This is a genomic window from Pseudomonas sp. SIMBA_041, assembly GCF_046535095.1.
Lineage (GTDB): Bacteria > Pseudomonadota > Gammaproteobacteria > Pseudomonadales > Pseudomonadaceae > Aquipseudomonas > Aquipseudomonas mucoides.
Window position 1 is genome coordinate 57,672 of record NZ_JAWRXJ010000013.1, and the last position, 56,210, is coordinate 113,881.

General features: G+C 60.4%; 54 protein-coding genes and 3 pseudogenes (1 of these 57 only partly in view). 23 read left to right on the forward strand and 34 right to left on the reverse strand.

The window, feature by feature from the left end:
• Nucleotides 1-1,825, forward strand: partial view of an autotransporter outer membrane beta-barrel domain-containing protein gene (locus tag SB725_RS26615; protein ID WP_410922832.1) — the 3' portion only. 353 nt of this gene lie to the left of the window's left edge; 1,825 of the gene's 2,178 nt are visible here — the last part of the coding sequence; its start codon lies beyond the left edge, outside the window; its stop codon occupies nt 1,823-1,825.
• Nucleotides 1,826-1,977: 152 nt separating this feature from the next.
• On the opposite strand, the gene SB725_RS26620 is transcribed toward SB725_RS26615, so the two are convergent.
• The 3 genes from SB725_RS26620 to SB725_RS26630 form a co-directional block, all read right to left on the reverse strand.
• Nucleotides 1,978-2,550: a DUF4174 domain-containing protein gene (locus SB725_RS26620; RefSeq protein ID WP_410922833.1), complete on the reverse strand. Its 573-nt coding sequence runs from the start codon at nt 2,548-2,550 to the stop codon at nt 1,978-1,980.
• 171 nt (nt 2,551-2,721) lie between these two features.
• Nucleotides 2,722-3,507, reverse strand: a complete 786-nt coding sequence (locus SB725_RS26625; protein ID WP_059182480.1) for a sulfite exporter TauE/SafE family protein — start codon at nt 3,505-3,507, stop codon at nt 2,722-2,724.
• A gap of 138 nt (nt 3,508-3,645) precedes the next feature.
• A complete protein-coding gene (locus tag SB725_RS26630) occupies nt 3,646-4,395 on the reverse strand; it encodes a hypothetical protein (protein WP_027925415.1) in 750 nt (249 codons plus the stop codon).
• Nucleotides 4,396-4,628: 233 nt separating this feature from the next.
• On the opposite strand from SB725_RS26630, the gene SB725_RS26635 reads away from it, so the two are divergent.
• Both SB725_RS26635 and SB725_RS26640 read left to right on the forward strand, forming a co-directional pair.
• Nucleotides 4,629-5,450, forward strand: coding sequence for an aldo/keto reductase (locus SB725_RS26635; RefSeq protein WP_027925416.1), 822 nt, complete (start codon nt 4,629-4,631; stop codon nt 5,448-5,450).
• 30 nt (nt 5,451-5,480) lie between these two features.
• Nucleotides 5,481-5,951, forward strand: coding sequence for a DUF1810 domain-containing protein (locus SB725_RS26640; protein ID WP_194941048.1), 471 nt, complete (start codon nt 5,481-5,483; stop codon nt 5,949-5,951).
• Here SB725_RS26640 and SB725_RS26645 read toward each other — a convergent pair.
• Nucleotides 5,916-8,276: a DNA polymerase II gene (locus SB725_RS26645; RefSeq protein ID WP_410922869.1), complete on the reverse strand. Its 2,361-nt coding sequence runs from the start codon at nt 8,274-8,276 to the stop codon at nt 5,916-5,918. The genes SB725_RS26640 and SB725_RS26645 overlap by 36 nt on opposite strands.
• Before the next feature lie 222 nt (nt 8,277-8,498).
• Between SB725_RS26645 and SB725_RS26650 the strand changes: the two genes are divergently transcribed.
• On the forward strand, nt 8,499-8,939 hold the full coding sequence (locus tag SB725_RS26650) for a CBS domain-containing protein (protein ID WP_007944798.1): 441 nt from the start codon (nt 8,499-8,501) through the stop codon (nt 8,937-8,939).
• A gap of 115 nt (nt 8,940-9,054) precedes the next feature.
• On the opposite strand, the gene SB725_RS26655 is transcribed toward SB725_RS26650, so the two are convergent.
• Nucleotides 9,055-9,678, reverse strand: coding sequence for a glutathione S-transferase N-terminal domain-containing protein (locus SB725_RS26655; RefSeq protein ID WP_059182478.1), 624 nt, complete (start codon nt 9,676-9,678; stop codon nt 9,055-9,057).
• Between the two features lie 261 nt (nt 9,679-9,939).
• Between SB725_RS26655 and SB725_RS26660 the strand changes: the two genes are divergently transcribed.
• Nucleotides 9,940-10,302, forward strand: coding sequence for a hypothetical protein (locus SB725_RS26660; protein WP_059182476.1), 363 nt, complete (start codon nt 9,940-9,942; stop codon nt 10,300-10,302).
• A gap of 80 nt (nt 10,303-10,382) precedes the next feature.
• Here SB725_RS26660 and SB725_RS26665 read toward each other — a convergent pair whose 3' ends face one another.
• Nucleotides 10,383-11,477, reverse strand: a complete 1,095-nt coding sequence (locus SB725_RS26665) for a DUF1615 domain-containing protein (RefSeq protein ID WP_027925421.1) — start codon at nt 11,475-11,477, stop codon at nt 10,383-10,385.
• 184 nt (nt 11,478-11,661) lie between these two features.
• Here SB725_RS26665 and SB725_RS26670 point away from each other — a divergent pair, with 184 nt between their 5' ends.
• Nucleotides 11,662-13,197 (forward strand): FAD-dependent oxidoreductase, encoded by a 1,536-nt coding sequence (locus SB725_RS26670; RefSeq protein WP_059182474.1) that lies wholly within the window; start codon nt 11,662-11,664, stop codon nt 13,195-13,197.
• A gap of 123 nt (nt 13,198-13,320) precedes the next feature.
• Here SB725_RS26670 and hemB read toward each other — a convergent pair whose 3' ends face one another.
• The 3 genes from hemB to SB725_RS26685 all read right to left on the reverse strand — a co-directional run bounded on the left by hemB (nt 13,321) and on the right by SB725_RS26685 (nt 16,094).
• Complete coding sequence (gene hemB, locus SB725_RS26675) at nt 13,321-14,295, reverse strand: porphobilinogen synthase (protein WP_027925423.1); 975 nt, start codon at nt 14,293-14,295, stop codon at nt 13,321-13,323.
• Between the two features lie 233 nt (nt 14,296-14,528).
• Nucleotides 14,529-15,371 (reverse strand): PhzF family phenazine biosynthesis protein, encoded by an 843-nt coding sequence (locus SB725_RS26680; protein WP_059182473.1) that lies wholly within the window; start codon nt 15,369-15,371, stop codon nt 14,529-14,531.
• 24 nt (nt 15,372-15,395) lie between these two features.
• Complete coding sequence (locus SB725_RS26685) at nt 15,396-16,094, reverse strand: glutathione S-transferase family protein (RefSeq protein WP_027925425.1); 699 nt, start codon at nt 16,092-16,094, stop codon at nt 15,396-15,398.
• A 373-nt stretch (nt 16,095-16,467) separates the two neighbouring features.
• On the opposite strand from SB725_RS26685, the gene SB725_RS26690 reads away from it, so the two are divergent.
• The gene (locus tag SB725_RS26690) at nt 16,468-17,139 is read left to right on the forward strand and encodes a histidine phosphatase family protein (protein WP_410922834.1); all 672 of its coding nucleotides are present in this window, start codon (nt 16,468-16,470) and stop codon (nt 17,137-17,139) included.
• A gap of 91 nt (nt 17,140-17,230) precedes the next feature.
• Nucleotides 17,231-18,286 (forward strand): permease, encoded by a 1,056-nt coding sequence (locus tag SB725_RS26695; RefSeq protein ID WP_027925428.1) that lies wholly within the window; start codon nt 17,231-17,233, stop codon nt 18,284-18,286.
• 125 nt (nt 18,287-18,411) lie between these two features.
• On the opposite strand, the gene mnmH is transcribed toward SB725_RS26695, so the two are convergent.
• The 5 genes from mnmH to SB725_RS26720 all read right to left on the reverse strand — a co-directional run bounded on the left by mnmH (nt 18,412) and on the right by SB725_RS26720 (nt 22,805).
• Entirely contained in the window at nt 18,412-19,515 is a 1,104-nt protein-coding gene (gene mnmH, locus SB725_RS26700; RefSeq protein ID WP_027925429.1) for a tRNA 2-selenouridine(34) synthase MnmH, read from the reverse strand.
• Nucleotides 19,515-20,549 (reverse strand): selenide, water dikinase SelD, encoded by a 1,035-nt coding sequence (selD, locus tag SB725_RS26705; protein WP_027925430.1) that lies wholly within the window; start codon nt 20,547-20,549, stop codon nt 19,515-19,517. The genes mnmH and selD overlap by 1 nt, the downstream gene beginning before the upstream one ends.
• A 210-nt stretch (nt 20,550-20,759) precedes the next feature.
• Entirely contained in the window at nt 20,760-21,716 is a 957-nt protein-coding gene (locus tag SB725_RS26710) for a zinc-binding alcohol dehydrogenase family protein (RefSeq protein WP_027925431.1), read from the reverse strand.
• A gap of 28 nt (nt 21,717-21,744) precedes the next feature.
• Nucleotides 21,745-21,918 (reverse strand): DUF1427 family protein, encoded by a 174-nt coding sequence (locus SB725_RS26715; RefSeq protein WP_410922836.1) that lies wholly within the window; start codon nt 21,916-21,918, stop codon nt 21,745-21,747.
• Between the two features lie 107 nt (nt 21,919-22,025).
• Entirely contained in the window at nt 22,026-22,805 is a 780-nt protein-coding gene (locus SB725_RS26720; RefSeq protein ID WP_194941051.1) for an AraC family transcriptional regulator, read from the reverse strand.
• A 146-nt stretch (nt 22,806-22,951) separates the two neighbouring features.
• Here SB725_RS26720 and SB725_RS26725 point away from each other — a divergent pair, with 146 nt between their 5' ends.
• Nucleotides 22,952-23,179: a DUF6555 family protein gene (locus SB725_RS26725; RefSeq protein ID WP_027925433.1), complete on the forward strand. Its 228-nt coding sequence runs from the start codon at nt 22,952-22,954 to the stop codon at nt 23,177-23,179.
• Nucleotides 23,180-23,350: 171 nt separating this feature from the next.
• Here SB725_RS26725 and SB725_RS26730 read toward each other — a convergent pair whose 3' ends face one another.
• The 3 genes from SB725_RS26730 to SB725_RS26740 form a co-directional block, all read right to left on the reverse strand.
• On the reverse strand, nt 23,351-23,518 hold the full coding sequence (locus SB725_RS26730) for a metallothionein (protein ID WP_081744005.1): 168 nt from the start codon (nt 23,516-23,518) through the stop codon (nt 23,351-23,353).
• A 72-nt stretch (nt 23,519-23,590) separates the two neighbouring features.
• Nucleotides 23,591-24,046: a DMT family transporter gene (locus tag SB725_RS26735; protein ID WP_194941052.1), complete on the reverse strand. Its 456-nt coding sequence runs from the start codon at nt 24,044-24,046 to the stop codon at nt 23,591-23,593.
• Complete coding sequence (locus SB725_RS26740; protein ID WP_027925436.1) at nt 24,046-24,531, reverse strand: DMT family transporter; 486 nt, start codon at nt 24,529-24,531, stop codon at nt 24,046-24,048. Before SB725_RS26740 ends, SB725_RS26735 begins: the two co-directional genes overlap by 1 nt.
• Nucleotides 24,532-24,643: 112 nt before the next feature.
• Here SB725_RS26740 and SB725_RS26745 point away from each other — a divergent pair, with 112 nt between their 5' ends.
• Nucleotides 24,644-25,579, forward strand: a complete 936-nt coding sequence (locus tag SB725_RS26745) for a LysR family transcriptional regulator (RefSeq protein WP_194941053.1) — start codon at nt 24,644-24,646, stop codon at nt 25,577-25,579.
• A gap of 24 nt (nt 25,580-25,603) precedes the next feature.
• Here the strand turns inward: SB725_RS26745 and SB725_RS26750 are convergent, their stop codons facing one another.
• From SB725_RS26750 to SB725_RS26760, 3 genes are all read right to left on the reverse strand, one after another.
• Nucleotides 25,604-25,963 (reverse strand): hypothetical protein, encoded by a 360-nt coding sequence (locus tag SB725_RS26750; RefSeq protein WP_228759015.1) that lies wholly within the window; start codon nt 25,961-25,963, stop codon nt 25,604-25,606.
• Nucleotides 25,964-26,057: 94 nt separating this feature from the next.
• A complete protein-coding gene (locus SB725_RS26755; RefSeq protein ID WP_027925439.1) occupies nt 26,058-26,753 on the reverse strand; it encodes a hypothetical protein in 696 nt (231 codons plus the stop codon).
• Nucleotides 26,753-27,259 carry a PAAR domain-containing protein gene (locus SB725_RS26760; protein ID WP_081744006.1) on the reverse strand — a complete coding sequence of 169 codons (507 nt, stop codon included), beginning with the start codon at nt 27,257-27,259 and terminating at the stop codon, nt 26,753-26,755. The genes SB725_RS26755 and SB725_RS26760 overlap by 1 nt, the downstream gene beginning before the upstream one ends.
• 391 nt (nt 27,260-27,650) lie before the next feature.
• On the opposite strand from SB725_RS26760, the gene SB725_RS26765 reads away from it, so the two are divergent.
• Both SB725_RS26765 and SB725_RS26770 read left to right on the forward strand, forming a co-directional pair.
• Nucleotides 27,651-27,935, forward strand: coding sequence for a DUF3077 domain-containing protein (locus SB725_RS26765; RefSeq protein ID WP_410922837.1), 285 nt, complete (start codon nt 27,651-27,653; stop codon nt 27,933-27,935).
• Nucleotides 27,932-28,201, forward strand: a complete 270-nt coding sequence (locus SB725_RS26770; RefSeq protein WP_123432459.1) for a short-chain dehydrogenase — start codon at nt 27,932-27,934, stop codon at nt 28,199-28,201. Before SB725_RS26765 ends, SB725_RS26770 begins: the two co-directional genes overlap by 4 nt.
• Nucleotides 28,202-28,308: 107 nt before the next feature.
• Here the strand turns inward: SB725_RS26770 and SB725_RS26775 are convergent, their stop codons facing one another.
• The 3 genes and pseudogenes from SB725_RS26775 to SB725_RS26785 all read right to left on the reverse strand — a co-directional run bounded on the left by SB725_RS26775 (nt 28,309) and on the right by SB725_RS26785 (nt 31,503).
• Nucleotides 28,309-29,130, reverse strand: coding sequence for a methyl-accepting chemotaxis protein (locus SB725_RS26775; RefSeq protein ID WP_371258961.1), 822 nt, complete (start codon nt 29,128-29,130; stop codon nt 28,309-28,311).
• A 36-nt stretch (nt 29,131-29,166) separates the two neighbouring features.
• Nucleotides 29,167-29,991: pseudogene (locus SB725_RS26780) on the reverse strand (cache domain-containing protein); the annotation flags it as partial.
• 195 nt (nt 29,992-30,186) lie between these two features.
• A complete protein-coding gene (locus SB725_RS26785; protein WP_172825985.1) occupies nt 30,187-31,503 on the reverse strand; it encodes a Na+/H+ antiporter family protein in 1,317 nt (438 codons plus the stop codon).
• A gap of 464 nt (nt 31,504-31,967) precedes the next feature.
• Here SB725_RS26785 and SB725_RS26790 point away from each other — a divergent pair.
• Both SB725_RS26790 and SB725_RS26795 read left to right on the forward strand, forming a co-directional pair.
• A pseudogene (locus tag SB725_RS26790) lies at nt 31,968-33,038 on the forward strand (HAMP domain-containing protein); the annotation flags it as partial.
• Between the two features lie 336 nt (nt 33,039-33,374).
• Nucleotides 33,375-33,896 (forward strand): annotated as a pseudogene (locus SB725_RS26795) (methyl-accepting chemotaxis protein); the annotation flags it as partial.
• Between the two features lie 126 nt (nt 33,897-34,022).
• On the opposite strand, the gene SB725_RS26800 reads toward SB725_RS26795, so the two are convergent.
• Genes SB725_RS26800 through SB725_RS26815 form a run of 4 tightly spaced genes read right to left on the reverse strand, consistent with a single transcriptional unit; the run spans nt 34,023 to nt 36,618 of the window.
• Nucleotides 34,023-35,336: a sensor histidine kinase gene (locus tag SB725_RS26800; protein WP_027925445.1), complete on the reverse strand. Its 1,314-nt coding sequence runs from the start codon at nt 35,334-35,336 to the stop codon at nt 34,023-34,025.
• Nucleotides 35,333-36,001, reverse strand: coding sequence for a response regulator transcription factor (locus tag SB725_RS26805; protein ID WP_027925446.1), 669 nt, complete (start codon nt 35,999-36,001; stop codon nt 35,333-35,335). The genes SB725_RS26800 and SB725_RS26805 overlap by 4 nt, the downstream gene beginning before the upstream one ends.
• A gap of 3 nt (nt 36,002-36,004) precedes the next feature.
• Entirely contained in the window at nt 36,005-36,310 is a 306-nt protein-coding gene (locus tag SB725_RS26810) for a PepSY domain-containing protein (RefSeq protein WP_027925447.1), read from the reverse strand.
• Nucleotides 36,310-36,618, reverse strand: a complete 309-nt coding sequence (locus SB725_RS26815; RefSeq protein ID WP_027925448.1) for a PepSY domain-containing protein — start codon at nt 36,616-36,618, stop codon at nt 36,310-36,312. The genes SB725_RS26810 and SB725_RS26815 overlap by 1 nt, the downstream gene beginning before the upstream one ends.
• Before the next feature lie 264 nt (nt 36,619-36,882).
• On the opposite strand from SB725_RS26815, the gene SB725_RS26820 reads away from it, so the two are divergent.
• From SB725_RS26820 to codA, 4 genes are all read left to right on the forward strand, one after another.
• Entirely contained in the window at nt 36,883-37,962 is a 1,080-nt protein-coding gene (locus tag SB725_RS26820) for a patatin-like phospholipase family protein (protein ID WP_027925449.1), read from the forward strand.
• A gap of 84 nt (nt 37,963-38,046) precedes the next feature.
• Nucleotides 38,047-38,403 carry a 6-carboxytetrahydropterin synthase QueD gene (gene queD, locus SB725_RS26825; protein WP_081744008.1) on the forward strand — a complete coding sequence of 119 codons (357 nt, stop codon included), beginning with the start codon at nt 38,047-38,049 and terminating at the stop codon, nt 38,401-38,403.
• 211 nt (nt 38,404-38,614) lie between these two features.
• Complete coding sequence (locus SB725_RS26830) at nt 38,615-39,439, forward strand: alpha/beta fold hydrolase (protein WP_027925451.1); 825 nt, start codon at nt 38,615-38,617, stop codon at nt 39,437-39,439.
• Nucleotides 39,440-39,540: 101 nt separating this feature from the next.
• Nucleotides 39,541-40,785: a cytosine deaminase gene (gene codA / locus SB725_RS26835; protein WP_410922838.1), complete on the forward strand. Its 1,245-nt coding sequence runs from the start codon at nt 39,541-39,543 to the stop codon at nt 40,783-40,785.
• A gap of 103 nt (nt 40,786-40,888) precedes the next feature.
• On the opposite strand, the gene SB725_RS26840 is transcribed toward codA, so the two are convergent.
• Entirely contained in the window at nt 40,889-41,881 is a 993-nt protein-coding gene (locus SB725_RS26840; protein WP_410922839.1) for a diaminopimelate epimerase, read from the reverse strand.
• A 165-nt stretch (nt 41,882-42,046) separates the two neighbouring features.
• Between SB725_RS26840 and SB725_RS26845 the strand changes: the two genes are divergently transcribed.
• Entirely contained in the window at nt 42,047-43,198 is a 1,152-nt protein-coding gene (locus SB725_RS26845) for an MFS transporter (RefSeq protein ID WP_027925454.1), read from the forward strand.
• Nucleotides 43,199-43,257: 59 nt separating this feature from the next.
• Here SB725_RS26845 and SB725_RS26850 read toward each other — a convergent pair whose 3' ends face one another.
• The 4 genes from SB725_RS26850 to SB725_RS26865 form a co-directional block, all read right to left on the reverse strand.
• Complete coding sequence (locus SB725_RS26850; protein WP_027925455.1) at nt 43,258-45,681, reverse strand: TonB-dependent siderophore receptor; 2,424 nt, start codon at nt 45,679-45,681, stop codon at nt 43,258-43,260.
• A gap of 97 nt (nt 45,682-45,778) precedes the next feature.
• On the reverse strand, nt 45,779-46,753 hold the full coding sequence (locus tag SB725_RS26855) for a FecR family protein (protein ID WP_410922841.1): 975 nt from the start codon (nt 46,751-46,753) through the stop codon (nt 45,779-45,781).
• A gap of 40 nt (nt 46,754-46,793) precedes the next feature.
• Complete coding sequence (locus tag SB725_RS26860; RefSeq protein WP_059182462.1) at nt 46,794-47,294, reverse strand: sigma-70 family RNA polymerase sigma factor; 501 nt, start codon at nt 47,292-47,294, stop codon at nt 46,794-46,796.
• Nucleotides 47,295-47,525: 231 nt separating this feature from the next.
• Entirely contained in the window at nt 47,526-47,888 is a 363-nt protein-coding gene (locus tag SB725_RS26865; protein WP_027925458.1) for a DUF6124 family protein, read from the reverse strand.
• Nucleotides 47,889-48,471: 583 nt separating this feature from the next.
• On the opposite strand from SB725_RS26865, the gene SB725_RS26870 reads away from it, so the two are divergent.
• From SB725_RS26870 to SB725_RS26885, 4 genes are all read left to right on the forward strand, one after another.
• Complete coding sequence (locus tag SB725_RS26870; protein ID WP_410922842.1) at nt 48,472-49,056, forward strand: hypothetical protein; 585 nt, start codon at nt 48,472-48,474, stop codon at nt 49,054-49,056.
• A gap of 200 nt (nt 49,057-49,256) precedes the next feature.
• Nucleotides 49,257-50,606, forward strand: a complete 1,350-nt coding sequence (locus SB725_RS26875) for a gluconate:H+ symporter (RefSeq protein WP_027925460.1) — start codon at nt 49,257-49,259, stop codon at nt 50,604-50,606.
• A 139-nt stretch (nt 50,607-50,745) separates the two neighbouring features.
• Entirely contained in the window at nt 50,746-52,071 is a 1,326-nt protein-coding gene (locus tag SB725_RS26880) for an OprD family porin (RefSeq protein ID WP_027925461.1), read from the forward strand.
• A gap of 272 nt (nt 52,072-52,343) precedes the next feature.
• Entirely contained in the window at nt 52,344-54,020 is a 1,677-nt protein-coding gene (locus tag SB725_RS26885; RefSeq protein WP_027925462.1) for an MFS transporter, read from the forward strand.
• A 43-nt stretch (nt 54,021-54,063) separates the two neighbouring features.
• Here the strand turns inward: SB725_RS26885 and SB725_RS26890 are convergent, their stop codons facing one another.
• Together SB725_RS26890 and SB725_RS26895 are read right to left on the reverse strand one after the other, a co-directional pair.
• The gene (locus SB725_RS26890; RefSeq protein WP_027925463.1) at nt 54,064-55,077 is read right to left on the reverse strand and encodes a GlxA family transcriptional regulator; all 1,014 of its coding nucleotides are present in this window, start codon (nt 55,075-55,077) and stop codon (nt 54,064-54,066) included.
• A 226-nt stretch (nt 55,078-55,303) separates the two neighbouring features.
• Entirely contained in the window at nt 55,304-56,077 is a 774-nt protein-coding gene (locus tag SB725_RS26895; protein ID WP_027925464.1) for a hypothetical protein, read from the reverse strand.
• Between the last annotated feature and the right edge of the window lie 133 nt (nt 56,078-56,210).

A 56,210-nucleotide genomic window follows, 5' to 3' on the forward strand; every position in this document is an offset into this window, starting at 1 on the left:
GAGCACCACCGTTACCGGCGGCAACCTGGAGGTTGCCCAGAACGCAGTGGTCAGCGACACGCTGCTCAACAGTGGAACTATGTACGTGTACATGGACGCAACGGCCAAGAACACTCGCGTGAACAACAGTCAGATGACTGTTTATCAAAACGGCTACGCCGACCAGACAACCATCTATGACGGAGGGCTCCTGTCCGTCAGCGACACGGCTTCGGCCATCGACACCACGGTGAATCGGGGTGGGCAGATGGAGAGCGTGTCGGGCACCCATGTGCACTTCACCACCGTCAATCAGGGTGGCTTGATGGTGCTCGGTGATCGGGCGGATGCCAGCGACACGACCATTAACGCTGGCGGCGTTTTGCAGCTCAAGGGCGATGCGATTCTTGGCGGTGCGAGTGCTATCAACGGTCAGGTGGCCTTCGCCGACCCTGCGGTCAACGGCTTCCACATCCTGATGGTCAAAGGTCCGCTGACGGGTAACGGCACGTTCCTAATGAACACCGACCTGGCCTCGGCGAAGGGTGACCAAATCAGGGTGCAAGGCCCGATCAGCGACAGCCACACCTTGGTGGTCGCCGACTCCGGGACCGCACCGAGCGGTGCGCAACAACCGCTGATGCTGGTCAATGGCAACGGTGGAAGCGGTGATTTCAAACTCTACGGCCAGACGGTTGATGCCGGCGCTTATCGCTACACGCTGCGACAGCAAGGCAATGATTGGTATCTGGCTAAACCTGACGTCAACACGCCAGACCAGGATCCTCAGGATCCAGTGAACCCGCCGCCGGATGAAAACCCGCAGCAGCCAGTGAATCCGCCAGTGGTAGACAATCCGCAGGTGCCGCCGATTTCTCAGCCACCGACCACTTCCAAACCGGCTAACCGCCCTCAGATTCCTCAATCACACACCCTGAGCAAAGGCGCCAACGCCGCCGTTGCCACCCAGACCGCCAGCGCCGCTTTGATCGGCGCGCAGATGAACGCCACAACTCAACACTTGGGCGAACTGCGCTCGGGCAAGGATCAGGGCGGTCTCTGGACCCGAGGCTATGGCACCGAGCAACGGCTGGATACCGGCACCAGTCGCGCGTTCCAGCAGCAGGTCAACGGCATGGAGATCGGTGCCGATACCGCCCTGCCCTTCGCCGACGGCACGCTGTATGTCGGTGGTTTGCTCGGCAAGGGACAAGCTCGACAAGACTTCGGCGAAGCCAGCAAGGGCACGATCGACAGTGCCACACTCGGGGGTTATGCCAGCTACCTGGACCGCAGCGGTGTGTACGTCGATGGCGCGGTGAAATACAGCCGCCTGGACAATGAAGTCAACATCACCAGCAACCTGGGTGACAAGGTCAAGGCGCGCTACAAAAACCACGCGGTCAGTGCTGATGTTCAAGTCGGCAAGACACTCGATCTGGGTCAGGGTTGGTTTGTCGAACCGCAGGCGGGATTGCAAGTGGCGCGCATCAGCGGTGGACGCTACACCGCCAGCAATGGCCTGGAGGTCGAACAGGACGCGATGATGTCCGTGCAAAGTCGCGTTGGTGCGATGGCTGGACGCAATCTGCAACTGGACAATGGCGTGGCCGTGAAGCCATACGCCAAGGCCGCGTGGATCACCGAACATGCCGGCGATAGCCATGTGAAAGTCAACGGCGCGAAGCTGGACAGCCGTTTGCCGGGTTCACGCGCCGAGATTGGCGCGGGCGTTGCGGTGAAGGCGACGGACAAACACAGCTTCTTTGCGGAAGCGGGCTACACCCATGGCAGCGACATCGAGCAGCCGTGGGCGGTGACGGTCGGGTATCGCTATAACTGGTAACCACACCCTGCAGCTGGCGCAGCCTGCGTCCGGCTGCGAAGCAGTCGTGAAATCAAGCGGTGCGGTGTTTCAGGAAGACCGCGTACTCAGGGTTTACGACTGCTGCGCAGCCGGACGCAGGCTGCGCCAGCTGCTACAGGGTCGGTGGGGTGTCAGTCATCCGGCATTTCAGGGGGCTTGGTTGGTTTGGCCGGTTTGCCATTTTTGGTGGCCTTGGCGCCTTTAGCGCCTTTGACCGGCTCAGCCTCGGCAGGTGGGGTCACTACCGGCGGCGCGGTGGCTTCTTTTTCGGCTGCTGGCAAGGCATCGATGGTGTCGAACACTTTCTTCAAATCGACCGATTTTGACTCAGCCCCCGAACTCTCAAGCTTCTTCTCGCCGTCCTTGCCGATCAGGATCACTTTGGGCAACGCCCCCGCACCGAGTTTCAGGGAGCGAATCAGCGCCATGGTGTCCTGCTGACCGAGGTCCTTGCCGTCGAGCTGGCCGAACATATTCAGCACGCTATACACCCGGATATTGCGTTGGGCGATCCCCTCCTTGTTGGCCGGATCGTCCAGTGACTTTTTCAGCCCGACCCAGACCGGATCGACGGTGCTGGGTGCAATGACAATCAAGGGCCGGGACCGGCCTTTGTCGATATCCAGCGGTGAATCACTTTCGGTTGCGAATAAGGGACCGGCGAAAGCCAGCAAGGTTGTCAGGGTCAAAAACCTGATGAGCATGCGCATCTCCTTTTGATAACCACGCTCTAATGATTGCGCATCGCGGCGTTCGTTCCGGGTGACGCACCGCAATTGTGTTTCGCCTTGACCCAAGCTTAGGTCAGGGCGGTCATTGCGCAACAGACGGGGCTAATCTCATCGCAGATAAGCAGCGGGGTGATTCAATCGGAATCAGAACGCCAGTTTGTAACCGATCAGCATCAACATCGTCGCCAGGCAAGGGCGCAGCACTTCATCGGAAATCTTGCCGGTCAAATGACTGCCCAACCAGATCCCCGGCAGCGAGCCGATCAACAAGAATCCCAGCACGTGCCAGTCCATGTTGCCCATGCTCGCATGGCCAAGCCCGGCGACCAGTGTCAACGGCACCGCGTGGGCGATTTCGGTCCCGACGAGGCGACGGGTCGGCAGCAGCGGATACAGGATAAACAGGGCCACGGTGCCCAGGGCGCCCGCACCGATGGACGTCAGCGCAACCATGGTGCCCAGCACCAGGCCGGTGATCACCGTCATGCCGTTGAGGCGTTTGCCACTGGGGTTGTAGTTGCCACCGGCGCGTTTGTGCGCGAAATCGAGCAGGCGCTTCTTGAACAGAATCGCCAATGCAGTGGCAAACAGGACGAACCCCAGTGCCTGCTTGATGACGGCATTCATGGTTTCAGGCGCGGTGTGCAAGCTGCTCAGGAACCACAGCGTCAACGCCACCGCCGGCACGCTGCCAAGGGTCAGCCAGCCGGTAATCGCCCAGTCGATGTTGTTGTTTTTCCGGTGGACCAGCACGCCACTGGATTTGGTGATCGCCGCGTAGAGCAAATCGGTACCGACCGCTGTCGCGGGGTTGATGCCGAACCACAGCAGAATCGGGGTCATCAACGACCCACCACCGACGCCCGTCATGCCGACAATAAAGCCAACCACCAACCCGGCAACGATCAACCCGATGTTCACTAAATCCATTGAGACGTCCACAAAGACCGCAGAAGAAATCTGGCCCGCAGCATAGCGATTTTTCTTATAACCACTTATATCGATGCGAACTATCGTTATATCCAAGACATAACAACATCCATTCCCCTGTAGGCGCTGTGTCGGGGTTTATTGCACCGGCAGGAAATTCAGGAACAGCAGGCTCTGCGCATAATTCAAGCCGATGCGCCGGTAGCGTTCGTCGAGCATCTGCGTCAGCAAATCCAGCCGGGCAACGATCTTGCCGAACTCCACGGCGAAACTCAGGTTGCTGCCCTCCTCCGAGATCTCGTTGGAGAACAGCAAGGGTTCGCCTTGTTTGTTTTGCCGCTGGCTGAGAATCCACGTGGCGATCTCGATGTTGCGCGCGGCGTTGTTGACGAACGTCGGGTTGATCGCGTCCGTCATGTAGAACTCCAGGCGATTGCCGTGAGCGGTTACCAGCATGCTGCCGATGGCATAGATGAAAGCACCGACCCGGTCACCGAGAAACTCCGGGCTCATGGCAAACCTGAGCGCCGCCAGGTCTTTTTTGCCACCGAGGGTGGGCAGTGGCTGTTGCTGCTCGATGGCCATGCGCACTTGCTTCCCGGCGGTTCGGGCATCGAGGAAGCCGGATTTTTTCAGCTCCTCGGGGTTGCGCAGGTAAAGCTTGCTCATCAGCAAATAGAGGCTGTCGAGGTTGTCACGCATCGTCAGCGTGGCCATGCGGTCGACGCTGGTCTGCAGAAATTCCTGGGGACGGCCTTCGCGGAACTGGCTGACAATGTCATTGCCCTGTTGCTGGCTGCAACCGCTGACAAAGAACATCGCCAAGCCAGCCAGAAACAAGCAGCGGCGGCGGATCGGTGGGGTGATGCGGGGTAACACTCGAGCCATGGGTTCTTGAACTTGGGCATGGGCCAGCGGTGGGGATCGCCGCCGGCTGCCCAAGGATAGAGCCGTCAATACCAAAAAAGTGCAGTGCCGGTGGTCCGTGAGCGAAGGCGCCTGCCTGCCCAAAGGTGATATCTCGTCATGTTCGCTTTTACCTGGAAGATGGCGCTGGAGGGAACCACCGGGTTATTTTGCTGCCAACTAGGTATCCACCGTGTTGCACACAGGAGGTTTTCATGCGGTTCCTTGAACTGGCCGGCGTCAACGTACCGGTCATTGGCCAGGGCACCTGGCACATGGGTGAAGATCATTCGGCGCGCGCTAAAGAAGTCTCGGCCCTGCGCCAGGGCATCGAGCTGGGCATGACGCTGATCGATACCGCGGAAATGTACGCTGAAGGCGGCGCCGAGGAGGTGGTCGCACAAGCCATCAGCGGTCTGCGTGACCAGGTCTTTGTGGTCAGCAAGGTCTACCCGCACAACGCCAGCTGCCAAGGCATTCCCCAGGCGTGCGAACGCAGCCTGCGGCGCTTGAAAACCGATTACATCGATCTGTACCTGCTGCACTGGCGCGGCCAGTACCCCTTGGAGGAAACCGTCGAAGCCTTCGAGCGCCTGCGTGAAGACGGCAAGATTGGCCGTTGGGGTGTGTCCAATTTCGACTTGGACGACCTGCACGAACTGCACTCATCAACCTGCGCCACCAATCAGGTGCTCTACAACCTGGAGGAGCGCGGCATCGAATTTGATTTGCTGCCCTGGAGCCAACAACACCAGCTGCCGTTGATGGCGTACTGCCCTATCGGCCAGGGCGGTGAAATGCTGACGCATCCGACGCTGGTAAAAATTGCCGCCCATCACGGGGTGACACCGGCTCAAGTGGCGCTGGCATGGATCCTGCGGCAGCCCGGCGTGATCGCCATCCCCAAAGCGGTCAAACCTGAACACGTGAAATTGAATGCGCAAGCCGCGCAAGTGCGGCTCGAACCCGGGGATCTGGAGGTGCTGGACCACGCGTTTCACGCGCCACAACACAAACAGCGATTGGCCATGGTCTGAGCCATCGCCGTATTGGCAGAGGGTTTCTGCATGCGAAGCACCGATCAGCTCGATGCTTTTAACTTGCCACGTTTCGTCCAGGCTCAAGACCCGGTCTTTGAGTGGGTTCAGGAAGAACTGAGTGCCGGTCAAAAACGCCGTCACTGGATGTGGTTCATCTTTCCGCAGCTTGCCGGGTTGGGGGGCAGCGAAATGTCCCGATACTTTGCCATTCGCTCCAAAGAGGAAGCCGCGGCGTATCTGGAGCATTCATTGCTGGGTCCACGATTGCGGACGTGCACGCAATTGGTCCTGAACATCAAACAGCGCTCGATCGCCGAGATTTTCGGTCATCCCGATGACCTCAAGTTCCACTCTTCAATGACGCTGTTTGCCCAGGTCGCTCCGGACAACAGCCTCTTTGACCAGGCCCTTGAACAGTATTTCCACGGCATACGGGATGACTGGACGCTTTCATTGCTGGACTTAAAACAGGCCCATTTGCCCACCAATCAGGGTTGAGAAGTCATCGTCGACAAACGGCAGGATCGCGTCCGCCACCGGTTGCAGTTGCCGGGTGACGTAATGGTCGTAGTCGATCGGGGCGCTGCGAATCTCCAGCGGTTCGGGCCCGGCAACGGTGATCACGTAGCTGATCCAGCCGCCGTTCTGGTACTGACGCGGACGGCCCTGGCGGTCGTTGAAGTCATCGGCGATGCGCGCGGCACGCACGTGGGGCGGCACGTTGCGCTCATAGTCGTCGAGGGTACGGCGCAGGCGCTTGCGGTAGATCAGGCGATCATCGAACTCGCCGGCCAGGGTCTTTTGCACGTAATCGCGCACGTAGTCCTGATACGGCTTGCGGTGGAAGATCCGCGAGTACAGCTCCTGCTGGAATTGCCGGGCCAGTGGCGACCAGTCGGTGCGCACGGTTTCCAGGCCTTTGTAGACCATTTCATCCGTGCCATCGGCGCGGGTCACCAGGCCGGCGTAACGCTTCTTGCTGCCCTCCTCCGCGCCACGGATGGTCGGCATCAGAAAGCGTTTGTAGTGGGTTTCAAACTGTAATTCCAGGGCACTTTCCAGCCCGTATTCCGCATGCACATGTTCGCGCCACCACTGGTTGACGTGGTCGACCAGCGCGTGGCCAATCTGCGCGGCCTCCTCCTGACCGTGGGCGCGGCGCAGCCAGACAAAGGTGGAGTCGGTGTCGCCGTAGATCACCGTGTGACCCTGGGCCTCGATCAGTTGCCGGGTACGCAGCATGATTTCGTGGCCACGCAAGGTAATCGACGACGCCAGCCGTGTGTCGAAGAAACGGCAGCCGCTGGAGCCGAGTACGCCGTAGAAGGCATTCATGATGATCTTCAGCGCCTGAGACAGTGGCGCGTTGTGTTCGCGTTTTGCGGTTTCGCGGCCTTCGGCGACCCGGGCGACGATGGCCGGCAGGCAATGCCGGGTTCGTGAAAAACGTGCCCCGCGAAAACCCGGCACAGAGTCGCTGTCGTCGGGATGCTGCAAGCCTTCGATCAGCCCCACCGGGTCGATCAGGAAGGTGCGGATGATCGACGGATAGAGGCTTTTGTAGTCGAGCACCAGCACCGATTCGTACAGGCCCGGCTGCGAGTCCATGACAAAACCGCCGGGACTGGCCCGTGGTGACTTGCCGCCCAGATTCGGCGCGACAAAGCCCTGACGGTGCATCAGCGGCATGTACAGGTGAGTGAACGCCGCCACCGAACCACCGCTGCGGTCCGCCGGCAAACCGGTGACGCTGGCACGCTCCAGCAAGAAGGTCAGCAGTTCGGTCTTGGCGAAAATCCGTGTGACCAGCTCACAGTCTTTGAGGTTGTAAGTGGCGAGGGCCGGTTTGTCCTCGGCGAACATGCGGTTGATTTCGTCCATGCGCTGGTACGGCGTGCTGATCGCCTTGCCCTCACCGAGCAAGGTTTGCGCGACGTTCTCCAGGCTGAACGAGGGGAAGTTCCAGGTTGCCGAGCGCAGGGATTCGATGCCGTCGATGATCAGGCGCCCCGCGGCTGACGCGAAGTAATGGTTGCGGCTGCCGTGTTCGCGCCACTGCATTTCTTCGCCGCCGCGCCCAAGCTTGAGCGGTACGCCCAGGCGTCGGGCGTGTTCGTGGAGGACGCGAAGGTCGAACTGCACGACGTTCCAGCCGATGATCGCGTCGGGGTCGTGGCGGGCAAACCATTCGTTGAGTTTTTTCAGCAGCACGGTTCGCGAGTCGCAGTATTCAAGCTGGAAATCCACCGCGCTGGCGTCACCATTGGGCGGCCCGAGCATGTACACCTGGCGTTCGCCGCAGCCTTCCAGGGCAATGGAATACAACTCGCCTTGTTCGGTGGTCTCGATATCCAGCGAGACCAGCCGCAGGTTGGGCCGGTATTTCGGGTCGGGTTTCATCTGCGCGTCGAGCAGCAGGCCTTGCGCATCGGGCGACCCACCAAAGATCACTGGCGCGGTGATGAACCGTTCCATCATGTAGCGCTCGGGCGGGCGAACGTCGCCCTCGAACATCTCGACGCCGGCCTTGCGCAGCGCGGTTTCCAGGCGCATCAACTGACCGTGCTGCTGGCAATACAGGCCGAGCACCGGACGATGCTCGAAATCCAGCAGGGCCAGGGGCTTTAGTTCGACGTCTTTCTCGCCGCGCAGCACCTCTTGCGCCTGTTCGCGCTGGGCGGCTGGAATGAACGCCACCGACGGCTGATGAGGCAGGCGGATGCGCCGGGGACCACTGTCGGTCGCCAGCCAGAACTCGACTTCCGTGCCGGCCGGGGTGTCGCGCCAATGCCGGGTCAGGACGAAGCCCTGCTGTAAATCCACCACTGCAACCTCTCGATTTGATTCAGGCGGCAATTCTACGCGTCATCAAGGGGCAGCGGGTCATGCGCGCCACTTTCGACTTTCTCATAGGGTTTAACCGCGGTTTACCGAAAAAATACCGCTGAATGGCGTTTTTTGAGTCTTATCTGCCGCTTTCACTCTTGCCCTCAGCGCTTGGGTCTACGATTCTTCAAGAACAACGACAACACCCGAGAAGCCACCATGAAAACCGTCGCCCAACTGCTCAAGCTCAAAGATCAGAAGAATCAGGAAGTGCACCAGATCAAACCTGATCACATGGTGCTGGAAGCGCTGATGAAGATGGCCGAGAAAAACGTCGGCGCCTTGCTGGTGGTGGAAAATGACGAGGTGCTGGGCATCATCAGTGAACGTGATTACGCACGCAAACTGGTGCTGCATGGCCGTTCTTCGGTGGGCACGCCGGTGCGCGACATCATGGTGTCCCCGGTGATCACCGTGGACACCCATCAAACCGTCGACACCTGCCTGGGCATCATGTCCGACCGACGCCTGCGTCACCTGCCGGTGGTGGAGAACGGCAAGTTGATTGGCTTGCTGTCGATCGGCGACCTGGTCAAGGAAGCGATTGCCGAACAGGCCGAACTGATTCGCCAGCTGGAGCAGTACATCCGCGGTGAGTAATCCGAAGACACCCTGGATCAAAATGTAGGAGTGAGCCTGCTCGCGATGGCGGTATGTCAGTTAATGAATAGGCTGACTGATACACCGCCATCGCGAGCAGGTTGTTATTCGGTGTTCACACTGGCCAATGCCGCGCGAAGACCGGGGCCAGTGTCGGGTGCCGGTCGATGCGCTCCAGCCACGCGAAAAAACCGGGACGGGTGTTGCGTAAATGCTCACGGCTGCCGGCCCACCGCGACACCACCGCCGCCAGCACATCCAGTGCGCCCGGCGTCTCATCCCCCAGATACAGCTCGCCGGAAAACTGATCGGCAAACACCTCCCAGCTCCAGTGCAATCGCGCGCGGGCGCCGGCCGTGAGGTTTTGCCTGGACGCCTCATCCGTCTCGGCCAGCCAGCGTTCGGGGTAATCGATGATGCCGATGGCTGCGTAGCAATTGCTGACGATGTACGTGAGGCCGCGGATCGCCTGATCGCGGTCGGCGGGCAGTGTCGGCAACAGGTTCGACTTGGGAAAGGTCAGCCCGAGATGAATCAGGATCGCCGCACTTTCGGTCAGGATGCTGCCATCGGGCAGCTGCAGCGTTGGAATCTGCTTGAGCCGGTTGAGCTTCTCCAGTGCCTGGGCTGCCTCCGAGGACAACTCGACGTCGATGAAGCGATAAGGAATTTCGCACAGCTCCAGCGCCGCTTCTATCGCCGCCGCGCCGGAATTCTGGTGTCCATAAAGTTGATACATGGTGCGGCCTCCTGGCGAGACGGGAATGGGGTCATGAGAGGCGTCACCTGCCGGTCGTGGTGATCCAGCTAATCAGTGTAGAAGCGTCGATCCGCCCTACCCGTACCATCCGACGACTGAACCATCACGCCCGCGTGGGGTGACTCACAGGGGCTATCAATACCGTCGATGTTCACCATCACATGAATGAAGTTCTCATAAAAAATCCTCGGCGTAACATCCGCTCCATACCAACCCATAAACACCCCGGAGCACACCATCATGAAACGCCAAACTATCCTCGCTATCGCTTTCTCGGTCTTTGCAGTTAACGCTTTTGCCGCAACCTCTGCTCAACCTGTGGTCGCTGAAGGCGGCTCGGATCGCCTGATTGAAAGCCGAGTGGCTGAAGGTGGTTCGGATCGTTTGATCGAGAATCGTGTGGCCGCTGATGGTTCGGATCGCTTGATCGAAAACCGTGTAGCCGCTGATGGTTCGGATCATCTGATGGAAAACCGCGTTGCTGCTGATGGTTCTGACCATCTGATCGAGAACCGCGTAGCCGCTGATGGCTCCGATCATCTGATGCAGAACCGCGTTGCCGAAGGTGGTTCCGACCGTCTGATCGAAAGCCGCGCGGCATAAATGCAGGGGTTTACCGCAGTACTCAATGAAAAACCCGGCCTGACCCGCCGGGTTTTTTTACGCCTCTGGTTCGATCAGGGTTACTGGCCAGCCCGCTTCATGCAACGCTGATAACGCTCATCGACGCGCTTGGCAAACCATGCCGTGGTGAGCTTGCGGGTGATTTTCGGGCTTTGCAGTTCGATCCCCGGCAACACGGCACGAGGCAATGCCCTGCCCTCGGCCTGATCGGCCAACGCAAACACTCGCCGGTAGAGTTCCGTCTCCTCGAATTTCAGGCTTTTGCCCTCCTCCAATTGATTGCGAATGGTCGTATTGCGCATCCCCAACGGCTTGCCAAGGCTGCGCACCGCCACTTCCGTGGTACCGGGCATGATCGAGTCATACCGGACCAAGTCGCCATCCAGCGCCAACGGGATGCCTGACACCCGGCTCAACGCGTTCTGAAACGCCGCATTGCGGCTGGCGTACCAACCGGCATTGAAATCAGCGAAGCGATACAACGGTTGCGTGTAGCTCACCGGATAACCGAGCAAATGGGCGATGCCGAAGTACATGCCGCCGCGCCGAGTGAATACCTCGTGGCGAATCGAGCCTTCCACCGGGTACGGATAGTTCTTCGCCTGCTGTTCGGCGAACTCGATACTGACCTGCATCGGCCCGGCGGTGTGTACCGGATTGAAGCCACCGAACAGGGTCTTGCCCAAGGGCACCATGCCAATGAAATCATCGAAAATCGCGCTGAGTTCCTTTTCACTGCGCGCCGCGTTGAGGCGGTCGCTGTAGCTTTTGCCGTTGGGTGACTTCACCTGCAGCGCGCCGCTGATCAACAGGCTGGGGATGTGGACTTTAGCGGCGCGACGGTCGATTTCGTCCCGGGCGATCTTGCCCAGGCCCGGCACAGGCGGGTCGACCTGGAAGGTGGATTCCTGCTCGGTCACGGCGAGCACCGAACACAGGTTTTGCGTGGACGGATAAATATTCTGGGCGGCGAAGGCGGCGTAGATGTCCGTGGCCCACCCTTGGCGATCCGTGGTTTTGGCCGGCAGCAAGCGCACGATTTCGGCCTTGACCTCGGCGGGCGGGCGCGCGGGCTGTTCCTGCGGGTGCTGAGTGCCGCAACCGGCCAGCAGCAACAGCGCCGCGCCGCCCATGATCAATCGATTGGCTTGCATGGTGCTCCATCAAATCCGTTGAGCCGGGTTAACCATACGACCAATGGCATGGCGCAGGCTATGACTCTTGCGGCCGCGCCCTGTTCCATCGTCATGTCAGCGGGGCCTTTTTCCGTTGGGCGGTCAGCCTTCCGGCCGACTGCGCCTGAACCATACTTGAGCCAGTCACCGAGGAGACAGGCTCATGCACCGTAGCGACGTACTGATCGTCGGCGCCGGCCCGACCGGGCTGGTCCTGGCGCTGTGGTTGAGCAAACTGGGGATCCGCGTGCGGATTATCGACAAGACGTCGGCGCCCGGCACCACGTCGCGTGCGCTGGCAGTCCAGGCGCGCACGCTGGAGCTGTATCGCCAGCTCGACCTCAGCGAAGCCGTGGTGCAAAACGGCCATCGCGTGGCGGCAGCAAATTTCTGGGTCAGCGGTGAATCGGTTGCACGATTGCCACTGAGCAACATCGGCGCAGGCCTGACACCCTATTCGTTCATGGAAATCTTTCCACAAGACCAGCACGAACGCTTACTGATCGAGCGTCTTGAAACCTTCGGCATCAAGGTGGAACGCGGCACCGAACTGGAGGACTTCGAGGAAACCGGCGATGGCATCACCGCCCACTTGCGCCTGCCCGATGGCCAACAGGAAACCTGCCAGGCGTGTTACCTGGCCGGTTGTGATGGTGCCCGTTCGATAGTGCGTAAAAAGCTGGACACCGGGTTTCCCGGTGGCACCTACCAACAGATTTTCTACGTGGCGGATGTGCAGGCCAGCGGGCCGGCACTCAACGGCGAACTGCACGTGGACCTTGATGAAGCGGACTTCCTCGCCGTGTTTCCGCTCGCCGGCAGCGGGCGCGCGCGGTTGATCGGCACCGTGCGCGACGAGCGCGCCGACCGGGCTGAAACCCTGCGTTTCGAGGACGTCAGCAGCCGGGCCATCGAACATCTGCAGGTGCAGATCGAGCAGGTGAACTGGTTCTCGACCTATCGCGTGCATCACCGGGTGGCCGATCACTTTCGCACCGGCCGCGCCTTTTTGTTGGGCGACGCGGCCCACGTTCACAGCCCGGCCGGTGGTCAGGGCATGAACACCGGGATTGGCGATGCGATCAACCTGGCGTGGAAATTCGCGGCGGTGTTGAGTGGCGGTGCCGAGGCCAAACTCCTCGACACCTACGAAACCGAGCGCATCGCCTTTGCGCGCAAACTCGTCGCGACCACCGACCGGGTGTTCAGTTTCGTCACCGCCGAGGGACGCGTGGCCGACGTGCTAAGGACACGGCTGGCACCGTTTTTGATCCCGAAGATGGCCTCGTTTGAAACGTCCCGCGAGTTCCTGTTTCGCACGGTCTCGCAGATCACTCTCAACTATCGTGGCATGCCGTTAAGCACCGGCGTTGCCGGGCACGTTCACGGCGGCGATCGCCTGCCTTGGGCGCATGACGGCGAAGGCGACAACTTTGAATCGCTGAGGAATCCGACCTGGCAGGTGCACGTGTATGGCGACACCAGCGACGAAATGATCGCCTGGTGTATCGAGCATCATCTGCCCTTGCATGTGTTTGACTGGCGACCGGCGTTTGAAGCAGCGGGGTTGGGGCGTAACGGGTTTTATCTGCTGCGCCCGGATACGTATGTGGCGATTGCCGAGACGTGTTCCGATCCGAAGGTGATTGAGCGGTACTTCAACCATCATGGAATCCGGCCGTACTTCGGCACGCCCTGAAGTCACCACCAATCAACGGTGGGAGCGAGCTTGCTCGCGATGGCGTTAGCACATTCAAAAGTGATGTGACTGACCGTCCGCTATCGCGAGCAAGCTCGCTCCCACAGGGTTATGTGGTGGGGTTTAGATCCCGGCCAGGGCCAGGTCCATTGCGAAGTAGGTGAAGATCAGATCCGCGCCCGCCCGCTTGATCGCTCCCAGGCTTTCACGCACCACACGGTCCTCATCAATCGCCCCCGCTTGCGCGGCGAATTTGATCATCGCGTACTCGCCGCTGACCTGATACGCCGACAGCGGCAAACGCGATACTTCGCGGATGTCGCGGATGATGTCGAGGTAGGCGCCGGCCGGCTTGACCATCAGTGCATCCGCGCCTTCCTGTTCGTCCATCAGCGATTCGCGCACTGCTTCGCGGCGGTTCATCGGGTTCATCTGATAGCTTTTGCGGTCGCCCTTGAGCGCGCTACCGCCGGCTTCACGGAACGGGCCGTAGAGCGCCGAGGCAAACTTGGTCGAATAGGCCATGATCGCCGTCTGGCTGAAACCGGCGGCGTCCAGCGCCCGGCGAATCGCCTGGACCTGCCCGTCCATGGCCGCCGACGGGGCAATCACATCGGCACCGGCCCGAGCAGCGGCGACAGCTTGCTTGCCAAGGTTGATCAGGGTCTGGTCGTTATCGACCTCGTGGTTGTGCATCACGCCACAATGGCCGTGGTCGGTGTATTCGCAGAAGCAGGTGTCGGACATCACGATCATTTCCGGCACGGCATCCTTGGCGATCCGCGACATGCGCGACACCAGCCCGTTATCGCTCCAGGTATCGCTGCCGCTGCTGTCCAGATGATGCGACACGCCGAAGGTCATGACCGACTTGATGCCGGCGCGGGCGTAGCGCTCGATTTCGCCGGCCAGTTTCGACTCCGGAATGCGCATGACGCCGGGCATGCTGTTGATCGGCACGAAGTCGTCGATTTCTTCCTCGACGAAAATCGGCAGCACCAGGTCGTTCAGGCTGAACTCGGTTTCCTGGAACAGGCTGCGCAGGCTCGCATTGCGGCGCAGACGGCGTGGACGTGCTTCGGGGAACTGGCTGGACATGGGCATTCCTGAAAAACAGAGGATGAGACTAACGTCGTAGGGGGTGAAGCTTATGCCCTGCAAGGCACAAGGCACAAACCTCAGGTGCAGAACAAACCCTTACCGGCTCGGCAATAATCCACCCGGATCGACACAGCCCCCTGTAGGAGTGAGCCTGCTCGCGATAGCGATAGCACATGCACCATCAATGTGACTGACACACCGCTATCGCGAGCAGGCTCACCCCGACAGGTTTAGAGCTTCAGGGTGCCGGAAATACAGGTCACCACCGCTCCACCAATCCAGATTTCATCACCGACCTGATCCACCTGAATGCGCCCCGCCCGTCCCATCGTCAGGCCCTGGCTCACCACATAGGAGGCTGGCGCCAGCCCCTCGGCAAGCAACCACTGCGCAATCCCGGCATTCAAACTGCCGGTCGCCGGGTCTTCCGGCATGCCGTCGCCGGAGATGAAGGCCCGTACTTCGAATTGCGCTTCATCCCCATCACGCTCGGGATTCCACGGTGCAATCACACCGACCGCCAGGCCCAACATTTGCGAGTGATCCGGTTGCAGCTCCAGCACCTGCTGGCGGTCCGCGACCATCACCGCCAGCCAGCCAGCGCCGTTATCCACCCACTGCGCCCGGACAATCGCCCCGACCTCCAGACCGAGCCCGCGTCGCACGCGCTCCACCAGTTCGGCGTCCACCGGCCCGGCGTTGATCAGGGGTGGCGCGAGAAAGGCCAGCTCCGCGCCTTGTCGACGGACCCGCACCAGCCCGACGCCGCACTCCTGAATGATCTCCTCGCCCTTGGGCACGCCACCAGCCTCAAGCCAGGCATGGCAAGTGCCCAGGGTCGGATGACCGGCGAAGGGCAACTCATTCAGGGTGGTAAAGATCCGCACGCGATAGTCGGCCCGCGGATCGCGCGGCTCCAGCACAAACGTGGTTTCACTGAGGTTGGTCCAGGTCGCGAACGCCGCCATGCGTTCATCACTGAGTGCGTCGGCCCCCAACACCACCGCCAACGGATTGCCCTTGAGGGCGACGCGGCTGAAGACATCTACTTGCTTGAAATCGAATGTACGCATGATCTTCCTTGTTCGTGAGGCACTCTATTTAGGGATTTCCAGCCCACGGATCACCGCCGGCCGCGACAGAAAGCGTTCCAGCACGCGCGTGACGTTCTTGAAATCCTTGATGCCCACCAGGTCGCCGGCCTCATAGAAACCGATCAGGTTGCGCACCCACGGGAACGTCGCGATATCGGCGATGGTGTAGCGTTCACCCATGATCCAGTCGCGCCCTTCAAGGCGTCCATCCAAAACTTTTAACAAACGTTTACTTTCCTCGACGTAACGGTCGCGGGGGCGTTTGTCCTCGTAGTCCTTGCCGGCAAACTTGTTGAAGAAACCTACCTGGCCGAACATCGGCCCGATGCCGCCCATCTGGAACATCAACCATTGAATCGTCTCGTAACGCGCGGCCGATTCCTGCGCCAGCAGTTGCCCGCTCTTGTCGGCGAGGTAAATCAGAATCGCCCCGGACTCGAACAATGGCAGGGGTTTGTCCTCGGGACCATGCGGGTCGAGGATCGCCGGGATCTTGTTGTTGGGGCTCAACGACAAAAACTCGGGGGACATCTGATCCTGGGTGTCGAAGCCCACCCGATGCGGCTCGTAGGGCAGTCCGATTTCTTCGAGCATGATCGAGACCTTGACGCCGTTGGGGGTCGGCAAGGAGTACAGCTGGATCCAGTCGGGGTATTGAGCCGGCCATTTTCGGGTAATCGGGAACGCAGACAGATCGGTCATCGGTAGCCTCCATCGCCAAATAAAGCGTTGAGCATAATCCAGGATTGGCGCCCGCAGGTTGCGATCTTTTCGCGTTATCGAAACCGCTGATGATGACGATCAAAAGATGTCAGCCTTTGCCAACGCGTCTACGTGTAGGGTGTCCATAATTTCGCAACATCTTGTCGATAACCTTGACTGCACCCTGTTCAAGGTTATCGATAAAGTGCCGCGCACCCGCCGGTATCGAACCAAACAGGCTCAGAGGACTCTGAGCAATGCCCTTTCGGACACGGACCGGCCCAACGACATGGAAAACACCCGAAGCTGGGAGCTGGCGGTGTAAAGGTTTGTCAGCCTTAACTGAATGCGCTGAAGATCCCTTATTCACATGATGAACCTGTCCAGATTCGCTAAACGCTTCAAACACCGTGCGTATATTTTCCTGCCGACGCTGCTGGCGGCGAGCGCATTGTTTTTGTCGCTGGAGTCCAGCGAAAGCCGCGCCCAGCCGGCGGACGGCACCCAGACCCTGGTGTTTCTGCGTCACGCAGAAAAACCCGCTGGCGGTCTGGGCCAGCTCAATTGCCAGGGCCTCAACCGCGCCATCGACCTGGCCACCTTGTTGCCGGAAAAATTCGGCAAGGCCAACTATGTGTTTGCCGCCAACCCGACGCGCAATGTCGAGGAAGGCGAACTGGACAATTCCTACAGCTACATCCGCCCCCTGATGACCATCAGCCCCAGCGCGATCAAGCTCGGCTTGCCGGTGAACATCGAGTTCTCGGCCAACGACACCAGCGATCTGGCGGACGAATTGCTCCACGACAAGTACCACAACTCCATCATCTACACCGCCTGGTCCCACGGCTACCTGCCCGAGTTGATCAACAAGGTCGCTGGAGAGGCGGTCGGCAAGAAACAGAACATCACCGAGGACTGGGAGTCCAGTGACTACGATTCGGTGTACGTACTGACCCTGACCTGGCACAACGGCAAGGCCAGCCTCGTCAGCCACAGTTACAAACAAGGGCTGGATAACGGCTCGCAGACGTGTCCGACCTAAGCGGTCGGCAACTTCCCACACGCAGTGAAGACCACGACAGACAAGTGGCGGGCTATCATGTACCCAACTCCCCTTTGTCTGGACTCTCTTCATGTCACTTTCTTCCGCAGCTGTCCCCGCCCGGGGTTGGTCGTTCTGGTGGAAACCCGCCCTGTTCGTTCTGGTCGCCTGCATTGGCCTCTATTACGTCAAGTGGTCGCCCTACTACCTGAAAGCCTTCATCGCCGCTGACAACCACAGCATCGGCGCCTCCATCCTCAACGACGAACAAACCGCCCCGCTGGCCGCTGCCCTGACGTATGCCAAGGTGTATTTCCTGGCGATCTGGAAAGCCGCCGTACTGGCGGTGATTCTGGGCTCTCTGCTGCAAGTGTTGATTCCACGGGACTGGCTGCTGCGCCTGTTCGGACGCGCCAGCTTCGCGTCGACCTTGCGCGGCGGCCTGTTCGCCCTGCCGGGGATGATGTGCTCGTGCTGCGCCGCGCCAGTGGCCGCGAGCATGCGTCGCTCAAACGTCTCGGTCGGCGCGGCGCTGGCCTTCTGGATCGGCAACCCGGTGCTCAACCCGGCAACCCTGGTGTTCATGGGGTTCGTGCTGGGTTGGGGGTTCACAGCGTTGCGCCTGGTCGCGGGGATTGTGCTGGTGTTCGGGGTGTCGATGGTCGCTCAGCGCATCAGCGGTCCGGAAACACTGCCTGAAGCGGCTGTCGAGGCGGTCGCCGAAGTCAGTGAAAAGGACACGCAACCGTTCCTGACGCGCTGGGGTAAAACCCTGTGGCAATTGTTCTGGAGCACCATTCCGATCTACATCCTGGCGGTCATGGTGCTGGGCGCGGTGCGGGTCTGGGTGTTTCCGCATATTGACGGGGCCATGGCCAACGGCCTGCTCTGGCTGGTGCCGCTGGCGATCATCGGCACGTTGTTTGTGATTCCCACCGCCGCGGAAATCCCGATCGTGCAAACCATGATGACCCTGGGCATGGGCACCGCTCCAGCCGTGGCGTTGCTGATGACACTGCCGAGCATCAGCCTGCCGTCGCTGCTGATGCTGCGCAAGGATTTCGATGCGCGGGTACTGGTGAGTGTGGCGCTGATGACCATGGGGGTCGGGGTGGTTAGCGGGTTGATCGGGGCTGCTTTGCTCTAAGATCTTTGGTGCCTGAAAGGGTCCTATCGCGAGCAAGCTCGCTCCCACATTTTGACCGTGTTTGATAAACATCTCGGTCTAATGTGGGAGCGAGCTTGCTCGCGATGGGGCCGGCCAAAACGACCTTAATGTTGCGGATTCACCCGCTCCCGCAGGTACTCAAGAACCGCCGCCTTCTCTCCCGCAAACTCAATCCGCACGCCTTTCTTCTCCCGCTGAAACGCATACATCGGGTCGTAATATTCACTCAGCAACCCTTCGATCCAGCCCCGGTGCAGGTCCACCGCGCCGCTTCGGCCCTGCTCCGCCAAGGCCTCCTCCATCAACACCAACATCCGCCGATGGCGTTCGCCACCCAGGCGTTTCTGCACGTTGTTGAGGCTTTCCAGCAAGCGCTCGGAAAACCGCGCAAACCCCTCATCGCCATGCACACCAATGAATTCGGCACACAGGTCCACCACGTAGTCGCGCAAAATCCGCTCGACGCGCCCTTCAAGGCTGTCTTCCAGCCAGACCATCGGAAACTGCTGCATGCCCTGATACAGCGGCAACGGCAAAGCGCAACTGCCGACCGCCCGGCTCTCGTCTTCCAGCACAAACTGCTCGATGCCATGGGCGCGCTTTTTCAGCACATCCACCGCCAGACGGTTCTCGAAATCAATGTTGGATGGCTGCCCGGTCGCGCGCTTGCCGAAGCTGGAGCCGCGATGATTGGCGTGGCCTTCAAGGTCCAGTCCATTGCTCAACTGCGTCAGCACCTCAGTCTTGCCGGTGCCGGTCATGCCGCCCAGCAAGACGAAATCGCATTGGGCAACGGCCTGATCGAGGGTGTCGAGCAAGAAGGTGCGCATCGCCTTGTAGCCGCCACCGACCCGTGGATAGTCAATGCCGGCCTCGTCCTTGAGCCACTGCTGGACGATCTGCGAGCGCAAACCGCCGCGAAAACAATACAGATACCCCTCAGGGTGCGCCCGGGCGAAATCGGCCCAGGCCTGGATGCGCTCAGCCTTGATCTCGCCGGACACCAGTTGATGCCCCAACGTGATGGCCGCCTGCTGCCCGTGTTGCTTGTAGCAAGTGCCGATGCGTTGGCGCTCGTTGTCATTCATCAGCGGCAGGTTGACCACGCCGGGGAATGAACCCTTGATGAACTCCACCGGCGCGCGCGCATCCATCATCGGCCGGTCGTTAAGAAAGATCTCGCGGTAATCGGTGAAGTCGATCGACATCAAAACACCTCAACCGCGTGCGTCTGTCGCTCAACCAGTTCACCGATCGGTTCCAGGTTCAGGCCCAGTTCGGCCGCCACCGCGAGGAACCGTTCATTGCCTTCGGGCGTGACCGCAATCAGCAGGCCACCGCTGGTCTGCGGATCGCACAGCACGCGTTTGTGCAGTTCCTGGAGTCGTCCCAGTTTGCTGGCGTAACTGTCGAAATTGCGCAGTGTCCCGCCCGGCACGCAGCCTTGCTCGAGGTAATACTCGACACCGGGCAGACGCGGCACGCGGTTGTATTCAATGCGGGCGGTCAGTTGGCTGCCGTCGGCCATTTCCACCAGGTGCCCCAGCAGACCAAACCCGGTGACGTCAGTCATCGCGGTCACGCCGTCGAGCTTGCCGAAACGGCTGCCGGGTTTGTTCAGGGTGCACATCCAGTCGCGGGCCAGACCGATGTCGGCGGTGCGCAACTTGCCCTTCTTCTCGGCGGTGGTAAGGATGCCGATGCCCAGCGGCTTGGTCAGGTAGAGCAGGCAGCCAGCGGTGGCCGTGTCATTGCGCTTCATGTGGCGCTTTTCCACCAGCCCGGTCACAGCCAGGCCAAAGATCGGCTCCGGTGCATCGATGGAGTGCCCACCAGCCAGCGGAATTCCGGCCTCGTCGCAGACCGAGCGGCCGCCGCGAATCACTTCCCGGGCAATCTCCGGCGCCAGCACATTCACCGGCCAGCCGAGGATCGCAATCGCCATCAGCGGATCGCCGCCCATGGCGTAGATGTCGCTGATGGCATTGGTGGCGGCGATGCGGCCGAAGTCGAACGGGTCGTCGACGATGGGCATAAAGAAATCCGTGGTCGAGACGACCCCGCGTTCTTCATCAATGGCGTACACCGCCGCGTCATCGCGCGACGCATTGCCGACCCAGAGTTTGGGGTCGAGGTTCTGCGCCCCGCTGCCGGCCAGAATCACTTCCAGAACCTGGGGCGAGATTTTGCAACCGCATCCTGCGCCGTGGCTGTATTGGGTCAGACGAATCGGCTCGCTCATGGGGTGCACCTTGTGGGATCAATGCGGCCGATTCTAGCAGAGCATGGCCGGAGCAAGGCGCGAGCATCGCAGGTACTGATAGACAGCCATCGCGAACAGGCTCACTCCTGCATTTGATCTTCAGTGAACACAAATCCAGTGTTCGACACAGATCCGTTGTAGGAATGAGCCTGCTCGCGAAGAGGCCGGCACAACCCGCATCAGTGCCGGTTATGGCAACAGAATCACCTTGTCACCGCTGCCCTGATTCACTTCCGCATACCGCTCCAGCCCTTCCGCCAGCGGTGATTCAAACAAGCCCTCGGGCAATGGCAACAAATCCTGATCAAAGAACTGACCGAATTGATCAAGCATTGCCGCGCACGCCTGAACCCCATACAGCAACGAGTTGATCCCCACCACCGAACCGCCCTTGCGATACAGCGCCAGGGCCGGCAGTTGCACCATGCCGTCCACCGGCGCGGCGATGATGGCGATGCGGCCGAAGGTTGCCAGGGCCGCGACCGAGGCCGGCAGCCAGAACCCGGTGGTGTCGAAAATCACGTCGGCGCCGCCGCGATACACGGCGTTCACCTGGGCGCCCAAGTCCTCCGGCTTATCCAGTTGCAGCGTCTGATAACCCTGAGCCTGCAATTCCTTGACCTGCTCCGGTCGCCGCGCCGCCGCCAGCACCTGGGCGCCGCGTACCTTGGCCAGCGCCAACGCCGCGCTGCCCACCGCCCCGCCACCGATCACTAACAAGCGCGTTTGCGCCGTCACCAGGCTGCGCTCCAACGCATCCCACGCCGTGGTGTAGGGCACGCCGAGGCTGGCGGCCTGGGCAAAACTCAGGTGGGTCGGTTTGAGCGCCACGCCGTTGGCCGGCAGCTTGACGAATTGCGCATGGGAGCCGTCGGCAAAGAACCCCAGTTCACGCCCGGTGCCCCAGACTGCCTGGCCGATCAGCGCCTGCGGGCCTTCAACCACGACACCGGCAAAATCCCGACCGGGAATCCGTGGCAGCGTGGTGTAGGGGAAACGTCCCAGCACGTTCTTCACGTCGCTGGGGTTGAGGCCGGCGGCCTTGATCTGCACCAGTACTTCATCGGCGCCGGGAACGGGCGTCGGCACGTCAACGTAGCGCAAGGCCGAGAGGTCGCCGGTTTTGTCGAACTGCAATGCTTTCATGAGCGTTTCCATGGAGTAAATGAACGGTTCAGGAGATCCAGCCAGCGACCAGTTGCCGGCCCATGGGCCACAACTTTTCACCGGCCAGCATGCCGAGCAGCCCGACCAGCGCGATGGCCGGTGGTGCGGGGGAACGAAAGTCCAGCGCGCCGTAGACCAAACCGACGCCCAGACCGATGACCAGCGAGATGAGGTAGCTCATGGCGGACTCCGGGGGCAATGAAGACAGGCCCAAAGTCTAGTGCGAGGTGACAGCGGGCACCGGCCAAGTGCTTCTGAATTTCGGCCAAAGCACCCATATCCCAGCTGCTACAAGGTTTGGATATGGCTGGAAAATTGTGAAGGCGCGATGCCCAGTTCCCGACGGAACATGTCGCTGAAGCTGCTCGGTGAATAGCCCAGCTCGCGGGCAATTGCGCTGACCGACACGCCCTGAATCAGCTCGGCCACCGCCGTCGCCAGTTGCACCTGTCGTCGCCATTCGGCGAAGCCCATGCCCAGCCCCTCCTTGAACAACCGCGCCAGGGTGCGCACGCTGGCACCGGCGTTTTCAGCGTGTTGTTCGAACGGGATGTCCAGCGAAGGCGCGACCATGACCGCCTGACAGAGGTTCATCAGGCGCCGGTCGGAATCATCCGGCAACGGGATTTTCAACAGAGAGCGCCTGGCTCGTCTAAGCTCCAACAGCGCCAGGCCGACCAGTGCTTCGTAATACTCGGGCGCACCATCGTTACCCTGTTCGACCAAGCCGACGATCAATTCACGCAGCAAGCCGCCGACTTCGATGACCTGGACCGTGTTGTCCAGCGTGGCGGCCAGGGACGGCCGCAGGTAGATGTTGCGCATCTGCAAGTCCGACACCACACGAATCCCGTGAGGCATGCCCGGCGGTAGCCATACCGCCCGCTGCGGCGGCACCACCAGCGCCTCATGGGGCGTTTCAACCCACATTACCCCGCTCATCGCATACAGCAATTGGCCCCAGACATGCTCGTGCGGCTCGATATACAGGCCGCGCGGATAAGTGCGCGCCAGCGGTTGCACGGGCACATCGGTGTCACTCAGGTCAGGGGGCGCGGCAAGGGCCATGGGGCAGCAATCATTGAGGTTTTCAGGTCTTGCATGGTAACCAGCCCGAGGCCTTGTCGCCACTGGCTGCCACCGTCTGACAATAAGACTGAATTTTCCGTAACCCCAATGATCCTTCTATTACCACAGGGAGGAATACGGGCTTTATGAACAACGCAAAACTATTCGTCATTGAATACACCCTTCATGGCGTCCCCAAGTCATTCATCATCCGCCTGGACAAGATGGACAACGCGGAAGCTTGGCATTGGGCAAGCTGCGACGCCGGAGTGGGCAGGATCCCGCGATTCGGCCGAGAGAAGGTGCAAAAGACCAGCAAACCGATGGCGGAGAAATTCGGGGTCGAGAATGTGAAGTGGCGGCCGGCGAGTTAATGAAGTGGGGGCCCGATCAAGCGACTGGAACCTTGTGGGAGTGAGCTTGCTCGCGATGGCGTCGGCACTTTCAACAGGTAAGTGACTGACAGTCCGCTATCGCTAGCAAGCTCGCTCCCACATTGATTCGGGTTGATTGGCCTTCCCGATCAGGCTCCACTTTTTTATGCACTACTTCTCGTGAGCACACTTGCAGCCCTTGCTGGAGCATTCTTCGCCGTGCTCATGGTGCTTGGCGCAGGCCTCGCAGCAATAGTGCTTACCGTGGCGCGCTATCGGATGCTCGCCCAGCTTGCACGAGCATTTGGGACAATCGCAGATACTGTCACTGCTGATCATGAGTCAGACTCCATTGGTGTGGTCGTCGGGATGCCGCAGACGCGGCCCGTCTTACCAGTGTAGGAGTTTGTGTCAGGCCTGCCGGGTGCTGCTGCGATACATGAACACCAGCGCCAGCCCCAGGCACACCATTGCCACGATCCGGCTGTTCGACAAATCGATGGCCGGATTGCCCAGCCAGCCGAAATTGTCGATCAGCATGCCCATGCCCAGTTGCCCGACGATCACCGCCACGGTCGCCACCGCTGTGCCGACCCTGGGCACCGCGCCGACCATGACCATCATGTACACCACACCGAACAGCGCGCCACTGAGCTGCCATTTCGGCACGTCCAGCAAACTCAAGGCCTGCGCCGGTTCGAAAAACAGGATCAGCAGACCGGTGACCACCGCGCCCACCACGAAGGTCAGCAAACTGCTGCGCAACACGCCCACCGTTTCGCCCAGACGGCCATTGATCGCCGCCTGCACACTCAGCACCGCACCCGCCGCGACGATCACGGCCAACAAAATAATCAGATTCATCATTAACCCCGAGCGATCAAAACAAGTGCCACGACAATCAGCAGCAACGCCAGCCAGCGTTCACCGTTGACCTTTTTGCGGCTCGTGCCGAACCAGCCGAAGTGATCGATCAGTACGCTTTTGCCGACCTGCCCGCAGAGAATCGCGATCATGGTCATCGCAATGCCGATGTGCGGCGTGGCCAGGGTCAGCACCACCACATAAATCGGCCCGAGAAAGCCGCCGATCAATTGCCAGCGCGGCAAAGTGTTCAACGCCGGGCCTTGTTGCGGGCCGCTGAACAACAGCAGCAAAAACAGAATCGCCGAGCCGACCCCGAAGATGCTCAACGTCGCCCATAAATGCCCAACCTGGACCCCGAGCGGCCCGAGTAACCCCGCCTCCACGGAAAGGCCCATGCCCGCGAGGATCACCAACGGCAACAGCAATAGCCGCAGCCCTGGTTTGGTCGCGGGTGTGACCGCGGTGTCGATTGAAGACGCTTGCATAAAGGAAACCTGCCTGTAGAAACAATGGCCGGCATTATCCGGTGGCAGAGCTTTGCGATAAATGGGAGCATTCTGACAACACTTTTGCGTAATCCGCACAGCAGGATGAACCATGCACGGTCTCAACGAACTCGGGTTCAAGGCGCTTCGGCTGTTTGTCGCTGTGCTCGACCACGGCAGTTTTTCAGAAGTGGCACGGCGCGAGGGTCTGGCGCCCTCTTCGATTTCCCGGCAGATCCAGCTAATGGAACAGGCCCTGAGCCAGCAATTGCTCTACCGCCACACTCGCGCCGTCACGCCCACCGAAGCCGGGCGCATGCTCGGTCATCATGCGCGGCGGGTGCTGGTGCAACTGGAAGAAGCCGAACAAGCCTTGCAGGAACAGCAAAGTGAACCCAGCGGACTGGTGCGGATCAACGCCCCCGTGGTGTTCGGCCAACGACACCTGACGCCGTGGCTGGGGCAATTGTGCGAGCGCTATCCGAAGCTGCAGCTGGATATCCAGCAAACCGACCATTACATCGACCCGCTGCAAGAAGGCGCCGACCTGCTGTTTCGCATCGGCCCGCTGCACGACTCCAGCATGCAGGCACGGATCCTCGCGCCGCACCGCTTTCAAGTCGCCGCCAGCCCGGCCTACCTCGAACGCCACGGCACGCCGCAACGCCCTGAAGACCTCGCGGCGCATCAATGCCTGGCTTACAAAGGCGCGACCGGCCTGCAACGCTGGTTTTTCCGCAAGGATCAGCAGGACTGGGCGCCCTACTCGGTCAAAGGGCCGATCACCGGCAACCACGCCGACACCTTGGTGCAAGCGGCTGAGCAAGGGTTGGGGCTGGTGATGTTTCCGTCATGGCTGATTGGTGAAGCAGTGCGCGAAGGCACGCTGGTGCCGGTGCTGGGGGAATTTCAGGTCTCCAACAGCCTGGAGCCGCAACAGATTGCGGTGCTGTGGCCGGGCAGCCGACGATTGTCGGTGAAGGTGCGGACGGTGATTGATTTCTTTGTCGAGTGCTTTGGGGTGGTGCCGTATTGGGACAGGCCGTAGCGACCTGCCCTGCAAGGGATGCAATTACTCCGGCATGGAACGAATGATATCGGCCAAATCATCTTTGGTGATTTCATTGGCCTTTATGGCCGCGGCGACATCTTCCTTGGATAGAGGAAAACGCTTAAACATTTTCTTTAAAGCATCCGCATCAACATTGGACATCCAAAGAGGCGCAACAAAGTTCCCCTTGTACTCGGGCTTCATCGGGACATCTTCATGTGCAATCACGCCCTTATGATTAAAGTAGACAATGTAGCGATCATGCCCTTCAGGGAAGCTTTTGTCGTAGTAAAGAGTTACACCGGTCGGTAACACATAGTAGTTTTCATCGCCTTCAGGACCTTCAATGAGCATTGGCTCTTTAGTTTTGATCATTTTCATACTTTGAGACCTCGATGAATCATTAAAAAAAACACACACCAAAAAGATCACACCAAGTAGCAATATTGCAATTAACCAAAGGCCCGTTTTTTTACTAATAGACATTTTTCTTGTCATAGCGCGCCTCCGTATTCCCCTCTAGCATTGCTTGAACGTCCATGGGCATAAAAATGCCGTCCGCCGTCCTCGACTGAGTTTTGGATGCTATTTTCTTCTCCCATGAAAGCCCTCTCAAATCCATATACTTGGAAGGTTCAGATACGATTTTCTTACCTGTTACTTTTGCCCCTTCCAGTGAAACTGTCGTGCAATTGTTAGTCGTTGGTAGATAGGAGCCGGGTAGCAAATACCGCACGTAGTTATCAGTTGTTTTTTTGATCTTTATTTTTGTTGACAGCAACTGATCATAATGAGCAATTACGGCTTCTGCTTTGGAGTTCTCCAAAAAATAGACGAAACCTGTAGTTGTCCGACCAAGGCTCTTCTCTGAAGCCACATAAGCCTTGAAATTGGACCATACGTTTAAAATGGCCTCGCCTTCACTATCGAAAGGCCCCCAGACGTCTCCGTACCGGCCAAAATCATAGGTGATATTTTTGTTACTCACCACAACATGAATTGCCGCATGTCCGAAGGGTTGATCAACTCCATTATGTGTATATGGACCACCGATCAGAATCTCCATATAAGCGCCAGACACTACCAAGGTATTTGTTTTTGTGGTTTTACCTGAGGCTCCCGTGTTTTTCGCAGCCTGCTTTGTACCAGATGTCTTCGTAGGCTGAACCATTAAAGATGTTCCGTATCTTCAAGTTTTGGAAATTTAATGCTGCAACTTCCGCGAGGAACATTTGCAACATGCACAAACCCTTCACCATCAAGAACACCAGTGACCACGACACCATCAGAAAGTGTCAACACATACTCTTCATGGGGAATCGGCTCTTCTTTTTCATTGAGCAGTTGAAACTCAACAAAGGTTCTTTCTTTCAGAAACTCAGAGAAAAAACTACTGGTACTACTGGAGCCAGCGTTACCAACAAATGTATCGGGGGAGCCGGCTGTGATTGTGGCCCCGCATGCCGTTTTCGACCCAACATGTGCCACTTCTTTCCCAAGGCCAAAAACGTGGGGAGCACCCGTTGTTATGGGATTGCTGCCGTGTATGGGGCATGAGTAGGTGTCGCCTACCAAGGCGATAGGTAGGGAATTGACAAAAATAGGGCTTGATCCGGTGGTAATTGCTCCGCCGTGACTGCCTGGATCTCCAAGTCTCGCTACTGGCTTTCCTGCCATGAATTCTCTCCTTTGAACATCGAGAAGCGCGAATAGTACATGATCCTGATCCAGTATTTCGCGCCGCTATCGGTTCCGGAAAATACCGACAAGCAAAGCGGCTGTTTCCGACCTACCTCCGGTTGACTGCCCTGGCCCCACTCCCTATCCTCGCACCTGTCACGACTCATTCGTGATCGGGTTTGACGGCCTGACATTCTTACGACGCGCATAGCCTTCCTTTGCTCGAGCACCTCTGTGCCCGCTCATTGCATATGGCGACTGTGCGTGGGGCACTTTCGGGTGCGCCGGGTTCGTGAGACCGGTCCGTCAACCCGCGCACAGTTGCCACCCTAATTCGTTTGACGGCGTTTTCGTGGCAGCTCTTCTGAACTTTCACGGAGCTTCACCTATGACGAATCCAACTACAAAATTTACCCCTTTCGCCCCCTGCGATCACGTCGACCACCACCTGTTCGCCGTTCAACCCGGCATCCCGCTACTCGACGCCCTCGAACACGCCTCGGTCTACCTCAGTTGCGCAGAAGCTCTCGCCCATCAAGCCCCTACCGCCACACGGCCGGAACATGGCGCTTCGCTACGCTGGGCCAGCCAGCAAATGCTCGGCACCGCACGCTCATTGGTTCAAGCCTCCATCGACGGCATGCACGCGGCAAAATCAGAAGGTGATGCATGAACCCGCATATGCCGATGACCAACAACGAGAGTGATGTTCCGGTTTTACTTGTTTCCACTCAGGCACCGCTGGATGTCTTGCACAGCAATGCCGCCTCACGATTTCTGACTGTGACGCAGATGATGGAAAGCTTGGCGAGTCTGGACATAACCCGGGCCAAAGGGGCTGATGTGCAGCAATTGGCGAAGGCTGCGGCGATGTTGTTGCGCGATGGTTGTGATGTGATGGATGTCTTGGGACGACAGATTCGGGCTGCGGTGGTTTAACCTCGTGGGAGCGAGCGTGCTCGCGATGAGGGCGGCACATCCAACATTGATGTTGGCTGACACTCTGCTATCGCGAGCAAGCTCCCTCCCACAGGTTATATGTGGTGTCAGATACGGAACTGGCCGACCAGTTTGCCCAGGCGCTGGCCGAGGTCTGCCAGGCTGCGTGAAGTCTGCGCGCCGAGCTGGGTTTCATCCGCCACGTTGTCCACGGCCACCGCAATCTGATGCACGCTGCGGTTGATCTCTTCGGCCACCGCCGTCTGCTCTTCCGCAGCGCTGGCGATCTGCGCGTTCATCGAGTTGATGGTGCCGATCAACTGCGCCATGGTGTCCAGCGAGGCGCCCGCCTCGTTGGCCTGGGCGGACGTGCCGTCACCGGCTTCGCTGGAACGGCGCATGGCTTCCACCGCCGATTGGGTGCCAGCCTGCAAGCGGTCGATCATGCTCTGGATTTCCTGGGTGCTGATCTGCGTACGACTGGCCAGCGCCCGCACTTCATCAGCCACCACCGCAAAACCACGGCCGGCTTCACCGGCGCGCGCTGCTTCGATGGCAGCGTTGAGCGCCAACAGGTTGGTCTGATCGGCAATCGAACGGATCACCCCAAGGACGCTGACAATCGACGACACGTCTTTTTGCAGGCTGTCCAGGGACACGCCGCTGCTGCGGATGTCGTCCACCAGTGCATGAATCTTGACGATGCTGCCCGCCACCACGCGCTTGGCCGCCTGACCTTCTTCGTCGGTCTGCTGCGCCGCCACTGCCGCGTTTTGTGCACTTTTCGCCACTTCCTGCGCCGCCGCCGACATTTCGTTGATCGCCGTGGCGACCTGATCGGTCTCGTGACGCTGACGCTCCATGGCCTGGTCCGAGCGCTGGGCCTGATCGGACACCTGATTCACCAGCCCGGTCAGTTGCGTGGTCATTTCGGTGATCTGGCGCACCAGGCTGTGGATCTTGTCAACAAAGCGGTTGAACGAGCCGGCCAGTTCACCGAGTTCGTCCTGGCTGGTGATGGTCAGGCGACGGGTCAGGTCACCCTCGCCTGCCGCGATGTCATCGAGGTTGGCTTTCATCATGTTCAGCGGGCGCAGGATGGTGTTGGCCAGTAGCAGGCCGACGGCCGCGATCACCAACAGCACCACCACGGCAATCCCGACGATGCTCAGCAGCACGCCTTCCATGCGCTCCTGAACCTTGGCTTCCACCAGCGCGACTTGCGCTTCGATGCCGTCTAGGTTGACCGACGTACCCACCGCCATGTCCCACTTCGACAGGTATTCGGTGTAGCCCAGTTTAGGCACCAGCACTTGGGTGTTGCCGGGCAGTGGCGAGCTGTATTGCAGGTAGTGCGTCCCGTCCTTGGCAACTTTCACCAGGTCGCGGTTGACGTAGACACCGTTCGGATCGCGGTTGTCCTTGAAGCTCTGGCCCACGCCTTCGGGGCTGTTGGCCTTGAACAGGCGAACCGTATTGGAGTCGTAGCCGAAGAAGTAGCCTTCCTTGCCGTAGGTGATACTCGACAGCAACTTGATCACCTGCGCCCGCGCGGCGTCATCGCCGGGGGCGGCGGCGTCGTAGAGCGGCTTGATGGTGGTCATGGCCACGGCCACGTAGCTTTGCAGGGTGGCCTTGGCGTCGTTGAGCAGGCGCTGGCGCGTTTCCTCGACTTCCTTGTGCGCCTGTTCCTGAAGCACGAACAGTGTGGTCAGGCTGATAACCAGGGCAAAGAGCAACACCGGGAGAACGGCAAGGGACAGGACTTTAGCCTTCAGGCTCATGCGCATGACGGTTCACTCTTTTGGTTTTGTTGGCGTGGTTAAAAGCTTTAACGGCACGCCGGGCCAAAAGTTGAGCTACCGGGGCAATGAGGTCCCTTATAGGAGTGAGCCTGCTCGCGATGACGGCAGCACATCCAACATCTATGTGACAGACATACCGCTATCGCGAGCAGGCTCACTCCTACAGTTGATCGGTGGTGTTTACAAAACCATCGCCGCCACCCAACCAAACGCCAGCAGCGGCAGGTTGTAGTGCAGGAACGTCGGGACCACGGTGTCCCAGATGTGGTGGTGCTGGCCGTCGATGTTCAAGCCCGAGGTCGGGCCCAGCGTCGAGTCCGAGGCTGGCGAGCCGGCATCACCCAAGGCGCCGGCCGTGCCAACGATGCAGACGATGGCCAGCGGGCTGAACCCCAGCTGCACACACAACGGCACGAAAATCGCTGCCAGGATCGGCACGGTGGAGAACGACGAACCGATGCCCATGGTCACCAGCAAGCCCACCAGCAACATCAGCAACGCGCCGATGCCCTTGCTGTGGTTGATCCACGAGGCCGAAGATTCCACCAGCGTCTGCACCTGGCCGGTGGCTTTCATCACTTCGGCAAAGCCTGACGCGGCGATCATGATGAAGCCGATCATCGCCATCATCTTCATGCCTTCGGTGAATAAATCGTCGGTTTCACGCCACTTAACAATGCCGGAGACCGAGAAGATCAGGAACCCGGCCAGGGCGCCGATGATCATCGAGTCCAGCAGTAACTGGATAATGAAGGCCGCCACGATGGCCACGCCGGCCACCATCAGGCTCAGCGGGTTGTACTGCACTGCGACCTGTTCGACTTGCTCGATTTTTGCCAGGTCGTAGACACGTTTCTTGCGGTAGCTGAAAAACGCCACTGCCAGGCCGAACACCATGCCCAGCGCCGGGATGCCCATGGCGTGGGTGACGTTGATGCCGCTAATGTCCACACCGCTGCGGGCGACGTTGGCCAGCAGAATCTCGTTGAGGAAGATGTTGCCGAACCCCACCGGCAGGAACATGTACGGGGTGATCAAACCAAAGGTCATCACGCAGGCAATCAACCGGCGATCCAGTTGCAGCTTGGTCAGCACGTATAAAAGCGGCGGCACCAGCAGCGGGATAAAGGCGATATGTATCGGCAGAATGTTCTGCGAAGCGATGGCCACCACCCACAGCAAACCAATCAGCAGCCACTTGACCTGCCCGCCGCCGCTGGCGTGCTGCCGATCGACCATCGCCAGGGCCTTGTCCGCCAGGGCATGGGCCATGCCGGACTTGGCAATCGCCACGGCGAACGCGCCGAGCAAGGCATAGGACAACGCCACCGTCGCCCCGCCGCCGAGGCCGCTGTTGAAGGCCTTGAGCGTGGCGTCGATGCCCAGGCCACCGGTCAGGCCACCCACCAGCGCACCGACAATCAGCGCGATCACTACGTGCACACGGGACAGGCTGAGGATCAGCATGATGCCGACCGCGGCGATTACAGCATTAATCATCGTTACCTCAAGGCAAGCGAAATGAGCTCAGCCGGCAGTCTGCGAAGAGCCGCCAGCGGATTAAGTAATGGGTTTTATTAGAGGGCGCGCACTGTGCCGCAGCACCGGCGCCTTGTCAAAGTGAACACCATCCCCGTAGCAAATTTTGTTTCGTGTCTTATTTGAGCGCATGGATAAAGAAAGCCGGATCACGGCCGTTACAGTGCAAAGTCTCAGATATTTATCGAATAAAGGACGTCTCCATGTCACTCAGACAACTTTCCATCCAATGGAAAATCACCCTGCTGGCCGGGCTTTGCCTGGCCGGCATCGTGACCCTGCTGGTGGGTCTTTCGCTGTACCGCATGGAGCACAGCTCCGCGATGGTGAAAGCCTCAAGCATGGAGATGCTCAACGAAGCCGCCCAGGCGCGGATCGAATCCCAGGGTGAAAACCAGGCGCTGCTGATTCGTCAGCAGTTCATGGACGCCTATCAATATGGCCATGGATTCTCGCGTCAGGTGTTGTTCCTGCGCGATCAGGCCGAAAAGCGCTTTCTCGACGCCTTCGACCTGCGTGAAGACCTGACCCGCCAGGTCAAGTCGGCGCTGCAAGCCAACCCCGAGCTGCTCGGCCTGTCGCTGGTGTTCGAAGCCAACGCACTGGACGGCAAGGACGAACTGTTCACCGGCCAGGCGGAGCTCGGCAGCAACGACAAGGGCCGTTTCGCCCTGTACTGGTCCCAGCCGACGCCGGGCAAAGTGAAATCCATGGCGCTGCCGGAAAGTGACATGGCCGACACCAGCACCGGCCCCAGCGGCGAACCGGCCAACGCCTGGTTCACCTGCCCGCGCACCTCGCTCAAGCCGTGCGTGATCGAACCGTACTTCTACGTGATCGACGGCCAGAACGTGCTGATGACCAGCATCGTGTTTCCGCTGATGGTCAACGGTAAAGTGATCGCTTCGCTGTCGGTGGACATCAACCTCAACAGCCTGCAGGCCATGAGTCAGAGCGCGAGCAAAAAGCTCTATGACGGCCAGACCAACGTCAGCATCCTCAGCCCGGTCGGTTTGCTCGCCGGCTACAGTGCCGACGCCAGCAAACTCAGCCAGCGCCTGGACACCGTGGACAAGGCCGACGGCGCCGAGCTGATCCGCATGCTCGCCAGCAGCAGCAAAACCGAAAGCCTGCACAACGATCACCAGTTGAAAGTGCTGGCGCCGTTCCAGCCGATTCCCGGCGGCAAATCCTGGGGCGTGCTGCTCGACGTGCCGGAAAAAGTCCTGGTCGGCCCGGCCGAGATCCTGAAAAAACAACTCGACGACAGCAACACCACCGGTACCCTGGTCGAGCTCAGCCTCGGCGTGCTGGCCGCGTTGATCGGCCTGTTGCTGGTGTGGCTGATGGCCCGCAGCGTGACCAAACCGATCCTCGGCGTGGCCCACATGCTGGAAGACATCGCCAGCGGCGAAGGCGACCTGACCCGGCGCCTGGCCTATGACAAAAAGGACGAACTGGGCCAGTTGGCCGGCTGGTTCAACCGCTTCCTCGACAAGCTGCAACCGATCATCGCCGAGGTCAAACGCTCGGTGCAGGACGCGCGCAGCACGGCGGACCAGTCGTCCGCCATCGCCACCCAGACCAGCGCCGGCATGGAGCAGCAATACCGTCAGGTCGATCAGGTCGCCACCGCGTCCCACGAAATGAGCGCCACCGCCCAGGACGTTGCCCGCAGCGCCGCCCAAGCCGCACAGGCAGCCAAGGACGCGGATCAGGCGACTCGCCGCGGTTTGACCGTGATCGACCAGACCACCACCAGCATCGACCACCTCGCCGCCGACATGAGCGCGGCCATGGTGCAAGTCGAAGGGCTGGCGGCGAACAGCGAGAAGATCGGTTCGGTGCTGGAAGTGATTCGCGCGATTGCCGAACAAACCAACCTGTTGGCCCTCAACGCCGCCATCGAAGCCGCCCGTGCGGGTGAGGCTGGACGCGGTTTTGCCGTGGTCGCCGATGAAGTGCGCAACCTGGCACGCCGCACTCAGGAGTCGGTCGAGGAAACCCGCCTGGTGATCGAGCAATTGCAGAGCGGCACCCAGGACGTTGTCGGTTCGATGAACAACAGCCATCGTCAGGCTCAGGGCAGTGTCGAGCAAGTCAGCCAGGCCGTGACTGCGTTGCGTCAGATCGGCGATGCGGTGACGGTGATCAGCGACATGAACCTGCAGATTGCTTCAGCGGCGGAAGAACAGAGTGCAGTGGCGGAAGAGATCAACAACAACGTGGCAACGATTCGCGACGTGACGGAGTCGCTGTCGGGGCAGGCCAATGAGTCGGCGCGGGTGAGCCAGTCGCTGAACAGCCTGGCGAATCAGCAGCAGAGTCTGATGGACCAGTTCCGGGTTTAACGCAGTTATTTCATCCGCAGAAGATCAAAATGTGGGAGCGGGCTTGCCCGCGATGAGGCCATAACATCCGACATCTATGTTGACTGTTACATCGCCATCGCGGGCAAGCCCGCTCCCACAGGTCACTCAACGTTTTGGGAGTTCGATCACGACCTTCAACCCGCCCCACTCACTCTCGTCCAGCCGCAGCACCCCGCTCCACGTGTCGACGATGTCGCGCACAATCCCCAATCCCAACCCGTGCCCATCCGTCTGTTCATCCAGCCGCGTACCGCGACTGAACACTTGCGCCCGCTGCTCCTCGGGAATCCCCGGCCCATCATCTTCTACACTCAACTCAAACCCGCCCGCTGTCTCGATCACGCTCAAACGAACCTCGGCATCCGCCCATTTACAGGCGTTATCGAGCACGTTACCGAGCAGTTCGAGCAAATCCTCACGGTCCCAAGGCAGCTGCAGCCCGGCCGGTGCGCGGTAGCTGAGCGCCAGGTGCTCGCCATGAATCATGTTCAGCGTCGCCAATAGCCCCGGCAGTTCTCCATCACAATCAAACAACGCCCCCGGCAGCGCGTCGCCGGACAACCGGGCGCGGTTGAGTTCGCGATTGAGGCGTTGCTGGACCTGTTCCAGCTGCGCCTTGAGGATCTTGCGCAACTCGGGATGAGCGTCGAGTTTTTCGCTGGAGGCCAGGCTCAACAGCACCGCCAACGGGGTTTTCAAGGCATGCCCGAGGTTGCCCAAGGCATTGCGTGAACGCTTGAGGCTGTCTTCGGTGTGCGCGAGTAGATGGTTGATCTGCGCCACCAGCGGCTCGAGTTCCACCGGGACCTGATCATCCAGTTGCGAACGCTGGCCTTGTTGCAACTGGGCGATCTGTTCGCGGGCCTTTTCCAGCGGGCGCAAGGCGCGGCGCACGGTGATGCGTTGCAACAGCAAAATCAGCAGCAACCCGGCCAGCCCCAATCCCAAGCCCACTTGCTGCATGCGTTTGAAGCTCTCGCGCACCGGTGTGTAATCCTGCGCGACGCTGATGGAGATGGACTGCCCAAGGCGTCGATAGTCGGAACGCAACACCAGCAACTGCTGCCCTTCCGGCCCCAATTGCAGGTTGCTGTGCAGGCCCGGATGCTCCAGCCGTGGCAACTCCTGATCCCACAGCGAACGGGAGCGCCAATGGCTGTCGGCAAAATCGATGCGGAAGTAATGCCCGGAGAACGGACGTTGATAGGCCGGTGACAGGTGCCGCTCATCCAGTTGCAAGCCTTGCGGCCCACGGACCAGCGCCACCAGCAAATTTTCGCTGTCGTCGCGCAACCCGGCTTCGAGGTAGCGCTGCAAGCCCATTTCGAACAGCCACAGACTGGTTTGCGCCAGCACCAGGCCGACGACGACCATGACGCTGATCAGTCCCAGGCTCAAGCGGCGCTGGATCGACCTCACTGAGCAGCCCCGCCGAACAGGTAACCCTGACCGCGGCGGGTTTCGATCACGCTACGACCGAGTTTACGGCGCAGGTGGTTGACGTGAACTTCCAGCACATTGGAATCGCGCTCGGTTTCACCGTCGTAGAGGTGTTCGGCGAGGTGGCTTTTGGAGAGGATCTGTTCGGGGTGCAGCATGAAGTAGCGCAGCAGGCGAAACTCGGCGGCGGTCAGCTGAATGTCGGCACCATCGCGGGTCACGCACTGCCGGCCCTCATCAAGGTGCAGCCCGGCCGCCTTGAGCGTCGGCTGATTGGCCTGGCCGTGGGAACGACGCAGCAGCGCCTGAACCCGCAGGTGCAATTCTTCCGGGTGGAAAGGCTTGGTCAGGTAATCATCGGCGCCGGCCTTGAGGCCTTCGATGCGCTCGGCCCACGAATCGCGTGCGGTGAGAATCAGCACCGGCGTCGACAAACCGCCTTCTCGCCATTGCGTCAGCACCTCAAGCCCCGACAAACCTGGCAGGCCGAGGTCGAGGATGATCAAGTCGTAGGGCTCGCTGCTGCCCTGATAGACCGCATCGCGACCGTCGGCCAGCCAGTCCACCGCATACCCCTGACGATTGAGGCCGGCCATCAGTTCGTCGGCCAACGGCACGTGGTCTTCCACCAGCAGCAATCGCATCGATCAGTCTTCCTTGTCTTTGAGTAAACGGCCGCTGACGGCCTCGATGTCCAGCTCGCGGACCACGCCCTCGGCGGTCAGCAACTCGACTTCATAAATGTAGACGTCGTGCTTTTCTTCGAGCTCGGCTTCCAGCAGTTTGGAACCGGGATAGCGATCCAGCGCCTGCTGCAGCAGTTGCTCCAGCGGCAGGATTACCCCTTGCTGGCGCAGGCGCAGGGCTTCGTCCTGGTCGAGGTCGCGGGCCAAAACCGCCGAGCAAAACGCCAGCAGCACCAGCGCCATGCGTGAAAATGAACGCACCTTCATTACGTATCCTGATGATCCTTGAGAACCTGGCCGCTGACGGCGTCTAATTCCAGGTCCCACTCGATGCCCTGTGGGTCGCGCAGCTCAACCTGATAGATGTACTTGCCATACTCTTCTTCCAGTTCGGTCTGGGTCACCGTCGAACCGGGGTGTTTGGTCAGAGCCGTGGCGTTGAGCTTCTCGAAAGACACAATGGTACCAGCGTCACGCAGCCTCAGGGCTTCGTCGGGACCGAGGTCACGGGCGTGGGCGAGGCTGGCGGTCATGGCAATGATCGAGGCGGCGGACAGGGCAGTCAGGATTTTCATGGGTGTCTCCGTATTTTTTATGTGTTGCCTACGAAGGTCACCTTAGCGAGCTGAACTTAATTGAAACTGAATTGCCATCATGAAAGATGGCAACACGACATTACAGACCTGCTCAAAAACCCTGTGGGAGCGCGCTTGCTCGCGATAGCGGTGTATCAGTCACCGTCAGTGTTGAATTTGAGACTGCTATCGCGAGCAGACTCACTCCTACAATGACCGTGCTGCCTGTTTATAATCTTGCGCTTGCCAACCATCGAGACCGGTATGACCGCCATCCACATCAAGTTCCCCTCCCTGACCCTCAAGGCCGGCCCGCGTGCGTTGGCGCGCATCCGTAAAGACGGCTTGAGCGCCGCCGACGTCGGCACGCTACCCGGTGCCGCCGGTGGCCCGAAGGCGTTGGGGATTCAAGGGCTGGACCTGGCGTTGTTTGGCGAATGGCTGCCGGCCGCCCCCCGCGAACGCTCGCTGATTGGCGCCTCGGTCGGTTCCTGGCGCTTCGCCAGTGCCTGCCTGCCGGACGCTGCCGAAGGCATCCGGCGTCTCGGGCATTTGTACACCGAGCAGAATTTCGCCAAGGGCGTGACCATGGCGCAGATCAGCCAGAGCTCGCAGCGCATGCTCGATGAATTGCTCGACGGCCGCGACGCCTCGATCCTGAACAACGCGAATTACCGACTGAACATCATGGTGGTCAAAAGTCACGGTAACCTGGCCGACGATCATCGCGGTCGGTTGGGGCTGGCGTTGGGATCAGTGATCGCCGACAACCTGCGCGGTCGCGCGCGGCTGTCGCGGCATTTCGAACGGCTGATCATCCACGACCCGCGCCTGGCCCCGCCGGTCAATGCGCTGAATGACTTCCCCTCGCGCTTTGTTGCGCTGAACGCCGGCAACCTGCGCCAGGCGCTGCTGGCGTCGGGTTCAATCCCGATGGTGATGGAAGGCGTGCGCGACTTGCCCGGCGCCGGCGCGGGGACATTCCGCGACGGCGGACTGCTCGACTATCACCTCGACCTGCCCTACAGCGGCAACGACATCGTGCTGTACCCGCATTTCACCGACCGGGTGATTCCCGGGTGGTTCGACAAGACTTTGCCTTGGCGCCGCGCCTGCCCTGCGCGCCTGCAGGATGTTCTGCTGCTGGCGCCGTCGAAAGAGTATCTGACGCGCCTGCCCTACGGAAAACTGCCGGACCGTAACGATTTCAAGCGTTTCATGGGCGATGCGCCGGCGCGGCAGAAATACTGGCGCGCCGCCATGGAAGAAAGCCGACGCCTGGGTGACGAGTTCCTCGAACTGGCCGCCAATGGTCGCCTCGGCGAGCGCTTGCTGACCCTTTAGTCAGTGTTTCGCCTGCAGCTCTGGTAAACTCGCCGCCTGCCCACATCGCCGCGGCGATCGCCACCTGACAGAGCTGAAATCACTGTGGAAATCTTCAAAGAGTTTACGTTCGAATCCGCCCACCGCCTGCCCCACGTGCCGGAAGGCCACAAGTGCGGTCGCCTGCACGGTCACTCGTTCAAAGTGGCGATCCACTTGAGTGGCGACCTCGACCCGCACACCGGCTGGATCCGTGACTTCTCGGAAATCAAGGCGATCTTCAAGCCGCTCTACGAGCGCCTGGACCACAACTACCTGAACGACATTCCCGGCCTGGAAAACCCGACCAGCGAAGTGCTGGCCAAATTCATCTGGAATGAATTGAAGCCCCTGTTGCCGGAACTCAGCGCGATCCGCATCCACGAAACCTGCACCAGCGGCTGCATCTATCACGGCGAGTAACCCACTCCAACAGCCAACACGAATCCCTGTGGGAGCGGGCTTGTCCGCGATAACGGTGTACCAGTTAGCTCATGTACTGACTGACACACCGCTATCGCGGGCAAGCCCGCTGCCACAATGGGCACTGCGTTTCGTCAGTGAATGATCAAGCCACCTTCATCGGTGGCTTTTTTATGCCTATGCTTTTTGCCTCGCCCCAGAGGACACGCACATGGCTGACTGGCTGCTGGACCGCCAATACCGCTTCAACGGGCACCGCATTCACTACGCCGTGCACGGCGACGGCCCGCCGCTGGTGTTCGTGCATGGCACGCCCTTCTCTTCCTACGTGTGGCACCGCATCGCCCCGCACTTCATTGCCTCCCACCGGGTGTACTACTTCGACCTGTTGGGCTATGGCCAATCGGAGAAAATCGACGGTGACGTGTCGCTGGGCGTGCAGAACGAGTTGCTGGCGCGCTTGCTCGATCACTGGGCCATCGAGCAGCCCGACGTGGTGGCTCACGATTTCGGCGGCGCCACCGCACTGCGCACGCACCTGCTGAACGGCAAGGATTACCGCAGCCTGACATTGATCGACCCCGTGGCGCTGACCCCGTGGGGCTCACCGTTCGTGCAGCATGTGCGCCAGCATGAAGCGGCGTTCAGTGGCGTACCCGATTACATTCAACAAGCCATCGTCCCGGCCTACATTCGCGGGGCGATCAAACGCGACATCCCCGAAGCAGAACTCGCGCCCTACGTGCGGCCGTGGCTGGGGGAGCCGGGGCAAGCGGCGTTCTACCGGCAGATTGCGCAGATGGATGAGCGCTATACCCGCGAGGCTCAAGGGTTGTACCCGAGCATTCGGTGCCCGGTGCAGATTCTGTGGGGCGAGGACGACCAGTGGATCCCCATCGAACGCGGCCGGGCGCTGCATCAGCTGATACCGGGGTCGCAGTTTCATCCGATTCCCAATGCCGGGCATCTGGTGCAGGAGGATGCGCCCGAGGCCATCGTCGCGGCGTTGCTGCGGTTCCTGCCCCTGACTCAATGACCCCACTCCTACAAGGGCTGTGTTGTGTTTCGTCACGCGGCACTGGCAAGGATCGCCACTGCCGCGCTAATTTAGAGTCATCAACCCAAAGGACTCGCCTCATGCACATCATCAACGCCCGCCTGCGCAACCAAGATGGCCTGCATGAGTTGTACCTGGAAGACGGCCTGATCCGCACCATCGCCCGACAGACCGAAGCCCCGACCCTGGGGGCCGACGATCTGGATGCCGGTGGCAACCTGGTGGTGCCGCCCTTCGTCGAACCGCACATTCACCTCGACGCCACCCTGACCGCCGGCGAGCCGCGCTGGAACATGAGCGGCACGCTGTTCGAAGGGATCGAGTGCTGGGGCGAGCGCAAGGTCACGATCACCGAGGAAGACACCAGGACACGCGCCAGGAAAACCATCCAGACCCTCGCCGCCCACGGCATCCAGCATGTGCGCACCCACGTCGATGTCACCGACCCGCAGCTGACCGCGCTCAAGGCGATGCTCGAGGTGCGCGAGGAAAGCCGTCACCTGATCGACATGCAAATCGTCGCGTTCCCGCAGGAAGGCATCGAGTCGTACCGCAATGGCCGCGAGCTGATGGAGGAAGCCATCCGTATGGGCGCCGATGTGGTCGGCGGCATTCCGCATTTCGAGTACACCCGTGATCAGGGCGTCAGTTCAGTGAAATTCCTGATGGACCTGGCCGAGCGCACCGGTTGCCTGGTGGACGTGCATTGCGACGAAACCGACGACCCGCATTCACGCTTCCTCGAAGTACTGGCCGAAGAGGCGCGCAGCCGCGGCATGGGTTCGCGGGTCACCGCCAGCCACACCACGGCGATGGGTTCTTACGACAACGCCTACTGCGCCAAACTGTTCCGCTTGCTCGGGCATTCGGGGATCAGCTTTGTCTCCTGCCCCACGGAAAGCATTCACCTGCAAGGACGATTCGACACTTTCCCGAAACGTCGTGGCGTGACGCGGGTCAACGAGTTGCTCGAAGCCGGAATGAACGTGTGTTTCGGCCAGGACTCGATCGTGGACCCGTGGTATCCGCTGGGTAACGGCAACATCCTGCGAGTGCTCGAAGCCGGGCTGCACATTTGCCACATGCTCGGGTATCGCAACCTGCAAAGTGCGCTGGACCTGGTGACGGACAACAGCGCCAAGGCGATGAACCTCGGTGATCGTTATGGCCTGGAAGCGGGCCGTCCGGCGAACTTGCTGGTGCTCTCGGCGGACAGTGACTACGAGGTGATTCGCAGCCAGGGCTTGCCGCTGTATTCGGTGCGCGGGGGCAAGTTGCTGATGAAGCGGACGATGCCGGTGGTGGAGTTCAGTGGTCTGAGCTGAAAACCGCGTCGACTTTGATGGCCTCATCGCGGGCAAGCCACGCTCCCACAGTGGAATGCATTCCAAATGTGGGAGCGTGGCTCCCGCGATAGCTTTCTTGAGTTCACCGCTTCAACCGAGCCGTACCAAACAGCCTGACCCGACTCAATTCCCCCGCCACTTCCTCCAGCAAAATCGGCGCCGTGCCGCCCGGCATCACCACGTCCACCTCCCCCGCCGAAACCCAACCGACCCGCCACGCCGCACACGCCACCGCACTGGCGCTGGTGCCCGAAGATGCCGTCGGCCCCTCCCCGCGCTCAAACACTCGCGCGGCGACCCGGCCTTCGGATTCAAGCATCGCCCACTGCACATTCACCCCCGCCGGACACGGCTGACCGGCCCCGGCCGGCATGGCGTAAGCAATCCGCAGCAACCCTTCAGCCAAGGGTGATTCACGCATCTGCGCATTGCTCGGCAACGCAGCAGCGTCCTCTAACAGCGTCACGCAATGTGGATTGCCGACGCGCACAAACTGGCTGCGGTTCCAGGCAGGATCCAACGCCGCCAAGGGCGCGACATGGCTGACGTCCCGACCGTTCAACAGCCCATCCTCAACCCCCTGCGCGCCCACGGCTTGCGGCCCGAACGTCGGCTTTCCCAGGTCCAGCCAAAACCCTTGCACGCCATCGACTTCCGCCGGTTTCACGGATGTCTCCCCCGGCGAAACCGTGTCCGTCTTGTCGTGATGAACCCGCAGCAGGCACGCCCCCTCCTCCGGCATCAAGCCCTGCTCACTGAGCGACTGGGAGAAAATCGTCAGCCCATTGCCACTGCGTTCGGCCAAGGTGCCGTCGGTATTGACGATCAGCAGGTCATACGGCGGCGCCGATTGAAACGGCCCGACCAGCAAACCGTCGCTGCGATGGTCCTTGCTGCCGGGGGGCTGAGTGCCGGGGGCCCAGCCACAAAATGCCTTGATGGCCGCAACCGCCCACTGCTCGCGGGTTTGCGCGGCAAGGTCAGCCCGTTGAGGCAGATCGATCCCGCTATCGCGCACAGCCTCGGGCGCCACGACGATATAAATATTGCCCCGTGCATCGTAAATCCGCGTCATGTCGCCTCCTGTCGGAACAATCAATGGGTCGACGATATCGCGAAACCGCGACAGCCTGTGCAAGGATGTGAACCTGCCTCACCGCGAATTGCTGCGGACACTGATAGAACCCGCGGGATCAGTCAGTGTCCTTTGGGGACGCGACGTTTTTTGCCAAGGATTGATATGACCAGCCTCAAGACCCCAACCTCATTTGTTCCTGGCCGTCTGGAGCAGATGTCCACCCGCATCGCCTTCTTCATCGCCGGTCTCGGCATCGCCGCCTGGGCGCCGCTGGTGCCGTACGCCAAGGCGCGGGCCGGGCTGGATGAAGGCACGCTCGGCCTGCTGCTGTTGTGCCTCGGGGTCGGGTCGATTCTGGCGATGCCGATGGCCGGATTGCTGGCGTCACGCTTCGGCTGCCGGCGCGTGGCGGCGGGCGGGACGTTGCTGATCTGTGCGGCCTTGCCGTTGCTGGCGACGGTGTCGTCAGTGCCGGCGTTGATCGCCACGTTGTTCATGTTTGGCGCCGGGCTGGGCACGGTGGATTCGACGGTGAACCTGCAAGCGGTGATCGTCGAACGGGCCAGCGGCAAGAACATGATGTCGGGGTTTCACGGGATGTTCAGCCTCGGCGGGATCGTCGGCGCCGCGGGGGTCAGCGGCTTGCTCGGCCTCGGGATTTCACCGTTGGGCGCGATGTTGGTGGTGATTGCAGTGCTGCTGCTGGCCCTGCTGAAAGCGGCGCCGCACCTGTTGCCTTACGGCAGCGAAAGCACCGGCCCGGCGTTTGCGGTGCCCCATGGCATCGTGCTGTTTATTGGCGGAATGTGCTTCATCGTATTCCTCGCCGAAGGCGCGGCGCTCGACTGGAGTGCGGTGTTTTTGACGCAGGAACGCGGGATCGATACCGCGTACGCGGGGCTGGGGTATGCGGCGTTTGCGTTGACCATGACGGCCGGGCGCTTGACCGGCGACCGGATTGTCCGGCATCTGGGTTCCACGCGGGTGATGGTGTTCGGTGGACTGACGGCCGCAGCGGGCCTGGCGTTGGCCACGTTCGCACCGACCTGGGAGATGGCGCTGGTGGGGTATGCATTGTTGGGTGCGGGGTGTTCGAACATTGTGCCGGTGCTGTACACCGCTGTCGGCAAACAGACCGTCATGCCCGAACACATCGCCGTGCCGGCCATTACCACGTTGGGTTATGCGGGGATCCTCGCCGGTCCGGCGTTAATCGGGTTTATCGCCCATGGCAGCAGTTTGAGTTTTGCCTTTGGGTTGATGGCGCTGCTGCTGGTGGCGGTGGCCATTGGCGGCAAAGTGTTAAAAGCCTGAATTGTCGTGAGAGGGCTTGCTATGGCGAGGAGGCAAGCCCCCTCGCCACAGGTTTGTTTTTAGAACCCCACACTAGCCTGCACAAAGAACGTCCGCGGCGCCCCCACATACATCCCCGAGTTGTTGTCGCTGGACCGGGTGAAATACTGCTTGTCGAAGATGTTCTTCACCCCGGCGCCCAGCTTCAGGTTCGACAACTGCGAACCAAAGTCATAGCCACCGCGCGCGTTCCACGTCACGTAACCCGGAATATCGCCAAACTGCCCGTCCGCCGAACCTTCGGTGATGTAGTTGCCGTTGAAGCTGCCATCGGCGTTCACACCGGTGCCCGGCGAACGCTGCTTGGACTGGGCAAACGCATCGAGGTTGTAGGTCCAGCGATTGATGTCGTAACGCAGCCCGGCGGTGGCCACCTGACGCGAGTAGAACGGCAGGTCACGGCCCTTGAAGCCGGGAATCTCACCCTCATAAGTCGCGCGAGTGTAGGTAAAACCGGCGTTGGCAGTCAGGCCATCGAGCATCGGGTTCAGCGCGGCCAAGTCGTAATGCATCGACGCTTCCAGCCCCTGGTGCTTGGTCGCGCCAAGGTTGGTCCAGCCCACGTCATTGCTGATGTATTGCAGTTCGTCATCGAAGTCGATGTAGAACAGCGTCACTTCCCCGCCCCACGCGCCATCGTTGTAACGCGTGCCGACCTCGTAGGTCTTGGCTTTTTCCGGCTCCAGGCCATTGGCGGTGTTGTCGCCGATGCCGCCTTGGCCGAGCTGGAAATACTGCAGGCTGCCAAACGAAGTTTCGTAGTTGGCGAACAGCTTCCACTCTTCGGATACGTGATACATCACACTCAGCGCCGGCAGCGGCTCGTTGCTTTCGATGCTGCGGTTTTTCTCCGGTACACGCTTGCCGGCGGTGTCGAGCACCGCACGGTCGTGCCAGTCAGTGCTGATGTGTTCGAAGCGGATCCCCGGGGTCACGGTCCAGTTGCCGACGTCAATCTTGTTGTCGATGTACACCGAGTTGGCTTCAGTGCCGCCAGTCCGATCCTGGAACACATGGCCGTCAGAGGACGGCGTCAACACCGGCTGATTGTTCACCAGCGCAACACGGCTCGACTCTTCGTGCATCGCTTCTTTGAGGTAGCGATAACCGACGCTGACTTCCTGCGTGGTCGGACCCACATCAAACACGTGGGACACCCGTGGCTCGATGCCGAAGGTGTAGTAAGTGCGCGGGTACGAGCTGAGGGTTTTCTGGTCGCGGGCGGCGATGTTGCTGCCGCGAAAACTGTCGGTGTAGTAGGTCAGTACCTCGGCCTGGGTGCGGTCGTCGATCTGCCGCGCCCACTTGAACGACACGTCCTTGCGGCGGCCGCTGAAGTTGTCATAGTCGCGCACCGACTGGAACGGGTCGGCGTCGTATTGCGCCTGCGTCAGGCCGCCGGGCATGTCGGCACTGGCGTCGTAGTAGTGAAAGTTGAGGCTGAAATCGTCGACATCGGTCGGCGCCCAATGGGTCTTGAGGATCACGTCGTCGATGTCGTTGCCGTTGTTGCTTTCGCGGTAACCGTTGCCGTTGACGCCGGAATACAACAGCGCCATGCCGATGCCGTTGTCAGCGGTGCCGCCGACAAACGCGGTGTCGATGTGTTTCCAGCCACCGTGCTGCGAAGTTTCAAGGGTGGTGCCGATTTCACCGGTGGCTTTTTCCGGGATCGCGCGCGTCACGAAGTTGATCACGCCACCGACGTTTTGCGGCCCGTAACGCACGGAACCGGCGCCGCGCACCACATCGATGCTGTCGAGGTTGCCCGAGGAAATCGGCGCCATCGACAATTGCGGCTGGCCGTACGGCGCAAACGCGGCCGGCACGCCGTCGATCAACACGGTGGAGCGCGGCGACAGGCGCGAAGTCAGGCCGCGCACGCCGACGTTCAGGGAAATATCGCTGCCGCCGGTGCCGTTGGCGTCCTGCACTTGCACGCCCGGCACACGCTTGAGCACATCACCGACGTTCATCGCGCCCTGCTCGATCATAGCTTCGCGACGAATCACCGTTCGCGCGCCGGGATGGTTCTGCACCACGGCGGCGTCGGCATCACCGAGCCAGTTGCCGACCACTTTGATGTCGGTCATGCCCAGTTCAAGCGGGCCGTTGGCGGCGGCAGTGGCTGCCGGCGTCAGGGTCACCGAGCCTTCATTGATCTGGTAGTCCAGACCGCTGCCTTGCAGCAATTGGCGCAAAGCCTGTTCCGGCGAGATGTCGCCGTCGACGGCCGGAGCCTGTTTGCCGGCGACCAGATCAGGACTGAAAAAAACCTGCAACGAAGACTGCTGGCCCAACTCACTCAAAGCCTCGCCCAATGGCTGCGCCGGAATATGAATGCCACCGGCGGCGAACGCCTGAGGCAGCGCAGCGTTGACCGCCAAGGCGAGCGCCAGCGGCAACCAATGGGATTTCTTGTTTTTGGCAGAGGTGTTATTCACGTCGAACAATGTCCTGTGGATCGCAAACATATGCGTTTGTTAATGCAAACCAGTTGCAGTTGGACAAGAAGACGATGAACTCGAAAAAAACCTGAATTTATTTTGAGATTATTTCCTGACTGCCGTCGTCGAGGGTGCGCACAGCCACCGGCAGGATGCTCGGCAGGGCCTTGAGCAGTGCGTCGGTGTTGTCGGATTTGAACACGCTGGTCAGGCGCAGATTGCCAACTTTGTCGTTCCCGACGGTGAGCGGCTTCTCGCGATAACGCGACACTTGCGCCGCCACCTCGCTGAGGCTGGCGTTGTTGAACACCAGTTTGCCGCTGCGCCACGCGGTCAGTTCTGCCGGGTTGACGGCGTAGGCTGTCGCGACAGTCCCTTGGGCATCAATGCGCGTGCCGAGGCCGGCGGTCAGGTTGACGAAATCGACGCCCTGCCCCTGAACCTTGACCGTGCCCTGCTCCACCGCCACCCGGGTTTCGCTGAGATCGCGGCGCACATCGAAACGCGTGCCGGTGACCGTCACCTGGCCGTTGCCAGCATCAACCACAAACGGCCGGCGGGTGTCGTGCTCGACGCTGAACATCGCTTCGCCTTCAATCAACTCGATGCCGCGCCGGTCTTTTTCAAAGCGCACCTGAACGCGGCTGCGGCTGTTCAGGTCGATCACCGAGCCGTCAGGCAATGCCACATGACGACGTTCGCCCAACGCAGTGGAATATTCGGCGGTGTAAGTCGCCGGGTGATTCAAACCACTGAACAAGCCCAGACCCAGCGCCACAGCCACCACACTCGCGGCCACCGCGTAACGCATCCACGACTGACGTGCGCGTCGCGCCGGCGGGGTTTCACACAACGCTTGCAAACGTGCGGCCGGCAGCAGGTCAGCCGCCGTCCACACGCCTTGAAGGGCTTCGAATTCTTCTCGATGTTGAGGGTGTTCGCCGAGCCACGCCTCGAAGCGCCGGTATTCAACGACGTCCACCGCCGGTTCCTGCATCCGCACAAACCAGCGCGCCGCGTCGTCCCGAACGGTTGTATGCCCGCACGCGCAATCACGAGTATCCATCATGGAAGGTCCTGTTGGCCTGGGGATGAGAAGGCGCTGCCAATCATGGTTGCAACCCGTCAAGGCGGTCGCGCAGGTGCCGCAACGTGCGGATCATATACTTCTCCACCATGTTCTTTGACAGGCCCAGGCGTTCGGCGATTTCGGCCTGGGTCAGGCCTTCGATCTTCTGCCACACAAACACTTTGCGGCAATTGAGCGGCAACTCGGTGAGCGCCCGCTCGATGGAATCAGCCAACTGGATCGCCTGCATGTACTGCTCCGGGTCGCCGGTCGACGACACACTGAGATCATTCGCCTGCGACTCCATGGCGCCCCTTCGATCCTCCCGCCGATAACCGTCCACCGCGATGTTGCGCGCGGTCTGGTGCAAATAGGCCCGAGGTTGCTCCACCGCCGCCGAATTCGACTCAAGCACCCGCACGAAGGTGTCGTGGGCCAGATCCTCGGCCTGCTGACGATTTCTCAGGCGACGGGTCCAGGTGCCAACCAACTCTTCGTAATGCTCGAAAAAGCCGTGTCTGCGGGGCAGCTTGGGGGTCATTGCGGTGTGCTGTGGGGATGGGGTGCGAATAGTAATGCTTCCTATTAACTGGAGGCAATGGATTACACGTCGAACTAACGGCAGGTGGATCGGCTGGTTGGGGAGCTTCCGGATCTGAGAGTGATGTTGTCTGGCATGCCGCCATCGCGAGCGGGCTCGCTCCCACAGTGGATTGCATTCCCCTGTGGGAGCAAGCCTGCTCGCGAAGAACGATAACGCGGTCTCTGATGGTTACGTCGGCACCTCAACGTTATCCATCATCCGGTTCGCCGCCAGTTCGGCCAGCATGATGATCTGCTGGATCGCCATGGCCGTATGCCGATGCGGCCCTTCCAGGTACCCCGCGAAGTCGCTGGTCATGACACTGGCCTGGGCCAATGTTTCACAGGTGTGGGCCAACAGGTCTTCGTCCCGCAGATTCGGTGCGAGCATGAACATCGTGCTGGGTTTGCGGGTCGCCGGGGATTTGATGGCGCCTGGGTTGAGGTAGTGATCGAGGGCGCGTTCGGCGGCTTCGTGGAGCTTCTTTGAATCGAGTGATTCGTAGGGGGATGCCGGATCTGTGTCTGGCGGATTTGGCGTTACCTTGAACATATTTACCTTCGTCCTTATCGGGCAGCCACGCCTCGCTACTAATACGAGGGGTGGCGGCTGTACGCAGGTTAGTAGACCGGAGAACGAAGGAAAAGCCGGCGCGTCCGAGGACGCCCTGCGCACAGCCACCATCAAATACAGGCATGGAAATACCTGTCTGACAGACGCTTGTGCAGCCTTCATATCCTCGGGCTACTAAACCCGATCACTGGGAATCAGTGACGGGAATCAAGTTACCGAGGGCGTCCAAAGCACACAAGCCGGCGGATTCTGGCGTAGTCGTAGGGAATGGCGCAAGGCGTTGTAGCTTTCAGGAAGTATCCTTAAACACCTTTAAACAGCACTCCGATTTGAGGCCGCCATCGCGGGCAAGCCACGCTCCCACAGGGTCGGCAATGATCACAAAATTTGTAAACCGGGCAGATTGGCGCCTGACTGGGAACGAGTGGCATTTCGGCCATTTTCTACGCTTTTTTTGCAGCCACACTGCCTGCTGCCAGCCGCCTTCTAGACTCATCGAATCAAGTGGAGCCACGCTCTGTGCGCTTTTCACTATGCTGATGAAAAACAAGGAAAAATCACCTTGAAGGTTTCGGCAATCAGTTTCGCCGGCGGCGTACTGTTTTCGGTGGGCGCTTCGGCCACCGGGATCATTCCTGTCTTCGACCTGGATTTCACCCGGTCAGCCGATCAGACACTGAAGAAGCTCAATATCAACGACGCGTGCATCGTGGCGGCGCCTGACCCCGTCGCGTTCACCTATTGCCGGGAAGGCTCGACCACCCTGTGGAAGTATCAGGCTGTTGAACTGGAACAACCGTCGGCAATTCACGTGGGTGCCCGGCAACCCAATATGCAGACCGGGCAAATCAGCGTTCTGGAAGTCAACAGCGCGGCGTGCCTGCAGGAAATGGAGTCCGGCGCTATTCCTGTCCTGATGTGCAGGGCAATACTCAGCATGATTGTGCTGATGCTGCTGATTGGCTTGCGATACACCTACAAGGTCATTCGCCACCACTACGATCAACGCACAGCGTTATCGGATCCCTTCTGGCAGCCCCCGCTCGAGCCTGTGCCGCCGGCGCACCATGCCATGGCCAAGGCGTTAGGCGCGTTTGCCGTCGCCGCTTTGCTGGCCCTCGCTTATTGCTGCTGCGCCGTTATCTGACCTCGACTCCCCCGCTGAATCCGCGCCCCGCAGGATGAAAATCCGCCTCTCCCAATTTCAAAAACAACGACAACCCGTACCTCTGTGCGACAAGCCTTATCCCTCCACGAAAATTACTTTCGTCTCGTTTGAAAATCACCTCTCGAAATGTTTTAAGAGTTTCACAATCCATTCGACGTGACCCTTTCGAGGAGTACCGCATGACCCTGTCCTTCGGCTATTGGCTGCTGGTGTATGCCGCCATCGCCATCATTGCGCTGATCGTGCTGATCGCCCGTTACCGACTCAATCCCTTCATCGTCATCACCCTGGTGTCCATCGGCCTGGCCTTGCTGGCCGGGATGCCGGCGTCCGGCGTGGTCGGCGCTTACGAGGCGGGCGTCGGCAAAACCCTGGGGCATATCGCGCTGGTGGTGGCGCTGGGCACCATGCTCGGCAAGATGATGGCCGAGTCCGGCGGCGCCGAGCAGGTGGCGCGGACCTTGATCGACCGTTTCGGCGAGAAGAACGCGCACTGGGCGATGGTCTGCATTGCGTTCCTGGTCGGGTTGCCGCTGTTTTTCGAAGTCGGTTTTGTATTGCTGGTGCCGATTGCCTTTACCGTGGCGCGCCGCGTCGGCGTGTCGATCCTGATGGTCGGTTTGCCGATGGTCGCCGGCCTCTCCGTGGTTCACGCCCTGGTGCCGCCGCACCCCGCGGCGATGCTGGCGGTGCAGGTGTATGGGGCGTCGGTCGGGCAGACCTTGATGTACGCGATTTTGATCGGCATTCCGACGGCGATCATTGCTGGGCCGCTGTATGCGAAATTCATCGTGCCACGCATTCAATTGCCGGCGGAAAACCCGCTGGAGCGCCAGTTCCTCGACCGCGAACCGCGCGACAGCCTGCCGGGCTTCGGCATCACCATGGCGACTATTTTGCTGCCGGTGGTGTTGATGCTGATCGGTGGCTGGGCCAACCTGATTTCCACGCCGGGCAGCGGCTTCAACCAGTTCTTGCTGTTCATCGGCAACTCGGTGATCGCCCTGTTGCTGGCGACCTTGCTGAGCTTCTGGACCCTGGGTATTGCCCAAGGCTTCAGCCGTGAATCGATTCTAAAATTCACCAATGAATGCCTGGCACCCACGGCGAGCATCACCTTGCTGGTCGGCGCCGGCGGCGGCCTGAACCGGATTCTGGTGGACGCCGGCGTCACCGACCAGATTGTCAGCCTGGCCCACGAGTTTCACTTGTCGCCGTTGATCATGGGCTGGCTGTTCGCCGCGTTGATGCGCATTGCCACCGGTTCCGCGACGGTGGCGATGACCACGGCTTCGGGGATTGTTGCGCCGGTGGCGATTGGGCTGGGTTATCCGCACCCGGAATTGCTGGTGCTGGCGACCGGTGCCGGCTCGGTGATTTTTTCCCACGTCAACGACGGCGGCTTCTGGTTGATCAAGGAATACTTCAACATGACCGTGGCCCAGACCTTCAAGACCTGGACGGTGCTGGAGACCATTATTTCCGTGGTCGCTTTCGGCCTGACCGTGGGCCTTTCCTACCTGATTTAACCGCGCGCCAATCGACTCAAAAAATACGTCACCCCGACGGCCTGATGCTCAGGTCGTTCATCGGGCGCGCCCTTCTGCGCGCCGGTTTCGGGGTGGCGGCGACTCTCCAAAAATCATAAGAAATCATCAGGAGCACCGTATGTACAACCGAACCGTCCCCACCGCCCTCTTGCTGGCCGCCAGCTCCCTGTGCGCGCAGGCCGCAGACACCGCCGCGCACGGCTTTCTGGAAGACAGCAAAGCCACCCTGTCGATGCGCACCTTGTATTTCAACAGCGACAACCGCGACGGCACCGCCGCGCCTTCGAAAACCGAGGAGACCGCCCAGGGTTTTGTGCTGCGTTACGAGTCGGGGTTTACCCAAGGTCCGGTAGGGTTCGGCCTGGATGCGCAGGCGCTGCTCGGTATCACACTGGACAGCGGCGATGGTCGCCACGTCGGCAGCGGCATGATCCCCACCGATGGCGACGGTGCAGTGGGCGCCTGGAGCAGCTTCGGCCCGACGGCGAAAATGCGCATCTCCAAGACAGAGTTTCGCTACGGCACTTTGCTGCCCAAGTTACCGATCCTCATCGCCAACGATGCGCGCGTATTGCCGCAGTCATTCACGGGTGCCCAAATCACTTCGAACGACATTGAAAATCTGACGCTGACCAGCGGCGTGCTTGAACACGCGGTCGGCCGAGCTTCGACAGACCGGACCGGCCTGTCGGTCCCCGGCGCCACGCAGGACAGTAACAAGTTCTACTACGCTGGCGGTGATTACAACATCACCAAGGATTTGAAGGCCCAGTACTACTTCGCGCAGCTGGAAGAGTTCTACAACCAGAACTTCCTCGGGCTGGTCCACGTTCTGCCGATTGACGGCAAAAGCTCCCTCACCACTGACCTGCGCTACTTCAACACCACGTCGACCGGCGCCAACAGCAGCGCCGCCGGCCGGGCCCGAGGCTACGGCATGTCGGGTTACACCGAGGACAACAACGGCGAGATCGACAACAACACCTGGGCGGCGATGATCACCTACGTGAACGGCGGCCACTCGGTGTCGCTGGGGCATCAACAGGTGAGCGATGGCAGCAACTTCGTCCAGCCCAACCAGGGCAGTCTGGTGGACAAGGGCGCCGGTGGCGGCAGCGTTTACCTGCCCACGGACAAGATGATCCAGAACTTTGCCCGCGCCGGTGAACAGACCAACTTCGGTCAGTACACCTATGACTTCGCGCCCTTGGGCGTGCCGGGGTTGAAGGCGTCGGTGGTGTACCTCAAGGGCACGGACATCAAGGCCCGCAACGCCAGCGATCAGTCCGAGTGGGAGCGCGACATGACCCTGGACTACGTGCTGCAATCGGGCACGCTCAAGGGGCTCGGTTTCACCGTGCGCAACGCCAAGTCCAACACCGATGCCGGGCGCAACGTCGATCAAAACCGCTTTATCGTCAACTACACGATCTCGCTGTTGTAACCACCGCCGGTTGAGAAACAAACGCCCCCTGTAGCAGCCGGACGCAGGCTTCGCCAGCTGCTACAGGGGGTCGCGTTTCGGTCGTTGATTGGAGGGCGGTGGGCTGGCGAGTGGATATCTGCACGAAGCTGATTATGCTTCAAGTATTCCGGCAGAAATGCCGGCGCCCTGCTTCGTGCAATTTGCAATCCGACGACATCAGCCCCAGGGCCTGGGTGCGGCAATTGATGAGAGGTACTCCGGCCTATAACAAGAGCAAGACGGAGAACACCATGGCCGCAATCGACAGTACAACCACAGGCAGTACGCCCGGACACGGCATCACCAAGGAGGAGCGCAAAGTCATTTTCGCGTCGTCCCTGGGTACCGTATTCGAATGGTATGACTTCTACCTTTACGGCTCTCTCGCCGCGATCATCGCCAAGCATTTCTTCGCCGGCGTCAACGAGACCACGGCGTTCATCTTCGCCCTGCTCGCCTTCGCCGCGGGTTTCGCCGTGAGGCCTTTCGGCGCCATTGTGTTCGGCCGGTTGGGCGACATGATCGGGCGCAAGCACACCTTCCTCATTACCATTGTCATCATGGGCATCTCCACCGCCATCGTCGGCTTCCTGCCCGGCTACGCCACCATTGGCGTGGCGGCGCCGGTCATCCTGATCACCCTGCGCCTGTTGCAAGGCCTGGCACTGGGCGGTGAATACGGCGGCGCGGCGACGTACGTGGCCGAACATGCGCCGCCCGGCAGACGCGGTTACTTCACCTCGTGGATCCAGACCACCGCGACCCTCGGCCTGTTTCTGTCGCTGCTGGTGATCCTCGCCTGCCGCACCCTACTCGGCACCGAAGCGTTCGAAGCCTGGGGCTGGCGGGTTCCGTTCCTGCTGTCGATCCTGCTGCTGATTGTCTCGGTGTACATCCGCCTGCAACTCAGCGAGTCGCCGGTGTTCAAGAAAATGAAGGAAGAAGGCAAGGCGTCGAAGGCGCCGCTGACCGAATCCTTCGCCCGTTGGGGCAACCTGAAAATCGTGATCATGGCGTTGCTCGGCGGGACGGCCGGTCAGGCGGTGGTCTGGTACACCGGGCAGTTCTATGCACTGTTTTTCCTGCTGCAAACCCTGAAGATCGACCCGCAAACCGCCAACCTGCTAATCGCCGGTTCGCTGCTGATCGGTACGCCGTTCTTCGTGATTTTCGGCAGCCTGTCCGACCGCATCGGCCGCAAGGGCATCATCATGGCCGGCTGCATCCTCGCGGCGCTGACCTACTTTCCGATTTTCCACGCGTTGACCCAATACGGTAACCCCGACGTATTCGTTGCGCAGGAGAAGAACCCGGTCACGGTGATCGCCGATCCGGGCCAGTGCTCGTTCCAGTTCGACCCGGTGGGCAAGGCCCGATTCACCAGTTCCTGCGACCTCGCCAAGAGCCTGCTGGCGAAGCGGGCCATCCCCTACAAAAACGAGAAGGCGGAACCGGGCACCGTCGCCCAAGTGCGCATCGGCGACAAGGTCATCCAGAGTTTCGAGGGCACCAGCCTGCCGGCCGCCGACTTCAAGACCCGCAACGACGCCTTCACCGCCACCCTCACCCTGGCCCTGAAGGAGGCCGGTTACCCCGAAAAGGCTGACCCGGCGAAGACCAACTACCCGATGGTATTGCTGCTGCTGACCCTCCTCGTGATCTACGTGACCATGGTCTACGGGCCTATCGCCGCGTGGCTGGTGGAACTGTTCCCGGCGCGCATCCGCTACACCTCGATGTCGCTGCCGTACCACATCGGCAACGGCTGGTTCGGCGGGTTTCTGCCAACAGTGGCGTTCGCCATGGTCGCGGCCACCGGGGATATCTATTACGGGTTGTGGTATCCGATCGTGATCGCGGTGATGACAGCGATTCTCGGCACGTTCTTCCTGCCGGAAACCAAGGACCGCGAGCTTCATCACACCTGAAATGCGCAGCCGCCCTCTCCTGCCGGGAGAGGGCGTGGCGGGTTCATTTGACCAGCCGTTTTTCCTTGGACGGCCGGTAGCCGAAGTACGAGCTGTAGCACTTGCTGAAATGGCTCGGCGAAACAAACCCGCACGCCACCAGCACGTCCACCTGGGACAGCTCGGTGTGCTGCAACAGCCGACGCGCCTCAGTGATGCGCAGCTCCATGTAATAGCGTTGCGGCGTGGTGCCCAGTTGCTCCTTGAACAGGCGCTCCAGTTGCCGACGTGAACGTCCGGCGTAGACCGCCAGTTGTTCCAGCTCCAGCGGTTCTTCGAGGTTGGCGTCCATCAGCTTGACCACCTCGCGCAACGGCGCGCTGACGCAGATGTTTTCCGCCGGTTTGATCCGCCGGTAACGCGACTCTTCAAACGCCAGAATGTCCTCGATGCCCTCGACCAGGGCTTTGTCGTGCAGCCCTTTGATCCAGTCCAGCGCCATATGGAAAGCCCCCGAAGGACTCGACGCCGTGAGTCGGTCACGGTCAATCACATAGGGTTCGCTGGTGACCTGTGCCGCTTTGGACACTTCCGCCAGTGCCGGTCGATGCTCGGGGTGAATGGCACAACGATAACCGTCCAGCAGGCCAGCGCTGCCGAGGAACCAGGCGCCATTCCACAGCCCGGCCAAGGTGACGCCGCGCTCTGCCGCCGCCCTGAGCAGGTGGACGAAGTCATCGGCGACTTTCAGCTCCGTGCGGTAGCCGCCACACACCACCAACAGGTCCAGTTGCTGAATCGCCGCGGCATCGAAACGCGCGTCAGGCCGGATCACCAGGCCCAGATCACTGACCACCTCACCGTCATGCAAGCCAAACGTTCGCGAGGCGAACAGGCCGGGACGCAACAGATTCGCGGTGACGATCGTATCCAGTGCCTGGGTGAATGCCGGCAGCGAGAAGTGTTCGAGCAGCAAAAAGCCTGTGCGCGTTATCGGCACAGGCTTGTCCGCAGGTTCGTTGAGATAGCGGAGGTTTTTACCCTTCATGCCGCCGCTGAATTGCCGTCGTTCGATCAATGTCCGACCCACTCGATTACGTTAACTACAGAAGTCAAAACCCGTGGAATCATTATGCGACAGATCCGGCGGGCTGGAAGCCGGTCGACGTCAGGTTGGCGAGACTGCGTGCTTTTCTGTCCGCTGATCGCAGCCTCGCCAAGGCTCGACAGCTGCTACGGGGAAAGTGTTGATCGTTCCCACGCTCTGCGTGGGAATGCCACCGGGGACGCTCTGCGTTGCGTCTTCAGAGATTGCGCGACAGCGCCCGGCGTACGCTGTCGCTGTTCAGCGCAGGGCTTTGTGCCGGAGCATCGACGCGGTTCTGAACCGCTTTCGCTTCGTCAACAGGGCTTTCCTCCTCAATCACGATGTCTGCCTCGACAAAGAGCTCTACCTGTGCAGAAGGTTGCACCACGTGGGCAGGACTTGGCGCCCGGCTGCGATTACCGGCCAAAGTGTCCAGCTTGTCGAGGTAGGCATTCAAATCGCTGACCAGCAGTTTCTTGCGCTGGGAGCCCTGGTACCACGCGTAGCAAAAATAGCCCGCCCCCGCCAGGATACCCAGCCCGCCTGTAGCCAGACCCGCGACACACAACCCGGACACGATCATCACGGTCTTCCAGTTGAAGGGCGCCAGCTCCAGCTCGGTATGCAGTGCGTTGGCGTCACGCAACACCCAACGTTTGGACGCCGTGTGATTCTGCAGAATGGTGTGCAAGGGCGAACCATCCTTTTTCAACGCACTGATCAACGAGACTTCCTGACCCGTGCGTAATGGAATGTCCACGCCACGCAGCTTTACATCGTGTTCGACGCCGTCCGGGGTCTTGACCCAGAACTCATGATTGATGATCGACACCGAACTGATACGCACCGGCGTTACTTCACTGTCCTTGCCGTTCACATGAACGCCACCGGTGGACGTCACGCGGGTTTCGCTGAGCTTTTCGCTGCCCACCACTTCACCGCTCAAGACTGTGAAAACAACGGTTGTATCGCCATGGGTGAAGGTGTGCATTTTCGATTCCTTGAAAGGTCCGCATCGGTCGACGTACAGGAGAAAGATACGTATGCGGCGGATGCTACTAAGCAGCCATCAGGCTGTCCAGAAATCGCCGCCGCTGGTGACGCGGACAGAACGGCGATTATGC

What these genes read in the sequence shown, in the direction of transcription:
- SB725_RS26625 (WP_059182480.1), bottom strand. Translation starts at nt 3,507, where the DNA reads ATGGATTTAGTGAACATCGGGTTGATCGTTGCCGGGTTGGTGGTTGGC.
- SB725_RS26715 (WP_410922836.1), bottom strand. Translation starts at nt 21,918, where the DNA reads ATGAGCTACCTCATCTCGCTGGTCATCGGTCTGGGCGTCGGTTTGGTC.
- SB725_RS26620 (WP_410922833.1), bottom strand. Translation starts at nt 2,550, where the DNA reads ATGCTCATCAGGTTTTTGACCCTGACAACCTTGCTGGCTTTCGCCGGT.
- SB725_RS26895 (WP_027925464.1), bottom strand. Translation starts at nt 56,077, where the DNA reads ATGCACACCTTCACCCATGGCGATACAACCGTTGTTTTCACAGTCTTG.
- SB725_RS26690 (WP_410922834.1), top strand. Translation starts at nt 16,468, where the DNA reads ATGAACCTGTCCAGATTCGCTAAACGCTTCAAACACCGTGCGTATATT.
- SB725_RS26770 (WP_123432459.1), top strand. Translation starts at nt 27,932, where the DNA reads ATGAACCCGCATATGCCGATGACCAACAACGAGAGTGATGTTCCGGTT.
- SB725_RS26755 (WP_027925439.1), bottom strand. Translation starts at nt 26,753, where the DNA reads ATGGTTCAGCCTACGAAGACATCTGGTACAAAGCAGGCTGCGAAAAAC.
- SB725_RS26880 (WP_027925461.1), top strand. Translation starts at nt 50,746, where the DNA reads ATGTACAACCGAACCGTCCCCACCGCCCTCTTGCTGGCCGCCAGCTCC.
- codA (WP_410922838.1), top strand. Translation starts at nt 39,541, where the DNA reads ATGCACATCATCAACGCCCGCCTGCGCAACCAAGATGGCCTGCATGAG.
- SB725_RS26760 (WP_081744006.1), bottom strand. Translation starts at nt 27,259, where the DNA reads ATGGCAGGAAAGCCAGTAGCGAGACTTGGAGATCCAGGCAGTCACGGC.
- SB725_RS26885 (WP_027925462.1), top strand. Translation starts at nt 52,344, where the DNA reads ATGGCCGCAATCGACAGTACAACCACAGGCAGTACGCCCGGACACGGC.
- SB725_RS26745 (WP_194941053.1), top strand. Translation starts at nt 24,644, where the DNA reads ATGCACGGTCTCAACGAACTCGGGTTCAAGGCGCTTCGGCTGTTTGTC.
- SB725_RS26720 (WP_194941051.1), bottom strand. Translation starts at nt 22,805, where the DNA reads ATGGCCCTTGCCGCGCCCCCTGACCTGAGTGACACCGATGTGCCCGTG.
- selD (WP_027925430.1), bottom strand. Translation starts at nt 20,549, where the DNA reads ATGAGCGAGCCGATTCGTCTGACCCAATACAGCCACGGCGCAGGATGC.
- mnmH (WP_027925429.1), bottom strand. Translation starts at nt 19,515, where the DNA reads ATGTCGATCGACTTCACCGATTACCGCGAGATCTTTCTTAACGACCGG.
- SB725_RS26810 (WP_027925447.1), bottom strand. Translation starts at nt 36,310, where the DNA reads ATGAAGGTGCGTTCATTTTCACGCATGGCGCTGGTGCTGCTGGCGTTT.
- hemB (WP_027925423.1), bottom strand. Translation starts at nt 14,295, where the DNA reads ATGTCCAGCCAGTTCCCCGAAGCACGTCCACGCCGTCTGCGCCGCAAT.
- SB725_RS26845 (WP_027925454.1), top strand. Translation starts at nt 42,047, where the DNA reads ATGACCAGCCTCAAGACCCCAACCTCATTTGTTCCTGGCCGTCTGGAG.
- SB725_RS26635 (WP_027925416.1), top strand. Translation starts at nt 4,629, where the DNA reads ATGCGGTTCCTTGAACTGGCCGGCGTCAACGTACCGGTCATTGGCCAG.
- SB725_RS26765 (WP_410922837.1), top strand. Translation starts at nt 27,651, where the DNA reads ATGACGAATCCAACTACAAAATTTACCCCTTTCGCCCCCTGCGATCAC.
- SB725_RS26735 (WP_194941052.1), bottom strand. Translation starts at nt 24,046, where the DNA reads ATGATGAATCTGATTATTTTGTTGGCCGTGATCGTCGCGGCGGGTGCG.
- SB725_RS26725 (WP_027925433.1), top strand. Translation starts at nt 22,952, where the DNA reads ATGAACAACGCAAAACTATTCGTCATTGAATACACCCTTCATGGCGTC.
- SB725_RS26865 (WP_027925458.1), bottom strand. Translation starts at nt 47,888, where the DNA reads ATGTTCAAGGTAACGCCAAATCCGCCAGACACAGATCCGGCATCCCCC.
- SB725_RS26655 (WP_059182478.1), bottom strand. Translation starts at nt 9,678, where the DNA reads ATGTATCAACTTTATGGACACCAGAATTCCGGCGCGGCGGCGATAGAA.
- SB725_RS26670 (WP_059182474.1), top strand. Translation starts at nt 11,662, where the DNA reads ATGCACCGTAGCGACGTACTGATCGTCGGCGCCGGCCCGACCGGGCTG.
- SB725_RS26775 (WP_371258961.1), bottom strand. Translation starts at nt 29,130, where the DNA reads ATGACCACGCAACTGACCGGGCTGGTGAATCAGGTGTCCGATCAGGCC.
- SB725_RS26820 (WP_027925449.1), top strand. Translation starts at nt 36,883, where the DNA reads ATGACCGCCATCCACATCAAGTTCCCCTCCCTGACCCTCAAGGCCGGC.
- SB725_RS26665 (WP_027925421.1), bottom strand. Translation starts at nt 11,477, where the DNA reads ATGCAAGCCAATCGATTGATCATGGGCGGCGCGGCGCTGTTGCTGCTG.
- SB725_RS26840 (WP_410922839.1), bottom strand. Translation starts at nt 41,881, where the DNA reads ATGACGCGGATTTACGATGCACGGGGCAATATTTATATCGTCGTGGCG.
- SB725_RS26695 (WP_027925428.1), top strand. Translation starts at nt 17,231, where the DNA reads ATGTCACTTTCTTCCGCAGCTGTCCCCGCCCGGGGTTGGTCGTTCTGG.
- SB725_RS26740 (WP_027925436.1), bottom strand. Translation starts at nt 24,531, where the DNA reads ATGCAAGCGTCTTCAATCGACACCGCGGTCACACCCGCGACCAAACCA.
- SB725_RS26830 (WP_027925451.1), top strand. Translation starts at nt 38,615, where the DNA reads ATGGCTGACTGGCTGCTGGACCGCCAATACCGCTTCAACGGGCACCGC.
- SB725_RS26855 (WP_410922841.1), bottom strand. Translation starts at nt 46,753, where the DNA reads ATGATGGATACTCGTGATTGCGCGTGCGGGCATACAACCGTTCGGGAC.
- SB725_RS26805 (WP_027925446.1), bottom strand. Translation starts at nt 36,001, where the DNA reads ATGCGATTGCTGCTGGTGGAAGACCACGTGCCGTTGGCCGACGAACTG.
- SB725_RS26685 (WP_027925425.1), bottom strand. Translation starts at nt 16,094, where the DNA reads ATGACCGATCTGTCTGCGTTCCCGATTACCCGAAAATGGCCGGCTCAA.
- SB725_RS26815 (WP_027925448.1), bottom strand. Translation starts at nt 36,618, where the DNA reads ATGAAAATCCTGACTGCCCTGTCCGCCGCCTCGATCATTGCCATGACC.
- SB725_RS26650 (WP_007944798.1), top strand. Translation starts at nt 8,499, where the DNA reads ATGAAAACCGTCGCCCAACTGCTCAAGCTCAAAGATCAGAAGAATCAG.
- SB725_RS26710 (WP_027925431.1), bottom strand. Translation starts at nt 21,716, where the DNA reads ATGAAAGCATTGCAGTTCGACAAAACCGGCGACCTCTCGGCCTTGCGC.
- SB725_RS26680 (WP_059182473.1), bottom strand. Translation starts at nt 15,371, where the DNA reads ATGCGTACATTCGATTTCAAGCAAGTAGATGTCTTCAGCCGCGTCGCC.
- SB725_RS26730 (WP_081744005.1), bottom strand. Translation starts at nt 23,518, where the DNA reads ATGATCAGCAGTGACAGTATCTGCGATTGTCCCAAATGCTCGTGCAAG.
- SB725_RS26860 (WP_059182462.1), bottom strand. Translation starts at nt 47,294, where the DNA reads ATGACCCCCAAGCTGCCCCGCAGACACGGCTTTTTCGAGCATTACGAA.
- SB725_RS26660 (WP_059182476.1), top strand. Translation starts at nt 9,940, where the DNA reads ATGAAACGCCAAACTATCCTCGCTATCGCTTTCTCGGTCTTTGCAGTT.
- SB725_RS26640 (WP_194941048.1), top strand. Translation starts at nt 5,481, where the DNA reads ATGCGAAGCACCGATCAGCTCGATGCTTTTAACTTGCCACGTTTCGTC.
- SB725_RS26630 (WP_027925415.1), bottom strand. Translation starts at nt 4,395, where the DNA reads ATGGCTCGAGTGTTACCCCGCATCACCCCACCGATCCGCCGCCGCTGC.
- SB725_RS26750 (WP_228759015.1), bottom strand. Translation starts at nt 25,963, where the DNA reads ATGAAAATGATCAAAACTAAAGAGCCAATGCTCATTGAAGGTCCTGAA.
- SB725_RS26875 (WP_027925460.1), top strand. Translation starts at nt 49,257, where the DNA reads ATGACCCTGTCCTTCGGCTATTGGCTGCTGGTGTATGCCGCCATCGCC.